The 56,621-nt window shown below is 49.9% G+C and carries 55 protein-coding genes (2 of these 55 running past the window's edge); 22 read left to right on the top strand and 33 right to left on the bottom strand.

The features are described 5' to 3' along the window. The 11 genes from ptsP to ACTS9Y_RS05335 all read right to left on the bottom strand — a co-directional run. A protein-coding gene (ptsP, locus tag ACTS9Y_RS05385) for a phosphoenolpyruvate--protein phosphotransferase (protein WP_442584950.1) crosses the window boundary here: on the bottom strand, positions 1 to 301 show its 5' portion. Its footprint begins 1,451 nt before the window's first position; the window shows 301 of its 1,752 coding nt (coding positions 1–301); it begins with the start codon at positions 299 to 301; its stop codon lies off the left edge, out of view. Next, positions 302 to 571 carry an HPr family phosphocarrier protein gene (locus tag ACTS9Y_RS05380; protein ID WP_442584949.1) on the bottom strand — a complete coding sequence of 90 codons (270 nt, stop codon included), beginning with the start codon at positions 569 to 571 and terminating at the stop codon, positions 302 to 304. A 12-nt stretch (positions 572 to 583) separates the two neighbouring features. Continuing rightward, positions 584 to 991: a PTS sugar transporter subunit IIA gene (locus ACTS9Y_RS05375; RefSeq protein ID WP_442584948.1), complete on the bottom strand. Its 408-nt coding sequence runs from the start codon at positions 989 to 991 to the stop codon at positions 584 to 586. Between the two features lie 24 nt (positions 992 to 1,015). Next, positions 1,016 to 1,897, bottom strand: a complete 882-nt coding sequence (rapZ, locus tag ACTS9Y_RS05370) for an RNase adapter RapZ (RefSeq protein WP_442584947.1) — start codon at positions 1,895 to 1,897, stop codon at positions 1,016 to 1,018. Between the two features lie 19 nt (positions 1,898 to 1,916). Beyond that, entirely contained in the window at positions 1,917 to 2,867 is a 951-nt protein-coding gene (gene hprK / locus ACTS9Y_RS05365) for an HPr(Ser) kinase/phosphatase (protein ID WP_442584946.1), read from the bottom strand. Between the two features lie 138 nt (positions 2,868 to 3,005). Continuing rightward, positions 3,006 to 3,332 (bottom strand): ribosome hibernation-promoting factor, HPF/YfiA family, encoded by a 327-nt coding sequence (gene hpf / locus ACTS9Y_RS05360; RefSeq protein WP_379058759.1) that lies wholly within the window; start codon positions 3,330 to 3,332, stop codon positions 3,006 to 3,008. A gap of 210 nt (positions 3,333 to 3,542) precedes the next feature. Beyond that, positions 3,543 to 4,178 (bottom strand): DNA oxidative demethylase AlkB, encoded by a 636-nt coding sequence (gene alkB / locus ACTS9Y_RS05355; RefSeq protein ID WP_442584945.1) that lies wholly within the window; start codon positions 4,176 to 4,178, stop codon positions 3,543 to 3,545. Positions 4,179 to 4,227: 49 nt separating this feature from the next. Continuing rightward, the gene (locus ACTS9Y_RS05350; protein WP_442584944.1) at positions 4,228 to 5,139 is read right to left on the bottom strand and encodes a hypothetical protein; all 912 of its coding nucleotides are present in this window, start codon (positions 5,137 to 5,139) and stop codon (positions 4,228 to 4,230) included. Next, positions 5,123 to 5,536, bottom strand: coding sequence for a hypothetical protein (locus ACTS9Y_RS05345; protein ID WP_442584943.1), 414 nt, complete (start codon positions 5,534 to 5,536; stop codon positions 5,123 to 5,125). Before ACTS9Y_RS05345 ends, ACTS9Y_RS05350 begins: the two co-directional genes overlap by 17 nt. A 98-nt stretch (positions 5,537 to 5,634) precedes the next feature. Then, complete coding sequence (locus tag ACTS9Y_RS05340) at positions 5,635 to 6,222, bottom strand: hypothetical protein (RefSeq protein WP_442584942.1); 588 nt, start codon at positions 6,220 to 6,222, stop codon at positions 5,635 to 5,637. Positions 6,223 to 6,289: 67 nt separating this feature from the next. After that, positions 6,290 to 6,817 (bottom strand): hypothetical protein, encoded by a 528-nt coding sequence (locus tag ACTS9Y_RS05335; protein WP_442584941.1) that lies wholly within the window; start codon positions 6,815 to 6,817, stop codon positions 6,290 to 6,292. A gap of 320 nt (positions 6,818 to 7,137) precedes the next feature. Here ACTS9Y_RS05335 and ACTS9Y_RS05330 point away from each other — a divergent pair, with 320 nt between their 5' ends. Beyond that, positions 7,138 to 8,370 (top strand): MFS transporter, encoded by a 1,233-nt coding sequence (locus ACTS9Y_RS05330; RefSeq protein WP_442586903.1) that lies wholly within the window; start codon positions 7,138 to 7,140, stop codon positions 8,368 to 8,370. A gap of 13 nt (positions 8,371 to 8,383) precedes the next feature. Continuing rightward, on the top strand, positions 8,384 to 8,743 hold the full coding sequence (locus tag ACTS9Y_RS05325; protein ID WP_442584940.1) for a DUF4186 domain-containing protein: 360 nt from the start codon (positions 8,384 to 8,386) through the stop codon (positions 8,741 to 8,743). 653 nt (positions 8,744 to 9,396) lie between these two features. On the opposite strand, the gene ACTS9Y_RS05320 is transcribed toward ACTS9Y_RS05325, so the two are convergent. The 6 genes from ACTS9Y_RS05320 to ACTS9Y_RS05295 form a co-directional block, all read right to left on the bottom strand. Further along, positions 9,397 to 10,785 (bottom strand): efflux transporter outer membrane subunit, encoded by a 1,389-nt coding sequence (locus tag ACTS9Y_RS05320; protein ID WP_442586902.1) that lies wholly within the window; start codon positions 10,783 to 10,785, stop codon positions 9,397 to 9,399. A 79-nt stretch (positions 10,786 to 10,864) separates the two neighbouring features. Next, the gene (locus tag ACTS9Y_RS05315) at positions 10,865 to 14,056 is read right to left on the bottom strand and encodes an efflux RND transporter permease subunit (protein WP_442584939.1); all 3,192 of its coding nucleotides are present in this window, start codon (positions 14,054 to 14,056) and stop codon (positions 10,865 to 10,867) included. Between the two features lie 22 nt (positions 14,057 to 14,078). Then, a complete protein-coding gene (locus ACTS9Y_RS05310) occupies positions 14,079 to 15,158 on the bottom strand; it encodes an efflux RND transporter periplasmic adaptor subunit (RefSeq protein ID WP_442584938.1) in 1,080 nt (359 codons plus the stop codon). Between the two features lie 258 nt (positions 15,159 to 15,416). After that, positions 15,417 to 15,725 (bottom strand): hypothetical protein, encoded by a 309-nt coding sequence (locus ACTS9Y_RS05305; protein WP_442584937.1) that lies wholly within the window; start codon positions 15,723 to 15,725, stop codon positions 15,417 to 15,419. A gap of 394 nt (positions 15,726 to 16,119) precedes the next feature. Beyond that, entirely contained in the window at positions 16,120 to 16,860 is a 741-nt protein-coding gene (locus tag ACTS9Y_RS05300; protein ID WP_442584936.1) for an LrgB family protein, read from the bottom strand. After that, positions 16,853 to 17,233, bottom strand: coding sequence for a CidA/LrgA family protein (locus ACTS9Y_RS05295; protein WP_442584935.1), 381 nt, complete (start codon positions 17,231 to 17,233; stop codon positions 16,853 to 16,855). Before ACTS9Y_RS05295 ends, ACTS9Y_RS05300 begins: the two co-directional genes overlap by 8 nt. An 83-nt stretch (positions 17,234 to 17,316) precedes the next feature. Here ACTS9Y_RS05295 and ACTS9Y_RS05290 point away from each other — a divergent pair, with 83 nt between their 5' ends. Continuing rightward, positions 17,317 to 18,018 carry a DUF2490 domain-containing protein gene (locus ACTS9Y_RS05290; protein WP_442584934.1) on the top strand — a complete coding sequence of 234 codons (702 nt, stop codon included), beginning with the start codon at positions 17,317 to 17,319 and terminating at the stop codon, positions 18,016 to 18,018. A gap of 58 nt (positions 18,019 to 18,076) precedes the next feature. After that, positions 18,077 to 21,865, top strand: coding sequence for a methionine synthase (gene metH / locus ACTS9Y_RS05285; protein WP_442584933.1), 3,789 nt, complete (start codon positions 18,077 to 18,079; stop codon positions 21,863 to 21,865). Positions 21,866 to 22,957: 1,092 nt separating this feature from the next. Here metH and waaA read toward each other — a convergent pair. Continuing rightward, entirely contained in the window at positions 22,958 to 24,223 is a 1,266-nt protein-coding gene (gene waaA, locus ACTS9Y_RS05280) for a lipid IV(A) 3-deoxy-D-manno-octulosonic acid transferase (RefSeq protein WP_442584932.1), read from the bottom strand. Between the two features lie 371 nt (positions 24,224 to 24,594). Between waaA and ACTS9Y_RS05275 the strand changes: the two genes are divergently transcribed. The 4 genes from ACTS9Y_RS05275 (at position 24,595) to ACTS9Y_RS05260 (ending at position 28,586) form a co-directional block, all read left to right on the top strand. Beyond that, positions 24,595 to 26,763, top strand: coding sequence for an adenosylcobalamin-dependent ribonucleoside-diphosphate reductase (locus ACTS9Y_RS05275; protein WP_442584931.1), 2,169 nt, complete (start codon positions 24,595 to 24,597; stop codon positions 26,761 to 26,763). A 120-nt stretch (positions 26,764 to 26,883) separates the two neighbouring features. After that, entirely contained in the window at positions 26,884 to 27,576 is a 693-nt protein-coding gene (locus ACTS9Y_RS05270) for a TSCPD domain-containing protein (RefSeq protein WP_442584930.1), read from the top strand. Positions 27,577 to 27,687: 111 nt separating this feature from the next. Further along, the gene (locus ACTS9Y_RS05265) at positions 27,688 to 28,158 is read left to right on the top strand and encodes a hypothetical protein (RefSeq protein ID WP_442584929.1); all 471 of its coding nucleotides are present in this window, start codon (positions 27,688 to 27,690) and stop codon (positions 28,156 to 28,158) included. Next, on the top strand, positions 28,158 to 28,586 hold the full coding sequence (locus ACTS9Y_RS05260; protein WP_442584928.1) for a hypothetical protein: 429 nt from the start codon (positions 28,158 to 28,160) through the stop codon (positions 28,584 to 28,586). Before ACTS9Y_RS05265 ends, ACTS9Y_RS05260 begins: the two co-directional genes overlap by 1 nt. Before the next feature lie 68 nt (positions 28,587 to 28,654). Here ACTS9Y_RS05260 and ACTS9Y_RS05255 read toward each other — a convergent pair whose 3' ends face one another. From ACTS9Y_RS05255 to yghU, 4 genes are all read right to left on the bottom strand, one after another. Then, entirely contained in the window at positions 28,655 to 29,266 is a 612-nt protein-coding gene (locus ACTS9Y_RS05255; protein ID WP_442584927.1) for a hypothetical protein, read from the bottom strand. Positions 29,267 to 29,409: 143 nt separating this feature from the next. Next, on the bottom strand, positions 29,410 to 30,801 hold the full coding sequence (locus ACTS9Y_RS05250; RefSeq protein ID WP_442584926.1) for a hypothetical protein: 1,392 nt from the start codon (positions 30,799 to 30,801) through the stop codon (positions 29,410 to 29,412). 174 nt (positions 30,802 to 30,975) lie between these two features. Further along, complete coding sequence (locus ACTS9Y_RS05245) at positions 30,976 to 33,294, bottom strand: ATP-binding protein (protein ID WP_442584925.1); 2,319 nt, start codon at positions 33,292 to 33,294, stop codon at positions 30,976 to 30,978. A gap of 143 nt (positions 33,295 to 33,437) precedes the next feature. Then, a complete protein-coding gene (yghU, locus tag ACTS9Y_RS05240) occupies positions 33,438 to 34,322 on the bottom strand; it encodes a glutathione-dependent disulfide-bond oxidoreductase (protein WP_442584924.1) in 885 nt (294 codons plus the stop codon). A gap of 260 nt (positions 34,323 to 34,582) precedes the next feature. On the opposite strand from yghU, the gene ACTS9Y_RS05235 reads away from it, so the two are divergent. Together ACTS9Y_RS05235 and ACTS9Y_RS05230 are read left to right on the top strand one after the other, a co-directional pair. Further along, positions 34,583 to 34,717 carry a hypothetical protein gene (locus tag ACTS9Y_RS05235; protein WP_442584923.1) on the top strand — a complete coding sequence of 45 codons (135 nt, stop codon included), beginning with the start codon at positions 34,583 to 34,585 and terminating at the stop codon, positions 34,715 to 34,717. A gap of 37 nt (positions 34,718 to 34,754) precedes the next feature. Beyond that, entirely contained in the window at positions 34,755 to 34,964 is a 210-nt protein-coding gene (locus ACTS9Y_RS05230) for a hypothetical protein (RefSeq protein ID WP_442584922.1), read from the top strand. A gap of 33 nt (positions 34,965 to 34,997) precedes the next feature. Here the strand turns inward: ACTS9Y_RS05230 and ACTS9Y_RS05225 are convergent, their stop codons facing one another. The 4 genes from ACTS9Y_RS05225 to ACTS9Y_RS05210 form a co-directional block, all read right to left on the bottom strand. Continuing rightward, positions 34,998 to 35,672 carry a tetratricopeptide repeat protein gene (locus tag ACTS9Y_RS05225; protein WP_442584921.1) on the bottom strand — a complete coding sequence of 225 codons (675 nt, stop codon included), beginning with the start codon at positions 35,670 to 35,672 and terminating at the stop codon, positions 34,998 to 35,000. A gap of 47 nt (positions 35,673 to 35,719) precedes the next feature. Continuing rightward, positions 35,720 to 36,922 (bottom strand): MalY/PatB family protein, encoded by a 1,203-nt coding sequence (locus ACTS9Y_RS05220; protein WP_442584920.1) that lies wholly within the window; start codon positions 36,920 to 36,922, stop codon positions 35,720 to 35,722. After that, positions 36,919 to 39,024 carry a 5-histidylcysteine sulfoxide synthase gene (ovoA, locus tag ACTS9Y_RS05215; RefSeq protein ID WP_442584919.1) on the bottom strand — a complete coding sequence of 702 codons (2,106 nt, stop codon included), beginning with the start codon at positions 39,022 to 39,024 and terminating at the stop codon, positions 36,919 to 36,921. The genes ACTS9Y_RS05220 and ovoA overlap by 4 nt, the downstream gene beginning before the upstream one ends. 229 nt (positions 39,025 to 39,253) lie before the next feature. Further along, positions 39,254 to 39,490, bottom strand: coding sequence for a DUF2789 domain-containing protein (locus tag ACTS9Y_RS05210; RefSeq protein WP_442584918.1), 237 nt, complete (start codon positions 39,488 to 39,490; stop codon positions 39,254 to 39,256). A 170-nt stretch (positions 39,491 to 39,660) separates the two neighbouring features. Between ACTS9Y_RS05210 and ACTS9Y_RS05205 the strand changes: the two genes are divergently transcribed. The 5 genes from ACTS9Y_RS05205 to ACTS9Y_RS05185 all read left to right on the top strand — a co-directional run bounded on the left by ACTS9Y_RS05205 (position 39,661) and on the right by ACTS9Y_RS05185 (position 41,864). Then, positions 39,661 to 40,128 (top strand): PA2169 family four-helix-bundle protein, encoded by a 468-nt coding sequence (locus ACTS9Y_RS05205; RefSeq protein WP_442584917.1) that lies wholly within the window; start codon positions 39,661 to 39,663, stop codon positions 40,126 to 40,128. Positions 40,129 to 40,183: 55 nt separating this feature from the next. Continuing rightward, complete coding sequence (locus tag ACTS9Y_RS05200) at positions 40,184 to 40,417, top strand: DUF2171 domain-containing protein (RefSeq protein WP_442584916.1); 234 nt, start codon at positions 40,184 to 40,186, stop codon at positions 40,415 to 40,417. A gap of 233 nt (positions 40,418 to 40,650) precedes the next feature. Next, positions 40,651 to 41,115 (top strand): PA2169 family four-helix-bundle protein, encoded by a 465-nt coding sequence (locus ACTS9Y_RS05195; protein ID WP_442584915.1) that lies wholly within the window; start codon positions 40,651 to 40,653, stop codon positions 41,113 to 41,115. A 39-nt stretch (positions 41,116 to 41,154) separates the two neighbouring features. Beyond that, on the top strand, positions 41,155 to 41,595 hold the full coding sequence (locus ACTS9Y_RS05190; RefSeq protein WP_442584914.1) for an OB-fold protein: 441 nt from the start codon (positions 41,155 to 41,157) through the stop codon (positions 41,593 to 41,595). A gap of 56 nt (positions 41,596 to 41,651) precedes the next feature. Further along, positions 41,652 to 41,864, top strand: a complete 213-nt coding sequence (locus ACTS9Y_RS05185) for a hypothetical protein (protein WP_442584913.1) — start codon at positions 41,652 to 41,654, stop codon at positions 41,862 to 41,864. Positions 41,865 to 41,937: 73 nt separating this feature from the next. Here ACTS9Y_RS05185 and ACTS9Y_RS05180 read toward each other — a convergent pair whose 3' ends face one another. Beyond that, on the bottom strand, positions 41,938 to 42,801 hold the full coding sequence (locus ACTS9Y_RS05180) for a bestrophin family protein (RefSeq protein WP_442584912.1): 864 nt from the start codon (positions 42,799 to 42,801) through the stop codon (positions 41,938 to 41,940). Positions 42,802 to 42,845: 44 nt separating this feature from the next. Between ACTS9Y_RS05180 and ACTS9Y_RS05175 the strand changes: the two genes are divergently transcribed. Next, positions 42,846 to 42,977: a hypothetical protein gene (locus ACTS9Y_RS05175; RefSeq protein ID WP_442584911.1), complete on the top strand. Its 132-nt coding sequence runs from the start codon at positions 42,846 to 42,848 to the stop codon at positions 42,975 to 42,977. A gap of 41 nt (positions 42,978 to 43,018) precedes the next feature. Here the strand turns inward: ACTS9Y_RS05175 and katE are convergent, their stop codons facing one another. The 3 genes from katE to ACTS9Y_RS05160 all read right to left on the bottom strand — a co-directional run bounded on the left by katE (position 43,019) and on the right by ACTS9Y_RS05160 (position 47,583). Beyond that, entirely contained in the window at positions 43,019 to 45,193 is a 2,175-nt protein-coding gene (katE, locus tag ACTS9Y_RS05170; protein WP_442584910.1) for a catalase HPII, read from the bottom strand. Between the two features lie 230 nt (positions 45,194 to 45,423). Beyond that, complete coding sequence (locus tag ACTS9Y_RS05165; RefSeq protein ID WP_442584909.1) at positions 45,424 to 45,603, bottom strand: hypothetical protein; 180 nt, start codon at positions 45,601 to 45,603, stop codon at positions 45,424 to 45,426. A gap of 171 nt (positions 45,604 to 45,774) precedes the next feature. Then, complete coding sequence (locus ACTS9Y_RS05160) at positions 45,775 to 47,583, bottom strand: alpha-amylase family glycosyl hydrolase (RefSeq protein WP_442584908.1); 1,809 nt, start codon at positions 47,581 to 47,583, stop codon at positions 45,775 to 45,777. Between the two features lie 250 nt (positions 47,584 to 47,833). Here ACTS9Y_RS05160 and ACTS9Y_RS05155 point away from each other — a divergent pair, with 250 nt between their 5' ends. Beyond that, positions 47,834 to 48,208 (top strand): hypothetical protein, encoded by a 375-nt coding sequence (locus tag ACTS9Y_RS05155; protein WP_442584907.1) that lies wholly within the window; start codon positions 47,834 to 47,836, stop codon positions 48,206 to 48,208. An 88-nt stretch (positions 48,209 to 48,296) separates the two neighbouring features. Here the strand turns inward: ACTS9Y_RS05155 and ACTS9Y_RS05150 are convergent, their stop codons facing one another. Then, positions 48,297 to 49,394 (bottom strand): catalase family protein, encoded by a 1,098-nt coding sequence (locus ACTS9Y_RS05150; RefSeq protein WP_442584906.1) that lies wholly within the window; start codon positions 49,392 to 49,394, stop codon positions 48,297 to 48,299. A gap of 329 nt (positions 49,395 to 49,723) precedes the next feature. On the opposite strand from ACTS9Y_RS05150, the gene ACTS9Y_RS05145 reads away from it, so the two are divergent. The 3 genes from ACTS9Y_RS05145 to ACTS9Y_RS05135 all read left to right on the top strand — a co-directional run bounded on the left by ACTS9Y_RS05145 (position 49,724) and on the right by ACTS9Y_RS05135 (position 52,708). Continuing rightward, positions 49,724 to 51,670 (top strand): putative bifunctional diguanylate cyclase/phosphodiesterase, encoded by a 1,947-nt coding sequence (locus ACTS9Y_RS05145; RefSeq protein WP_442584905.1) that lies wholly within the window; start codon positions 49,724 to 49,726, stop codon positions 51,668 to 51,670. 186 nt (positions 51,671 to 51,856) lie between these two features. Continuing rightward, complete coding sequence (locus tag ACTS9Y_RS05140) at positions 51,857 to 52,126, top strand: hypothetical protein (RefSeq protein WP_442584904.1); 270 nt, start codon at positions 51,857 to 51,859, stop codon at positions 52,124 to 52,126. 57 nt (positions 52,127 to 52,183) lie between these two features. Further along, positions 52,184 to 52,708 carry a M48 family metallopeptidase gene (locus ACTS9Y_RS05135; RefSeq protein ID WP_442584903.1) on the top strand — a complete coding sequence of 175 codons (525 nt, stop codon included), beginning with the start codon at positions 52,184 to 52,186 and terminating at the stop codon, positions 52,706 to 52,708. A gap of 2 nt (positions 52,709 to 52,710) precedes the next feature. Here ACTS9Y_RS05135 and ACTS9Y_RS05130 read toward each other — a convergent pair whose 3' ends face one another. Then, entirely contained in the window at positions 52,711 to 53,790 is a 1,080-nt protein-coding gene (locus ACTS9Y_RS05130) for a methyltransferase (RefSeq protein WP_442584902.1), read from the bottom strand. 86 nt (positions 53,791 to 53,876) lie between these two features. Here ACTS9Y_RS05130 and ACTS9Y_RS05125 point away from each other — a divergent pair, with 86 nt between their 5' ends. Continuing rightward, positions 53,877 to 55,346, top strand: a complete 1,470-nt coding sequence (locus ACTS9Y_RS05125; RefSeq protein ID WP_442584901.1) for an iron-containing redox enzyme family protein — start codon at positions 53,877 to 53,879, stop codon at positions 55,344 to 55,346. Between the two features lie 86 nt (positions 55,347 to 55,432). Here the strand turns inward: ACTS9Y_RS05125 and ACTS9Y_RS05120 are convergent, their stop codons facing one another. Then, positions 55,433 to 55,672, bottom strand: a complete 240-nt coding sequence (locus ACTS9Y_RS05120; RefSeq protein WP_442584900.1) for a hypothetical protein — start codon at positions 55,670 to 55,672, stop codon at positions 55,433 to 55,435. A gap of 237 nt (positions 55,673 to 55,909) precedes the next feature. Between ACTS9Y_RS05120 and ACTS9Y_RS05115 the strand changes: the two genes are divergently transcribed. Further along, positions 55,910 to 56,621, top strand: the 5' end (the start) of a protein-coding gene (locus ACTS9Y_RS05115; protein ID WP_442584899.1) for an alpha-2-macroglobulin family protein. The gene runs 5,213 nt beyond the window's last position; 712 of the gene's 5,925 nt are visible here — the first part of the coding sequence; its start codon is at positions 55,910 to 55,912; the stop codon falls past the right edge of the window.

Here is a 56,621-nt window from a genome sequence, read left to right as displayed (position 1 = left end):
GCTCGTTCTGGATGATGACTTTGGGTGCCTCGGAAAGCGCCTTGTCACTGAGCATCGCCAGGTGGGTATTGATAAATGCACTCAGCTCTGCAGGCGCGCTGGCCGGCAATTGCTGTTTGATCTGTTCCAGATTATTCTTGACGATTGCGATCGCGCTTTCAAAGCGTGCGATCTCTACCGGAATGGCTGCTACCGGTACTTTAAAATGCACTACCTCCAGCAAGGCATGGGAGATGAGGTGGGCATGTCCAATGGCAATGCCACTGGAAACACCCACGCCGTGCATGCTGAAACTGGTCAATTATTCACCCTCGCCAAAATAATTGTTGATCAGCGTTTGCAGGGCAGTAATCGCCTGCTCTTCATCGGCGCCGGTGGCTTCGATCTCAACGATGCTGCCTTTGGCGGCTGCCAGCATCATGACGCCCATAATGCTTTTGGCATTGACCCGGCGGCCATTTTTTTCTATCCAGACTTCGCTTTTAAACTGGCTGGCAGTCTGGGTGAGTTTGGTTGAAGCACGCGCATGCAGGCCGAGCTTGTTGATGATTTCTAAAGAAATTTTGGCCATAAAATGTTGGAGTTATTGTGTGTGATGACAAGTTGTTTTGGTAAAGTGAACCACCCCTTCGCGACCACCGCTCAAGGCTTTGTCTATGCAGGCATGCAAGCCTTCATGACGGTAATTGAGTACGCGCACCAGCATGGGCAGGTTAACGCCGGCCACGCCTTCAGTGGCGTCCGGGGTCAGCAAGCGGGTAACGATATTGCACGGGGTCGCACCATAGATATCCGACAGCACCAATACCCCCTGGCCGCTATCCAGGGTTTTCACCAGGGCTTCGGCTTTGGGTAATATCTGTGCAGGGTCATCGTGATTGGATATCTCCAGATAATCCAATTGTGCCGGGCGATTACCCATGACATGGGTTGCGCAGTCGATCAGGCTTTGGCCAAAACTGCCATGCGCAATAATCAAAACACCAATCATAGTTTTACTTTCAGAGTCCGTGATTTAAGGGGATACCACCACTGCTACATCCTGCAATTCCCGATGACGGATCATGACCTGATGCAGTTGCTTGAAATATGCCCCCAATTGTTCCACCAAAAAGACGGAACGGTGTTGCCCCCCTGTGCAGCCGATGCCAACCGTGACATAGCTGCGATGATCGTGATAAAAGCTTGGTAGCCATTTTTCTATATAGTGCTGAATATCATGCTGCATTTCAAGCACCATGGGTTCATTTTGCAGGAATTGCTGGATAGGCGCCTGTGTCCCATTGTACGGCCGCAAGATCAGGTCGTAATGCGGGTTGGGCAGGCTGCGCACGTCAAACACAAAGTCGGCGTCGAGCGGAATGCCATGTTTAAAACCAAACGAAATAAACGACAGCACCAGGTTGTGCGGGCGCACTTCCTGAAAGCCCTGTTCGATTTGCAGCATCCAGTCGCGGGTGTGGTTGCGCAAAGCGTTGGATGACAGGTTGCTGGTATCGACATGATGGCCGATGTTACTCAGGCCAGACAGCAAATCGCGCTCGTGGGTGATACTTTCTGCCAGCGCCTGGCTGGGCGTACTCAGCGGATGTTTACGCCGCGTCTCAGAAAAACGTTTGACCAGCGTTTCATTATTGGCATCCAGGTACAGCAGATGGAATGCGATGCCCTGTGTTTTCAATGTTTGCAGGATATCGGGCAGAGATTCGATCGCGATGCTGCGACTATCGATGCTGACGGCCACTTTGGCTGCGTTCTGGTCAGCGACATGGTTCTGGATATGCGGTAGCAGGGTCGCCGGCAAATTATCGATACAGTAATAACCGCTGTCTTCAAATACCCGCAGCGCGATGGTTTTACCCGAACCGGATAAGCCAGTCACAATCACCAGTTGCATTAGCGTGACCACCTGTTTGTCATCGTAATTTGCTCTCTCTCAGCATGATTTGCTTTTGCCGTTGCGTCAGTTGCTTGGTCGCATTGACGCCGCGTAGTAACAACATATGGTTACGCACCGCCGCTTCTACAAGTACCGCGATGTTGCGGCCGGCGGCAATGGGGATAATGACTTTGCTGATTTCAACATCCAGCAGGCGTTCGGTCTGGCGGTTAGCGCTTAAGCGGTCCAGTTCCAGCGGGTTCATTTCATCGGCCAGTTCCAGCTGTATCATCATATCCAGCGGCTTGGTAGGTTTGACCGCATTGTCGCCATAGAGTGCGCGTATGTTCAGAATGCCCAAACCGCGTACTTCCAGAAAATCCTGCAATAGTTCCGGGCAACGGCCTTCTACACGTTCGGGGGAAATACGGTAAAAATCGACAATATCGTCGGCTACCAGGCGGTGTCCGCGTGAGATCAGTTCCAGCGCCAGCTCGCTTTTACCAATGGCAGCACTGCCGGTGATCAGCACACCAAAGCCTTGTACTTCCATGAATACGCCATGCAGGCTGGTGGTTTCTGCCGTGGCTACCGCCAGATAATGGCTAAGCAGCTCCATCAGTTGCGGGCTGATCATGGGTGTGGTGAATAGTGGCACCTGGCTTTGCTGCGCGGCTTCCAGCATGGTGGGCGGTACTTGTTCGCCATTGGCGACCACGACCATGGCCAGGTCGGTAGAAAACAGGTTGGTCACGGCCTGTTGCAGCGCGAGGATGCTCAGGCCGCCCAGGTAATCCATTTCGGCACAGCCCAGCACCTGGACACGGTTAGGGTGGACAAAGTTTAAATGCCCAACCAGTGCCAGTGACGGTTTGGTGACGGTGCCGGAGTTGAGGATTTTTTTGCCGCCTGATTCGCCAGCCACCCATTTCAATTTGAGTTTTCCGCGAATTTGCTTGTACAAGTCGGCCACTGAGATTTGTGCCATGTATGGTCCTGAACCAATTGCAACAAAGAGACTAGGCTTATTTTACAACCGAAAGTTGTTACTGGGGAGTGAAACGAGGTAAAAGTGATTGGGGAGGGTGAATTCTCTACCCGGTGGGTAGAGAAGTTGAAACAGAAGTTAAGCGCTCAACTGGTGCTTCACAGCACCGCCAGACTTATGATGGTCGCCGTGTTTTTCCTTGTGTTTCAATACCTGACGGTCAAGTTTGTCAGTAAGCATGTCGATGGCGCTGTACATATTCTCATCGGTGCAGGCAGCGTGTAAATCGTTACCTGGAACATGTAGCGTGGCTTCAACCTTTTGGGCGAGCTTTTCAACAGACATGGTGACTTTGACATCAATCACATGGTCGAAGTGATTGCTGATGCGCGAAAACTTGGATAACACATACTCGCGCAAAGCCGGAGTGATTTCTAAATGATGTCCTGTAAGTTGTAGATTCATGACAAACTCCTTTTATGAAAAGATCCCATCCTGTTCTCAATTGCCTTATCAATTGGGCGGCGGGGACAAGTTCAGTGTACTCCTTTGAAAAACAGATGCAACCCGGAATAGCGCCGGATTTTTGATGTTAATCAGAAGTTATGGAGACACTGTAAGATTACCGACAACTCTGAGGCTAATAGTTCCAGGCCATTCAATTCAACGCTGGTTTTATTTGGCTTTTCGCAATGTCAGGTTGATTCGTCTTGGGCCAAGCAGCGGGTGCGTATCTGCCTTCACAGGTGCCACCCCATGATAAAAACGTCGGCTGGCACCTCCCCAAACCACGACATCGCCATGCTGTAACGGTATTTTGACCGGCTTATCGGTACGCTTGCTTTCGCCAAATAAAAAGGTAGCCGGGATGCCCAGTGACAGCGAGACTATCGGCTGCGAAAAATCCATTTCATCTTTGTCCTGATGCAAGCCCATTTTACTGCCAGGCGCATAGACATTGATCAGGCAGCTATCCGGCACAAACGCATGATAACCAGCCTTGTGCGCCGCTTGTGCCGCCAGTTGCAATATCACCGGCGGGATACGCGGCCATGGCAAACCGGTGCCCGGCTGCATGGCGCTATACGCATAGCCATGGCCATTACCCACCCAGCCCCAGTCACCCATACTGCTGGTTCTCACGGACATCAGGCCCATAGGGGTCATCATCTGTTGCGGTGGGTATTCGGATAAATGCTGTTGCAAGTTGCGCCACAGTGCTTCCATCACCGGCAAGGCAAAACCGGGCAACCAGCAGGCACCTTCAGCCAGCGGTACTAGTTCAGGGTGTTGTTCGGAAAATAAGTCCATAAAGTCACATTGATCAGGCGCAAGCCGGATCATAGGCAGGTTGTTTTATTTAGTGCATCCATTCAATACGGACATTCTTTTCCCGCGCAAGTTTTTCCATATGCGGGATCGCGCGCTCCAGCCGGATCAGATAATCGGCAGCGGTTTCCTGGTGAAAGCCCAGCACCATGACCGAGTGATGGGCATTGAGCAGCTGCTCGAACAGCTGCAATAACGCTTTTGTATTGGTGTAGTCAGCCAGCGCGGCATTGTCCGGGTATTCCATCAGGTTTATACTCAGCGCAAATGGCTGCGCAAGCGGTGTACTGTGCGGGTGCAGTTTTTTTAGCAAGCGTATCATGCTGCTATCCTGGTGCCAGCGTCCGGTCAGCAGGTTGGCATCAATCGTTGAGCTATCCCACACAAAGCGGTTCGCTTCCAGCGCTGCCTGTAACTTGGGGCCAAATTGCCAGGCCCCGGCGCGAAAATGGCGGGGGCGTTGAAAGCCATTGGTCGTGAGCAATTCACTGCTACAAGCCACCAGTTTGGTGAGTTCGTGCTGGCTGTAAGCGTATTCCAGGCTGACCGAATAGCCGCAGCTTGTGTGGGTGCAATCCTCTTGCACATCTGCGATCGATGGCGTTGTCTGAAACGCGATGCCGCAATGTTCAACCAGCGAGCGCATCGCGTGCACATGCAAGCCGACTGTGTCATGCGCAAGAAAAGTGCTGCGTATATGGCTGCCTATCTGTGCACGGTTCACGCCTGGCTGTATGAAATAAGCCGGATTGATCAGGTGCAATAGAGGAATGTAGGGGAATTTCTCGCGGAAGGCACGCATGGCCTGGAGGTTATCTTCTTCCAGCGACAGCCCTTCCCAGTCTACCGTGACCCACAGCTGCATGCTGTCTGTTGCCATGGCTGGTAAAGGCTGCACCAATGCCAGCACGATCAGCAAGATCCGGCTAAGGTGCTGCGGCATCTACGCTATTCACAGGTCGCTTGATTGCCTGGTTATGTCTGACGCCGATGAACCAGAACAGGCCGCCGCCTATCACCGCCGAGGCAAAGATGAACAGGCCTTGCGCATGTAGTTTCTGTAGCCTTTCCGCGTGGTCCAGCGGGCTCAGCATAAATATGAAGACGATAGCGGCACATAGTAGCGCGGCCATTATGCAGGCGGTGAGTCCCAGCCATTGTTTTTGATAGAGTAACCAGAACAATGGCGGGCCTATCGCCAGTACAAACGGGTAGGTGATATAAGTGATCATCAGGCTAATCACCAGTGCATCGCCGAATGGATAACCGCCGAATAACACACACATGAACGTGATGGCCAAGGCAGGTGCGGTCAGAAATGCTGCAATCACTCTCAACATACTTGGCTCCTATCCCGTGGCAGCAAGCTACCCAGGCATCATTCCCCAGGTGTCATAAAGATCACTCTCAGGTCGCCAGGCAGTTCAGGTTCGGCAACCTAATCCTGCGGACATTTTATCGTGTGATTGACCATTTTGCCATCCACCAGCTGTATGGTTTCTTCGCCTAAGCGGCATTTCTTGTCGGCATCCATATGCCAGGCATTTTTATAGATTTCGGTATAACTGTTTCTATCCCATGACCATGTCGATTCGCTGCCATGCACCGCATCACTGGAGGCTTCATTGATCTTTCTGTATCCGTTTAATTTCTTTTCTAACACGTCTACCTTTTGAGTGGCAGAGGCATGCCAGATCAGTTTTGCCGCACTGCCTTTCATTTGAAACAGCCATACCGGGCAAAAGCCCTCTGTGCACAGGCAGGTGCGCGCGGGTTTTACCAGATAGGCTTTGGTGGTTTTATTCAGGCTCACTATTTCAGCTTCAAATATATCCGCTGGCTTGGGTTCCGAACAACTGGCTAAAGCACTTTTGCCTACTTCTTTAGTCAGCTGTGCAATGACAGGCGCGGGGATTTTAGCCGGTGTTTTGAACTGCTCCTTGGTGCTAAAAGTGTCATCAGCCAGTGCTGTTGTGGCGAAGAGCAACGCAAAACAAACAGTTGCGATTGAAGGTAGTGATTTCATTGTTACAAACATCTTTCGTATGCCTTTTACTTTCAAAGCTGCTTATACAAAGCGCGATGAATAACAATTAAAATTTAAGACATATGTTTGATGTCTTAATCCATTTACCGCTTTGCAGTTCTTCAATTTCTGCTTCATTACATTGCCGTTCAGGGTTCCACACCCATACCTGGTTATAACTCTCCTGGTATTCCGCGCCATCCCACACATAACCTACTTCATAACCATGGGTGATTAATCCGCCAGATACCTTGATATCAGGGTAGCCCTTGCTTTTCTTGTCCGAGAAAGTGAGCAAGCCGGCCATCGGCGATTCGAAAATCAGTTTTGCCTGATTTGGCGCAGCGGCAAACACCCACATCGGGCAGCCGTCATCGCTGCAAAAACAGCTATACCGTGGTTTTACGACCAACGCTTTCACCGATGAGTTCAAAGCGACTGTTTTTGCCTGAAAAGCTTTGTTTATCGTTGCACCTTCTTGTTTGCACTCAGGGTAAGCCGAGCTGATTTCTTGTGCCAGGTAAGTAATCACTGGCGCAGGCATTATCACCGGCTGATCAAAGGTCTGGTCAGCGCGGATATTGTCAGCAGCCATGAGTGAACAGGAGAAAGCGAATAAAAATAAGAGACTGGTAAATGAATATGAACGCATGGCTAACAGTTGAATAAATGAGGTTGGCAATTTTTTCGCTGCTATCAGTTTAGCCAGGCGGGTTAAACAAACAAATTAAAGAGGGCGGGTGCGCCCCATCTATATCGGCAGAGTCGCACGAGGCCACGACGGCTCATCAGCGAATAAACTTCGCGTACTGCCTGATTCACTGCACCCGCCGCGCTATTGTAGGGTAATCCGCGGCACAACCAAAGCGCCGACTCACCATCAGGGCACAAGGTTGGATAGCGTATAATATGGCTATGTCTTTATCCGTTCGTCAGATTCTGGCCCATCAGGGCTTTGCTTTCCCCAAGTTGCTCGCTTTTCGTATCATGATGGTGCTGTCTTACCAGATGATGATGGTGGCCATCGGCTGGCATATTTATGAGCTGACGCATGACCCATGGTCGCTTGGCCTGATCGGGCTGGCGGAAGTCATCCCCTATATGAGCAGTGCCCTTTTTCTTGGGCACGCGGTCGATCACTACTTTTCACGGCGCGGCTTCGCCATGGTGTCGGCGCTGTTTCTGGCGTTGAATGCCTGTATGCTGGTGCTGATTACCCAGCATCAGCCCACCCATATCGTGATGTGGATTTATGGCACGGTCGCGCTGACCGGCTTTGCGCGCGCGCTGATCTCGCCCAGTTATAACACCCTGTTTGCGTTGATCATCCCGCGCGCGTCGATTGCGCGGGCTTCTGGCATAGGCAGCTCTATGTTCCAGATCGGCCTGATTGTCGGCCCCGCGATTGGTGGTTTGCTGGTCGGCTTTGCCGATAAATATGTGGCCTATGAAATATCCGCCTTGCTGGCGCTGGGCGCTGCGATCGCAGCACTGACCTTGCGTGTGCAGGAGCATCGCAGCCATGCACCTATGAAAGTATTTGCCAGCATCGCTGAAGGGTTACGTTTCGTCAGGCGCACGCAGGTAGTGCTGGCAGCACAGTTGCTGGATATGTTTGCCGTGCTGTTTGGCGGCACCGTGGCCATGTTGCCTGCCTTTGTGCATGATGTGTACCAGATGGGCCCGGAAGGGTTGGGCGTGTTGCGTGCGGCCCCGGCGGTGGGGGCGATTGTCACAGGTATCTGGCTGGCTAAGAAACCGATACACCAGCATAGCGGCCGCTGGTTGCTGCTGGCGGTGGCCGGGTTTGGCCTGTGCATGATCGCCTTTGGCTTGACCAGCACCTATTGGCTGGCGATCGTGATCCTGGCGATTTCCGGCACCATGGACGCCGTCTCCGTGATTTTGCGGCAAACCATTTTGCAACTGGCAACGCCTGATGGCATGCGCGGACGGGTGTCCGCCATCAATGGTATTTTCATCGGTTCCTCCAATGAGCTGGGCGCATTTGAATCCGGCCTTACAGCCAGGTTCATGGGCCTGGTGCCCTCGGTGATATTTGGCGGGTGTATGACGATAGCCGTGGTAGGCGTGACAGCCGTCAAAGCACCAAAACTGCGTGACCTGCATTTGTCGGAACTGCATTAGCCCCTGATAAATCATGCGCGATCTGGATCAGTTGTTTCAAACATTGCAACGCTCCAAGTTTCGTACCAGCTTTCATCTCAATGCCAGGGATTTGCAATACCTGCGGCAAAAGGGCCTGGCCGTGGTGCTCGATCATGCAGAGACCTTTATTGCAGATAGGCTGGCCCCGGCAGTGATTGCCAATGAAGGGCAGCAAACACCGATGCGTGGGCATCCGGTGTTTGTGGCACAACATGCAACGGCGACTTGTTGTCGCGGGTGTTTGGCGAAGTGGCATCGCATCCCGGAGGGGAGGGTGCTTAGTCTGGATGAGCAGGCGTATATTGTGGTGGTGTTGGAGCGGTGGTTAATGCCATTGCTTGCTGATTCGTAGTGATCACGAAACACTCTTCTGTTCGTCATACTGGCGTAGGATTTAGCATGGGTTCCGCAGAGTAACTCTGTGCCTTCGAAATGACTGGATTATGCGGCAGTTGATCCGCCCTACAATAGAGATAAATCCCCATTCGTCATTCTGGCGGAGGCCAGAATCCAGGCAGGGTTCATGCATAGTTTTGTTACAGTAGGGAGCAAGTGTTTCATTTACAGGTGGTTTAAAAACTAATTCTTTGAGTGGTTAAGCATTCGAGGTTTCTGCTTTATTGCACCATTCCTTTTCGCCCCTAGGCGAGTGACTTTTCTTTGCTTGCCCAAAGAATAAGTCACCAAAAGAAAGGGCACCCTAGCTTCCGCTTGTTTCCTGCGTTGCTCGAACCAGGACTTTCGTCCGTTGCGTTGCCGGACTTAGGCATAAGCGGTCGCGAAACTCGCCCTAGCGGCTTGCAAAAGACGCAAGCCACCGCGGAACTCAGACAGTCGCTCCCTTCCTCCTTATTTTGCCTGCGCTACTCGGCGCGTCAGATAGGGGCCCGGTTAAAACCACCACGTTGTGGCTTTGTTAGGGAAAATCCTATTCCATCTCGCAATGAGTCAATAGCAATTAAAAGCGAGATGGAATAGGTTTGTTTGGGTGGTTGATATTGGTGTTTACTTCCAGCCACCACCCAGTGAGCGGTACAGATTCACCACTGCGGAAACCTGTTGTTGCTTGGTTTCTATCAGTTCCATTTTGGCATCCAGTGCATCGCGTTGCGTCAACAGTACTTCCATATAGTCGGCACGGGCAGCTTTGAACAGTTGGTTGGCGACATCAATCGATTGCGTTAATGCTTCCACTTGTTTGTTTTTCAGCTGGTAGTTTTTGTCCAGGTTGTCGATGTTTGAAACCTGGTTAGCGACTTCCATATAGGCATTGATGATGGTCTGCTCATATTCATACGCAGCCTGAACTTGCAGGGCGCTGGCGCTTTTGTATTGCGCTTCGATCGCATTGCGGTTAATCAGCGGGGCGACCAGTTCACCCCCAAACGAGGCTGCGATCGAGGCTGGGATATTCAGCAGGTATTTTGGATCAAATGCCTGGAAGCCCAGCCCGCCACGGATAGCGAACGAAGGGTAGAAGTTGGCTTTGGCGACATCGATATTCAGTTTGGCCGCTGAGAGTTCCAGTTCGGCCTGGCGGATATCCGGGCGGTTAGCCAGCAACTCGGAGGGCACACCGGCCTGGACCATTTTCGGTTGCATATCCATAAAGTGTGCCGATGAACGCGCAACCGGTTGCGAGGTTCTGCCTAGCAAAAAGTTGATGCGGTTTTCGGTTTCAACAATCTGCTGTTTCAACACAAACTGGCGGCTCTGGTTCTTTTTCACCTCTGCTTCAAACCGCTTCACCGCCAGGGAGTTGGCGCGTGCGTATTGTTGCAGTTGTTTCACCACTTCAAAGGCGTTTTGCTGGATGGCGATATTCTGGTCCAGTGTTTCCAGTTCGTTATCCAGCGCCACCAGTTCGTAGTATGAATTAGCGACTTCTGCCACCAGGTTGGTCACCAGGAAGTGTTTGCCCTCTATGCTGGCCATGTATTCCGTCACCGCGACTTTGGTGGCGTTACGCAGTTTCTTCCACACGTCCAGCTCCCACGAGGCGGTCAGGCCAAACTGGTAGTTACCCAGAAAGCGCGGATTAGAACGCCCTTCCTTGATATCCAGGTTTTCTTCCACGGCGCCGTTGCGGGTATATTTGCCGACTTTTTCCTTATCGGCACTCGCGCCTATGCCGACAAATGGCAGATACTCACCGCGCCTGGCCTGGATCTCGTTCTGGGCGACGCTGATACGTTGCGCCATCATGTTGACTTCTTTGTTGTTGGCCACTGCAATATCGATCAGCGAGATCAGGTGCTGGTCGTCAAAAAAGTCTTTCCAGTTGGCATCGGCACTATTGCCCGCCGGTTCTACGGCCTCCTGAAAGTGGGTGGGTAAACTGGTATCGGCCTGCTTGGTCGTGATGCCGGGAATAGAGCAGGATTGCAGCAGCATGGCTGTACTGCCTGCTATCAACCAGGCTGCGGTTTTACGGGAGTTCAGCAGCCACAGCGAGGGTTTGCGTGCGTTAGGATTAAGCTTCATCATCGTCATTTTCCAGCCCATTGCTATAGTGATACATTTCAGTCAGAGGTTCTTGTTCCTCATGTCTGATCAGGGTTTTACCATCTGTCATTTTTGCGAACATGTAATAAAGACCAGGGATCAGGATGACGCCGAATACGGTGCCGAACAGCATGCCGCCAAAGGCAGAGGTGCCGATGGTGCGGTTACCTACAGCGCCCGCGCCAGTTGCCATCACCAATGGGATCAAGCCAGCCAGAAACGCAAACGAAGTCATCAGGATAGGCCGGAACCGTGCTCGGGCGCCTTCAATCGCGGCATCCCGCAGCGACATGCCCTGATTATGTTTTTGCACGGCAAATTCCACGATCAGCACCGCGTTTTTACCCAGCAGGCCCACCAGCATCACCAGCCCGACCTGTGCATAGATATCATTGGCCAACCCTAGCGATTTCAGCAGGAAGAATGTACCAAACACGCCTGCTGGTAATGACAGGATCACCGCCAGTGGCAATACAAAACTTTCGTATTGCGCAGCGAGCACCATGTAAACGAAGATCAGCACCACACCAAAAATCAGCACAGCTTCGTTACCACGTTGTGCTTCGTCAAACGACAGGCCTTCCCAGCCGATGTCATAGCCATGTGGCAAGGTGGCTTTGGCGACTTCTTTCACCGCCTTGATCGCATCGTCACTGGTATAACCAGGCGCTGGTGCGGCACGGATGGTGGCTGAGTTATACAGGTTGTAACGCGTGATTTCGTTAGGGCCCTGCATTTTCTTCATTTTCATAAAGGCAGAGTAAGGCACCATTTCGCCATCTTCGTTCTTCACGTAGTAGTTGAGGATGTCGCTAGGGTAGCGCCTGAACTCAGGGCTGGCCTGGGTATACACCTTGAAGAAATTATTAAAGCGGATAAAGCCCTGCTCGTAAGTACTGCCGATCAGGATGTTCAGGTTGTCCATCGCTTTACCGATAGACACGCCTTTTTGCATGGCTGCCTTGTTGTCGATTTCCAGCTCATATTGCGGATAGTTGGCCGCATAGAAGGTGAACAGGCCTGAAAGCTCCTTGCGTTTACCCAGCGCTGCCATGAACTCCTGGTTGATCTTGTCGAACGCATGGTAGTCAGTACCATTGGTTTTATCCAGCAGGCGTAAGGCCAGGCCAGAAGCCGCACCGTAACCAGGCACTGCAGGTGGTTCAAAGTACTCGATCACCGCACCGAAGTTCTTGGTTTTTTCTTCCAGTTCTTCAATGATCTGGTGCACCGATTTACTGCGTTTGGACCAGTCTTTCAGGTTGATCAAACAGGTACCGGCGTTAGAACCACGGCCTTCAGTGAGGATCTCATAACCGGCCAGTGATGAAACCGATTCAATGCCATCAATGCTCTGCGCTTCTTTTTGCAGCAAGCGAGCGACCTTGTTGGTGGCTTCAAGTGTTGAGCCAGGTGGCGTCTGGATAATGGCGTAAATCTGGCCCTGGTCTTCACCGGGGATAAATCCGGCTGGCAGGGTTTTGTTGACGACAAAGGTACCGAAGGCAAACCCGGCCAGTGCCAGTACTGAAATCGTACGCACAGTCACGATCTTACCCAGCAATTTGGTGTAGTGCCCGGTCAGGCGGTCAAACCAGCGGTTGAATTTATCGAGCAACCAGCTGATAGGCGTTCTGCGTTTAGGCTGGCCGTGATGGTTTTTCAGCAGGATCGCGCACAGCACCGGTGTCAGTGACAAGGCGACGATACCGGAAATCACGATAGAAGAGGCCATGGTGATAGAAAACTGGCGGTAAAACACGCCGACCGGCCCAGACATAAAGGCCACCGGAATAAATACAGCCGTCATCACCAGGGTAATGGCCACAATCGCGCCACCAATCTCGCCCAGCACTTTTTGCGTGGCGCGGTAGGGCGTGATGTGTTCATCTTCTTCAAACTTGGCGTGTACGGCTTCTACCACCACAATGGCGTTATCGACCACGATACCGATCGCCAGCACCAGCGCGAACAGGGTGATCAGGTTGATGGTGACGCCGAATAATTGCATGCAAAAGAAGGCACCGATCAACGACACCGGCACCGCCAGGATAGGGATCAGGGTAGAACGCCAGTCACCGAGGAAAACATACACTACTAGCGCGACCAGGAAAAACGCTTCTACCAGGGTGTGCAATACTTTTTCGATAGAGGCATCCAGGAACTTGGATACGTCGTAGTCGATTTCATAAGACATGCCCGCCGGGAAGTTGGGTTTTAACTCCTCCATGCGTTTTTTCACATTCTCAATCACCTCGCTGGCGTTACTGCCGTAGTTTTGTTTGAGCACGATAGCAGAAGAAGGGAAGCCATCCTTGTTGGAATAAATATCAAAGAACTCGCTGCCCAGTTCGATCTTGGCCATGTCCTTCAGTTTCAGGATCTCACCTTCAGAATCGGCGCGGATAATAATGTCGCCATATTCTTCCGGCTTGTTGTAACGGCCTTTGTAGACCAGAACGTATTCTTTAGATTGCGCAGAAATACCCGAGCTTTGACCCAAACGACCAGGGCGGCCGATAATGCTCTGCTCGCTGATCGCTTTCATGACGTCTTCGATAGACACCTTGTAAGCACGCATGCGGTCAGGGTTGAGCCAGATACGCATGGCATACTGGCGGCTACCCAGGATCTTGGCGCTGGCGATACCGTTCACACGCTGGATCTCAGGAATCACGTTGACGTTGGCGTAGTTGTACAAAAACTTCTCGTCAGCGTTCTTATCTTTGCTGAACAGGTTGATGTACATCAGCATGCTAGGCTGCACGCGTTCGACGACCACACCTTCGAGTTGCACCAGTTCAGGCAAACGGCTCATCACCTGGTCAATCCGGGTCTTGACGTTGATCATGGCCTGGTTCGGGTCAGTGCCCAGCGCAAAAATCACCTGGATAGTCGCTTCACCGGCACTGGTCGCATCAGACACGATGTATTTCATGCCCGGCACGCCGTTGATGGCGCGTTCTATGGTGATGAGGGACGATTGCACCAATACATCCGCACTCGCGCCTGGATAAGCCAGAGAGACGATCACGCGTGGCGGCGCAATATCAGGGAACTGCGAAGTCGGTAGTGACTTGATGGAAAGAAAGCCTAAAAACACGATCAATAGCGACAGAATAATCGCCATGACCGGTCTTTTGATAAAAATACTTAGCATGGGGGATTCGCTTTCTGGCTGACTATTCGGCGTAAAGGTCTAAATGGGAATACACATGCTCCGGTGTCTGGAAGTTCACCGCGATGGTTTCTCCGTTTTGCACCCTGCGCAGGCCTTCGATCAATACGCGATCATCTTCTTTCAGGCCAGCTTTGACGATAAACAGATGTGGCTGCTCGGCCGCAATCGTGATCAGGCGTTGTTCCAGCTTGTTGGCCTTGGTCACCACATACACATAGGTTTTATCCAGCACCTCAAACGTGGCTTTTTGTGGAATCAGCAACGCATTCGCAAACGGCACTTCCATTAAAATGTTGCCGGTCTCGCCATGCCTGAGCACGCGGTCAGGGTTGTTAAACACGGCGCGGAATTCGATATTGCCGGTTTTGTTGTCAAAATCACCTTCTATGGTTTCTATGGTGCCTTCCTGGTTAAATACTTGCGCATTGGCCATTTTCAGTTTGACCTTGCGGTGTTCATCGCGGCCTTGTATCGCCATGTAATCCAGGTACTCGGCTTCCGGCACGTTGAAATACACCCACATTTTGCTGTTATCAGACAGCGTAGTCAGCAGGTCGCCTTCGTCCATCAGGCTGCCTTTCCGTGCGGCAAGATGATCCATGATGCCAGTAAACGGTGCCTTGATATCAGTAAAATTCAAATGCGTTTGTGCCAGCTTGACTTCGGCATTGGCTTTGTCGAGCTTGGCTCTGGCCAGCGCCAGTTCATTGGGCGAGACAATATTCTTCTCGGCCAGCGCACGTGTGTTTTCGTATTCGATCTGCACGGTCTTGGTCTCGGCTTCGGCTTTCAGCAGTTCGACCTGGTAGACATTCGGCATGATCTTAAACATGGGTTGCCCCTGTTTGACCACTTGCCCTTCATCGACAAAGATATCCTGCAGATAGCCACGTTCCAGCGCGCGCAATTCAATATGCTGGATGGCATGGATCTGGGCGACATATTCCTTGGTAATGCTGGTGTCCTTGCGCAACGGCGAGGTCACCTCCAGTTTGGGCGGCGCTTCCTTGTGCTCTTCCTCTTTGTGACAGGCGCTGAGCACGCTGCCAAGAAAACCTAAAACAACCAGGTGCCTAATCATTGAATGCTGTTTAATCATAGTGTTTGTGTGTATCTGATAATAAAGAAAGGGTAAGGCAACGCACTGGTGTTCTGCGTGGGGTGGTCGGGCATGTGCGATAAACCTGTCTGGCAATACACAGTCTGTGATGTCCGCATGGTGCAGGTGAGGTTGCTTGTTTCAGGCACAAGCAGGCACTTACCTCACAATGACGGGATACAGGGGTGCGGGTGTTCAGGTTCAGCGCGCGCCATGCTTGGCACAAACGCAGATAACACCTTAAAGTGAGGTAGGCGGTGCGCGCGAATGCAGGTGACGGACAACCACCGGGCGTGGGGCCACGCGACGGCGAGAGAAACACAGCAACGCAAAAGGAATCGCGCAGGCAATCATCATGCTTGCGGCAGGGGGGATCAGGTAAAGCGGCGAAGTAAGGTGCGATTCGCCATCGCCGGTGTATTCAATGATTTCGGCCACGCGCACCCTGACGGTGTCATCGCTGTAGCTGGAATGATCGGAGAATTCAGCGACTAATGCAAAGCCGAGTACAGTCAGCAGTACTGTGACGACCCACAGTCTGAGTTGCATTGCGGCTGTATTCAAATGTTTATGCATTAAGTCAGTTAACGGAAAAGGATCTATTTTCTGTAATGAGGGTTTTAATGGATGAAATAAGCGCTTAAAAACCCGGCACCAAAATGTCTTTTTAAGGCTTTACAATACTTACATTAAACGCTTTTACATGGCGAATGACAAGCCGGAAACTGGCCAAGTTCGCATAAAATGGCCGTTTGTAAGCTGGGTGTCAGCTTCGAAGCATTTATTTCAATGAAATGGTTGTTTTGCAGGGTATGCGCAGTGTTTGCGTAACGGACTGCTTTTGCGAAAGCAGATGATTGGTGCAACAGATTGTCTGTTCTGGCGACGGCCAGAATGACGATCATACTAAATACACTAGTGTGGAAAACATTCCACCCAGATATCAAAAACCTAGATGCGGACGCAGATAAGTCAGCACAATCGGTAATCCAATCGCGCTGATCACGCCATTCAGCCCCATCGCCATGCTGGCATAAATCCCGGCTTCTTCGTTCACGCTAAACGCGCGTGTAATACCCAGGCCGTGCGCCCCGACGCCAATCGCCGTGCCGCGTATCCACCATTGGTGTACTTTGACCGCGTTGAGGATATAAGGCGCCAAAATGGCCCCCAGCATGCCGGTAATCACGGTAAATACGGCGGTCAGGGTGGGAGAGACGCTCAAGCGCTCGGCAATGCCCATCGCGATCGGTGTGGTCACCGATTTGGCATACATGCTGCCGACAATATTGTCAGAAGCGCCCATCAGTTTGCTGATCGCCACTGCGCTGATAATGGATACCGTACTGCCCGCTGTCAGTGCGACCCAGATATGGAATATCTTGCCCTGCATGCGTTTAAAACCGTAGTAGATAGGCACTGCAAGCGCGACGGTGGCTGTGCCCAGCAGGAAGTGTACAAACTGCGCGCCTTCAAAGTATTTCTCATACGGCATATCCAGCGCATCGATAATCAGGCAGGTCAGGATCACCGCAATCGCGACCGGGTTGACCAGCGGATGGCGTTTGGCGCGCACGTATAACAAATAGCCTAATTGATAAGTCGCCAGCGTGATGATCAGCGCAAACAGCGGGTCGCCTGACAGGTAGACCCATATTTCAGAAATTGGGATGCGTTTATTCATGGCGCTGCTCTCTGGTGATGCCTTTGTTGCGTTTGAGTGAAAAATACCAGAACACCTTGAGCACAATCGCCGTTACCGCAATGGTCAGGATCACGCTGACCAGCAAGGAGGTTGTGACCGCCAGCGCATGCGTCTGTAATTCAGGCAGAAAAAGCAGCACACCGACTGAGGCGGGCACAAACAATAATCCCAGATGCTGGCGGAAAGCGTCTGCCACATTGGCAAGGTCGCTATCTACCTGGCCTTTAAAGCATAAAAATGCCAGTAATAACAACAGGCCCAGCACCGGCCCCGGAATGCCGGGCAGGAAAAACTTGCTGAGCAATTCGCCCAGGCCCTGCCACAAAAAGAGTTGAACCAAACCTGATATCATGCAATCCCCTTACATAGCTGGCCGCTGAATGGCAGCCAGTTTTATCCATGCTGTTTTATACCAAATAGAATGCCGCGATGTTAATGTCATTTTCCCGATTCGACTATATTTTTTTCAGCCGTATTTTTTTCATGCTGGCTTTGCTTGGCTCACTGCCTGCCTTTGCGGATACTGAAGAAGATGGCCGCTACTGGTTAAGCTTCTACACGCAAGGCAAGCTACCGGCAGACAATGTTTACTGGAGCATGGATACGCATCCGCGCTGGCGAGAAGAAGGTCGCGATTTTGACCAGCTGATTTTGCGCCCAGCGGTATTTTATAAATTCAACCCAAAAAGCAGTGTCTGGCTAGGTTACGACACCATCATCACGCATCCCACCGGACAATCCAGCTTTCGTGAAAACCGCTTATGGGAACAGTTTCAATACCAGTTTGACGAAGTGGCGGCGATTACTTTTACCAGCCGCACGCGCTTGGAACAACGTCGCCGCGAAGACTTTCAGGATATTGGTCACCGCATGCGGCAAATGGTCAGGGCCACCACGCCAAGCACGCTGCACCCGCAATTGCAGTGGGTGGTGTATGACGAGCTGTTTATCAACTTTAACCAGACCGAGTGGGGCGTACGCCGAGGCATAGACCAGAACCGTCTGTTCCTGGGCGTCAACTGGAAATTCAGTGACTTCTCCAATGTTGATGTCGGCTACCTGAACCAGTTTATCAATACCCGCACCGTAGACCGCGAAAACCATGTGCTGATGACGACTTTCCGCTTTAATTTCTAGCAACAGAGCTTGAAACCCGCTGTGTTAAAATAGCGTTTTTATTTGCAAGTTGATACGCATGACGCAACTGTCCGTCTCCACCACTGAGCAATGGCTACGTGAAGCCTTGTCCAAACGCATTCTGATCCTGGATGGCGCGATGGGGACCATGATCCAGCAATACAAGCTGACCGAGGCAGATTATCGCGGCGAACGTTTCAAAGATTTCCAGGGCCCGGCCGGTGAGCGCGAGCTGTTCGTCAAAGGCAATAACGAGCTGCTGACACTGACCCAGCCACAGGTGATCCAGGAAATCCACGAGAAATACCTGGCTGCAGGGGCCGATATTGTAGAAACCAATACCTTTGGTGCCACCAGTGTTGCGCAAGATGACTATCACATGGCGCACCTGGTGTATGAGATGAACGTAGCATCGGCCAAATTAGCCAAGGCCGCCTGCGTGAAATATAGCACACCAGACAAACCGCGCTTTGTCGCCGGTGCTTTGGGCCCCACGCCAAAAACTGCTTCTATCTCGCCGGATGTAAACGATCCGGCCGCGCGTAACGTCAGCTTTGATCAACTGGTGACTTCATACCACGAGCAGATCCGCGGGCTGGTCGATGGTGGTGCTGATATCCTGATGGTGGAAACCATTTTTGATACGCTTAACTGTAAAGCCGCTTTGTTTGCGATTGAGACTTTCTTTGACGAGCAGGGCAAGACCTGGCCTATCATGATCTCCGGCACGGTCACCGATGCTTCCGGCCGTATCCTGTCTGGCCAGACGGTGACTGCGTTCTGGCACTCAGTGCGTCATGTCAAACCGCTGACGGTAGGCCTCAACTGTGCGCTGGGCGCCACCCTGATGCGTCCCTACGCTGAAGAACTCAGCAAGGTGGCGGATACCTTTGTCTGTATCTATCCCAACGCCGGTCTGCCTAACCCGATGTCAGACACTGGCTTTGACGAAACGCCGGATGTGACTTCCAGCCTGGTCAAGGAATTTGCCGATAGCGGCTTTATCAATATTGCGGGCGGTTGCTGCGGTACCACGCCAGATCATATCAATGCGATTTATGAAGCGATCAAGGCGCTGCCACCGCGTCAGGTGCCAACGCTACCGGTGACGACCAAGCTGTCCGGGCTGGAGCCGTTTATCATTGATGAAAGCTCGCTGTATGTGAACGTCGGTGAGCGTACCAACGTCACCGGTTCCAAAGCGTTTGCGCGCATGATCATCAACGAGCAATACGAAGAAGCGCTCAGTGTGGCGCGCCAGCAGGTAGAAAACGGCGCGCAAGTCATCGATATCAATATGGATGAAGGCATGCTGGATGCGGTCAAGGCGATGACGCATTTCCTCAACCTGGTGGCTTCAGAGCCGGATATCGCCCGCGTGCCCATCATGATCGACTCGTCAAAATGGGCGGTGATCGAGGCTGGCCTCAAGTGCGTGCAAGGCAAAGCCATCGTCAACTCCATCTCGATGAAAGAAGGCGAAACCGAATTCCTGCGTCAGGCCAAGTTGTGCCAGCGCTATGGCGCTGCCGTGGTGGTGATGGCGTTTGATGAAACCGGCCAGGCCGATACTTACGCGCGCAAAACCGAGATTTGCAAACGCGCGTATGACTTGCTGGTAGGCCAGGGTTTCCCGCCGGAAGACATTATTTTTGACCCCAATATTTTTGCCGTGGCAACGGGTATCGAAGAACACAACAACTACGCGGTGGACTTTATCGAAGCGACGCGCTGGATCAAGCAAAACCTGCCCTATGCGCGCATCTCCGGTGGGGTGTCCAACGTCAGCTTCAGTTTCCGTGGCAACGAACCGGCACGTGAGGCCATCCATACCGTTTTCCTCTACCACGCCATCCAGGCTGGCATGACCATGGGCATCGTTAACGCCGGCATGGTCGGTGTGTATGACGATATCCCTGCGGAATTGCGCGAACGCGTCGAAGACGTCGTATTGAATCGCGTAGTCGACCCTGAGAATCCGCTGGCAGCCACAGAACGCATGATCGAAATCGCCGGTACGTTAGTAGCCGGTGGCAAAAAAGCCGAAGCCACGCTGGCCTGGCGCGGTACGCCGGAGAGCCCCGTGCCTGCGAGCAAGCGCCTGGAATATGCGCTGGTGCACGGCATTACCGACTTTATCGTTGCCGATACCGAAGAAGTGCGCCAGGAGATAATGAACAGCGGCGGCCGTCCTATCCATGTGATTGAAGGCCCGCTGATGGATGGCATGAATGTGGTCGGTGATCTGTTCGGCCAGGGCAAGATGTTCCTGCCACAAGTGGTGAAATCCGCCCGCGTGATGAAATCCGCCGTGGCGCATCTGATCCCGTTTATCGAAGAAGAAAAAGCCCTGGAAGAAAAACGCACCGGTGTGGTGGCCAAGCCCAAGGGCAAGGTGGTCATTGCCACGGTTAAAGGCGATGTGCACGACATCGGCAAAAACATCGTCTCGGTGGTGTTGCAGTGCAACAACTTCGAAGTGGTGAATATGGGCGTGATGGTGCCCGCCGCCGAGATTCTGGCCATGGCCAAGGCTGAGAATGCCGATATTATCGGTCTGAGCGGCCTGATCACGCCTTCGCTGGAAGAAATGGCTTATATCGCCAGAGAAATGCAACGCGACCCGCACTTCGTTGAAAGCCAGACGCCGCTATTGATTGGTGGGGCGACCACCTCGCGCGCCCATACCGCCGTGAAGATTGCGCCTCATTACGAAGGCCCGGTGATTTATGTGCCGGATGCTTCGCGCTCGGTCAGTGTCATGCAAAACCTGCTGACACCGGAAACGCGTGGCGCCTACCTGGCCGAGATCCAGGCCGATTACGAAAAAGCCCGCCACCAGCATGCCAACAAAAAAGGCGTGCCTATGCTGACCTTGGCCGATGCCCGTGCCAATGCTGCCAAAGTGGATTTTGTGGGCGCGAATGCGCCGGTAAAACCCAAATTCATAGGTCGGCGGGTGTTTAAAAACATAGACTTGGCACTGATCGCCCAATATATAGACTGGGGCCCGTTCTTCCAGACCTGGGATCTGGCAGGGCCTTACCCGGCTATCCTTAAAGATGAAGTTGTCGGTGAAGCTGCAACCAAAGTATTTGCTGAAGCGCAGACCATGCTAAAACGCATCGTCGATGGCCGCTGGTTATCTGCCAATGGTGTGATCGCCTTGTTTCCGGCCAATCAGGTAAACAGTGACGATATCGAGATTTACACCGATGAAACCCGCGCTACAGTCGCACTCACCTGGTACGGCATGCGTCAGCAAACACAAAAACCGGTGATCGACGGTGTCGCACGCCCGAACCAGTGTCTGGCTGATTTTATCGCGCCTAAAGGCACCGATGATTACATAGGCCTGTTTGCCGTCACCGCCGGCCTAGGCATGGAAAAACGCCTGGCCGACTATGAAAAGAATCATGATGACTACAACGCCATCATGTTCAAATCACTGGCTGACCGCCTGGCAGAAGCATTTGCCGAGTATATGCATGAGCGTGTGCGTAAAGATCTATGGGGGTATGTCGCCAGCGAACAGCTGGACAGTGAAGCCCTGATCAAGGAGAAATACCAGGGCATACGGCCGGCACCAGGCTATCCCGCCTGCCCTGATCATACGGTGAAAGCCGAGATGTTCAAGGTATTGCAAGCAGAAGAGATCGACATGCAGCTGACCGATAGCTACGCGATGTTACCGGCAGCAGCAGTGAGTGGTTTCTACCTGGCACATCCGGACTCCAGGTATTTCAGTGTCGATAAAATAGGTAACGACCAGGTGGAAGAGATGGCTAAGAGAAGAAATGTAGAGAAAGCCTGGTTAGAGAGATGGTTAGCACCTAACCTTGGGTAAGTAATAACTGCAGAAGAAAAGCGCACTGAATAGTGCGCTTTTTTATTTGATGAATCAGCATTCAAAAACAGATTTTTGCTTTAAATTCTCAGCTCATAATCACCTATGCATTCAGCATGTTTATTTGTTCGTCGGTGCAGCAGAGGTTTCATAGAGCATGCTCTATGCCTGCGTAACGGCTGGCTTATGCGGAAGTTAATCCACTCTGCAATAGGGATGCACGCACACTCGTCATTCTGGCGAAGGCCAGAATCCAGGCCAGGTTCATGCTTAGTTTGGTTGCAATGAGGAGTAAGCATTCCACTTGCAGGAAGTGCTAATCGGTATTTCTTTGGGTGGTTCGTCGTTCTATTGCAGCACTCCTTTTCGCCCGTAGGCGAGTGACTTTTCTTTGCTTGCCCAAAGAATAAGTCACCAAAAGAAAGGGCACCCTAGCTTCCGCTTTTCCCCTCCGTTGCTCGCCAAAATAAGCGGTCGCGAAACTCGCCCTAGCGGCTTGCAAAAGACGCAAGCCACTGCGGAACTCAGACAGTCGCTCCCTCTCTCCTTATTTTGACTGTGCTACTCGGCGCGTCAGATAGGGGTCCGTTAGAACCACCACGATGGAATGTTGGTTAAACGTACTGCGACCAGGGCGCTTAGGAACTACTTTAATTTCTAAAAACAATAAAACCCACCAAACCAATTCAATTGTTTTTTGGGGCTTTCTTGTTTGGTTTTATTGTTTTGTTGCTCGGCTTTATTTCAGCGGCTTGGCGAGAAGCAATGTATGAGTTCTCACTTAAATATCAGCGTGGTGGGTTAATGGGCCCCTATCTGACGCGCCGAGTAGCGCAGTCAGCGTGGGAGGTTTCGGCCAGCGCCTGTTCGAGTTCCGCAACAAGCCACGGTGGGTGTGGCTTGTCAGGGCGAGTTTCGTTGGACGCCCACGTTGACGAGCAACGCAGGGAACAAGCGGAAGCTAGGGTGTCTTGTTCTTTGCCTTCTTTCTTATGGACAAGCATAAGAAAGAGGGTCGCCTAGAGGCGAAAAGAAAAGTAGCTAATTATCACAAAGCTACTAAGTCAAACAGATGGCTCTTATCTAAACGAATCAAGTTTTCACTAATCCTCTAATCGCAGTCATCAATCTTTGCGTCGTCCCTCTATGTTGCAAGGTAAACGCCTTCGCCGCTTGCGACATCAGTTTTCGTTTTTCAGCATCCCGCGCCATTGCATCAATCTGCGTTGCCAGCTCAGAAACATCTGCCATTTGCACTGCTGCATTCGCCGCCACAGCCTCTCTCGTCACCTGTGCAAAATTAAACATATTCGGCCCTAAAATTGTCGGTACGCCCATCGCGGCTGCTTCAATCAGATTCTGCCCGCCCAGCGGTTGCAAGCTGCCGCCCATCACTGCAAAGTCACTCGCCGCGTAATAGGCATACATTTCACCCATGCTATTGCCGAGCACGACCTGTACATCGTTATTGAGCGTTTGCGCCAGCTCGGTACGCAATACATAGCGCAAATTGCGTGCTTTTAATAAGGTTTCAACTTCGGCAAACCGTTGCGGATGACGCGGGACTAGCAGTAGCAAAACGTTGCTGTTCTTGACGGCATCTAGAATCAGCGGTTCTTCGCCTTCACGCGTGCTGGCTGCCATCAATACCGTACGGTCTTTGCCCAGCAGCTCACGTAACGCTAAGCCTTTCGCAAAGCTATCCACTGGTGGTGTTACGTCAAATTTCAGGTTGCCGCATACCATGACATTGCTTGCACCCAAGGCTTGCAGCCGTTGTGCATCGGCTTCAGTTTGCGCCGCGACCAATGCTAATTGGTGCAGGCCATCACTCGTCAGTGTGCCTAGTTTGGCATAACCGCGTGCTGATTTTTCGGATAAACGCGCGCTCAGTAAAGCCACTGGAATCTGCTTTTGTGTTGCCTGATCTATCAGGTGAAACCACAACTCGGTTTCCATGATCAAGCCGATCACCGGGTTGAAGTAGTTTAAAAAGCGTTTAGCTGCGCCTGGTGTATCGACTGGCAAATAGGCTTGCAGCACGCGGCCATTGGCAATGTCATCACGTAATATTTGCTGGCCGGTTTCACGCCCGGTGGGTGTGCCGTGCGTCATGAGTATCTGGTGTAGCGGATACGCATCCATGAGCGCTTGAATCAGGGGTTGTGTGGCGCGCGTTTCACCCACGGAGACGCAATGCACCCAGATCAGCGGCGCGTTGATTTTTTGCGCATAGAAGCCGTAGCGTTCAGCCCAGTGCTGGCGATATTCAGGTTGCTTCAGGCCGCGCCATAGCAGCTTGATTGGCAGCAATAGCGCCACCAGGGTCATGAGCAGGGTGTAGATGAATCTTGGCATGGCGCTATTCTCGCATATTTGCGCGGACATCTTGCCTGAATGCACCAATGAAATGCATGCGAAACACGAGAGTGATGACTCACCTATGCTTGAGACCTTATAGCTAAAGTGATTAAAAAAGTGCAAGCTTTATGCACTAAAAAAAGGCATAAAAAATGGGTTGACGTTAACAAAATATAGGCATAAATTATAGTTAACAACACAATATATTGTGTTTAGTCGGTGATGCGCCCCCAAGAGGAGGGCGCGGCTTTTTTGTGAGTTGCAAATGCTCGCCCGGCGTGTTCCAAAGCGAGGTCAGTCGCTCAAGCCTTGGTGCTTACAGGCTGATGTTTCAAACCAATAAGAATCACCAAGGTGTGGAGAATACAATGCTGAAAGCCGTTGAAACGAACAAGAAAGTCTATACAGACGAAGCCGTGGTTGAAATCCCGGTGCAGCCTGTCTCGCTGGATATCTGGGATAAAAAATATCGCCTGAAAACCAAATCTGGCGAGCATGTTGATCTGGACATGGATGATTCCTATAGCCGCGTGGCTCGTGCGCTGGCCGATGTGGAAACCAGCGAAGAGAAAAAAGCCGAGTGGCATGAGAAATTTTTATGGGCGTTACGCCGCGGCGCGATCCCTGCTGGGCGCATTACTTCTAACGCCGGTGCGCTGGAGCACAAGCCTGCGACTTCTACCATCAACTGCACCGTGTCCGGCGTGGTGGAAGACAGCATGGACGACATTCTGGGCAAAGTGCACGAAGCTGGCCTGACCCTGAAAGCGGGTTGCGGTATCGGTTACGAGTTCTCCACCCTGCGGCCTAAAGGCGCTTTTGTTGCTGGTGCCGGTGCTTACACATCCGGCCCGCTGTCGTTTATGGATATCTACGACAAAATGTGTTTCACCGTGTCTTCTGCAGGTGGCCGCCGTGGCGCACAAATGGCCACCTTTGACATCAGCCATCCGGACGTGACTGACTTTATCAAGGCCAAACGTGAAAATGGCCGTTTGCGCCAGTTCAACCTGAGCTGCCTGATTACCAAAGAATTTATGGAGGCGGTGAAAGCCGACGACGAATGGCGCCTGGCTTTCCCGGTTACCGAGAAAGAAGCGATTATCGATGGCCTGAACGTCAATGACGAGTCGCAAGTAGTCTGGCGCGACTGGCCGGTCAAGCACAAATACCTGACCAAGGCCGATGGCCCGGAAGCCGGTAAAGTCGCTTGCCGTATCTACAAGACCCTCAAGGCGCGCCGTTTGTGGGATGTGATCATGTCTTCTACCTACGACTTTGCCGAGCCAGGGTTTATTCTGATCGACCGCGTCAATGAGATGAACAACAACTGGTTCTGCGAAAACATCCGCGCCACCAACCCGTGCGGCGAACAGCCATTGCCACCTTATGGCGCTTGCCTGCTGGGTTCAGTCAACTTGACCCGGTTTGTACGCCAGCCATTTACTGCCGAAGCACATTTTGACTGGGACGAATACCGCGAAGTCGTCGGCGTATTCACCCGCATGCTGGACAACGTAGTCGAAATCAACGGTTTGCCACTTGAGCAGCAACGCCAGGAAATTGCCCGCAAACGCCGTCACGGCATGGGCTACCTGGGCCTGGGTTCCACCCTCACCATGCTGAAAATGAAATACGGTGAAGAAGACTCAGTCAAATTCACGGAAGAAGTCACCCGCATCATGGCCGAAGTCGGCTGGGAAGTCGGCGTGCAACTGGCTGAAGAAAAAGGCCCTGCCCCTATCATGGATGAGAAATTTGAAGTGACTGCCGACATGCTGCGCGTGCGCCCTGAAATGGCCGCCGACGGCATCAAGGTTGGTCAGAAGCTGGCCGGTAAAGTGCTGCTGGGTAAATACAGCCGCTACATGCAGCAGTTTCCGGAAGGCCTGCGCAACCAGATCGCCACGAAGGGTGTGCGCTTCACGCACCACAGCTCCATCGCGCCTACCGGCACCATTTCACTGAGCCTAGCCAACAACGCCAGCAACGGTATTGAGCCCAGCTTTGCCCACCACTATGCCCGTAACGTCATCCGCGAAGGCAAAAAGTCTAAAGAGAAAGTCGATGTATTCAGCTACGAGCTGCTGGCTTACCGCGAACTCGTGAATGCCAACGCCATGCCGTTCAGCGACAAGCCAGAAGAGCAATTGCCGGATTACTTCCTCGATTCATCCACCATCATGGCGAAAGCGCACGTGGATATCCAGGCCGCGGCACAGAAATGGATCGATAGCTCCATCTCCAAAACCATCAACGTGCCCACCGATTATGACTTTGAGGATTTCAAGAACATCTACCTCTACGCCTACGACAAAGGCCTGAAAGGTTGTACGACTTTCCGCTTCAACCCGGAAGCGTTCCAGGGCGTATTGGTGACTGAGAAAGATCTGGAAAGCACCACCTACAAATTCACGCTGGAAGATGGTACCGAGATCGAAGCCAAAGGGAATGAAGAGATTGAATATGACGGCGAGATTCACACCGCCGCCAATTTATTCGACGCCTTTAAGGAAGGTTATTATGGCAAGTTTTAATGAGAGCCAAGAGGGCTGAAAGTCCGCTGCCCTATAAAACTTGCCCACTTTAAAGATCGTGGCAACCATCTAAAGTTTTAGAATTAATTGATTAAAAAGCACTCCAATAGGGAGAACAACATGGCAATCAAAATCGACAAAAAAATCACCGCCTACAAACTGGTGACCGATGAAGACAAAAAAGCAACCGAAGCCGCACAAGCGGCTGCAACGAATGTGATCCAGATGGGCGAACCGCTAAGCCGCCCGGATATGCTCGTGGGCAACACCTACAAAATCAAAACCCCGGTGACCGAGCACGCCCTCTACATCACCATCAACGATGTCATCATGAACGAAGGCACGCCACAAGAACACCGCCGCCCGTTTGAGATCTTCATCAACTCCAAAAACATGGAACACTTCCAGTGGATAGTCGCGCTGACCCGCGTCATGTCCGCCGTGTTCCGCAAAGGTGGCGATGTCACCTTTCTGGTAGAAGAGCTGAAAAGCGTATTTGAACCTTCAGGCGGATACTTCAAAAAAGGCGGCAAATTCGTGCCTAGCCTGGTGGCCGAGATCGGCGAAGTCGTAGAAACACACCTGCAAGAAATCGGCATGCTGAAAAAACCGGGCCTGGACGAACACCAGCAAAAACTGGTGGAAGAGAAAAAAGCCGAATACCTGGAAAAACACGCCAAGTCAGGTGACGAATCCAACGACGAAGGCTTCCCCAAAGGTGCCCAGCTTTGCAAGAAGTGTAATACCAAGGCCAGCATATTGATGGATGGATGTATGACCTGCCTGAATTGTGGCGATAGTAAATGCGGCTAATTTAAATGTTAACTTTCTAAAAGAGAGAAAGCCCGTCTACAATGAACAAAGTTAAGTAATTCATTTTTTGATCTTTTAATAAAAATTCTTTCACTCATAAAGTGCTCAAAATTGGAATTTACCTTTATACAAAATATTGCAAAGCAGGTGTGGATACTTTTAATAAGTGATTCAACGTCAAAATTACTTTCTTTAGTCGGTACTGTAGTATCCATATATGTTGGATACACGGTGCGAGATATTAAAAAAGGAGCGCTTTTTAAATTGAGGGCTCCTGATTTGTGTGATGCTTTAAAAAATCATTCAACACAGATAAATAATCTATTACATGATTGCGATAAGAATTTGGATCAAATACGCACTGAAGTTTCTTTATCGATAGAGGTTTTGAAAAACCTCAGATCAAAAATAAGTGGCCAAGCAAAGGCGACTGTAAAAGAGTCAATAAAAAAATTAGAAAAATTTCTGAAAAAAGGTACTTCTAATACAAGTAGAGATATGGTTAGAGAGGCATATACTGAGTTGCTTGTATCGCATAGATCAGTAACAAATGAAATTGATGATAGAAGGGTTTTACCATAATGACTGATTCAAATAAATGGATAGAAGTAATCTCGGCAATAAATGAGAAAACTCAATTGGGTAAAATTAAATGGCAGTCTAGACCTAATCCAATAACAGCAGGTGTAGCTAACATTTCATTAGACTCTGGTTTAGGTTTAGCAACTCTTGCTATGAACTCAGGAGTTGAATATAAACCTGTTGGCGCTGCATTTTTGGCAGCATATGCCAATAAGTATTTCAGAGTCTATAAATACTCAAGAGTTAGTAAGGGTTCTGGTTTTTTTGCTTTGAGTAATGGTACTTATTACAGGCTCGAGGTTTTGGATAGTGAAGAGAATGTGGTTTTAGAAATACCCGAAACAACCGGGCTGTCTGATTTATATCAATCGATACAGTATCAAGTCACTGGCGTGGACGATTTAATAAAATCAATTCTTGAAGATTGATATCTGGACGTTGTAAAAATAAGAGGTTCTATTTATTTGTTAAATCCTGCAATTTATGTGAGGCGTTGTTAGTGTAAATAATTAAGTGAAGGATCAACAGAATCCCACACGCCTCCAATCTTCGGCTCAAGATCAACAGGTATAATACTCAATGGTGCAGGGGTTCCTGTTGCATTAAAGAAGTTCTTCCGAATTAAACTCACTGTAGCAAAACAAGCAAATCCTAAACGAGCTATTTGAATTGTAGCCCCGGTCTCCGTGAAGTGAGCTGTAGACTTACTTGCAACCTTAAGTGTTTCAGTCCAAATGAGATGCATTTCAGCCATTGGGATAGCAGGTTCGAGAATTTGACAAGCATCTACCACTGGAATGAGTGGTAATGAAAACTTCTCGATTGTTAGTCCATAACTTTCATTAACCAAGCCGCCATTAGCAAGCTTTAGCCCCATAAAGTTGAGCAAAGTACGATTCGCAATCAAACCAGCATCGATTGCCATCTCAATAAGCAAGGTTGAGTCAGGTAAACTCAGCCTAGTGGTTCCAAAGTTCAAATCTAAAGGTTGATTGACACTAGAAGATAAAATAGTGTGACAAGCAATAATACATGCTTCAAGTGATGCAATTTTTTGTGGAATGTACTCTAAACGATAGTGGCTAGATTGGAATGATTTAATACCCATTTTGAAATTTCTTTCTCAATTTATAAGTTTTTCGGTTTAATCTTAAATTTCGATGGCATTATTTAGTTTATTTTTTTAATCCTTCGATGCTTACAAAGAACTGGAACACCCGTTTAATCGAGAGCTATTTTTAAAGAACTTATTTATAAAAGCTCCATGGTCTCGATTTTAAGTTGATTATAATTTAAAGGGAGTTTGTAAGTTTTTCTGAGGCTCTCTAAATATGAATCGGCTTCTTTAGTAATCGGTTGGAGTCCAATAATAACAAGCGATTTGATAGCAATTTTTTTATCATAGTGAGCATATTCAAGAAGTTGACCAATGGCTTCTCTAATGCATCTTGTAACTGTTAAAGCTGTTTTAACTTCAAAAAAAGTATATTCTTTTCCATGCCTTGCAACTGCATCAATAAAAGTGCCATTTCCTGCATTATTTTCAGTACCAACGTTAGACCGTCCATATTTTTTAACTAGTAAGTCATAAAGAGCATCTTGCATGCGATTATGCTGTAAATCTTTCTCTCCACCTTGTTTTGAAGAGCTATAACGTGCAGTTCCAACCCTGCTTCTGTGCCCATTTCTAAACGTAAAATCTGGTTTATTTATTGAGACAGGTAGTGAAATAAAGTCTTTTAGGTTGTAGTAATGAGATTTGACGGCATTATCATTAGCGCTAAATTCAGTAAGGCGATCAAGTAATTCTAAATCTTTCGCTTTATATTTAACGACAGCAAAAAAACTCGGTTTAATAGCTTTGAAAGCAGCTAAGTTTCCATCAACAGCTTTAAGTTGGCTTTGCATTTTTTCAAGCCACCCATTTTTTTTGTATTCGTTATAAACAAATATAGACTCTTCAACCGTAATAACTTGCACATTGTTAATCTTGCCAACCCACCAACGCTCCCTTGTTTTGGCATTAATAGAATATAAATGGATATTAAAAATTTTGTTTATATATTTATTTCGATAAGCACCAATAGGCTCTATGTATCCATAATGGAAACCGTTTATTGGTTTCGTAATGTCAAGTAGCCACTCCTCGTGACCAAATCCCTTTGTTGCTTCGTAAGATTCTTTATTTTTTGACTTACCTTCATGCCCAGAGGGGCAGCGCCAAGCATTTGTATTCCAACAAATTCTGGCTACTTTATCCTCTATCTTTGGTGAAAAAGCGAACCATTCTGAACCAATCTTTTTTAGAGTTCTAAGATGTAGCTCCGGAATTACCCTCTCAATTTTTGCAGGGCCATTTTCTCTTTGAATTTTTCTTTCGTCCGAGTAGACTTGTTTAAAAGTCATTAGCGTGTAACCGCTCTCAATAAGTGCGATATGTTGCAGAGCTTGACCATAACCCGGCTGTTTTCTATTATTTAAATACTTCCAATTCTCACTAAGAATTAATTCCTTATCTTGATTAATCTCGGTAAGCCAAGTACCAAAAAAAACAATCTTCTTTTCGTGATTAACAAATGACCAGCTCCATGTCCAATTTGCACAGTTTGCTTCATTAGCAATCATGAATTTTTTGCGGTTCATGGTAAATATTTGCCTTTCGGTCTTTAGTATTAATTTAAAGCCGTTAATAGAACGATGCCCGTGTCTTATCCGCTTTAATGTGAGTGAATATTTGCGCTGACTTAGGTATTCGGGAGTATCTACTAGGAAAATTGTGACTTTGCAGGATGCGATTTCTATTCAATTCATCACACTTTAACTGCCGCCTATCGTCCGCTCCAATATATCAATCTCGACCGGCTTGACCAAATGTTCGTCAAACCCGGCATCAAAAGCGCGCTGTTTGTCTTCATACTGCCCGTAGCCCGTCAGAGCAATCTTTCTTACGCCGTGTGCTGACGGCAACTTGCCAAGTTGCTGTACCAATTCATAACCATCCATATCAGGCAGGCCGATATCAATCAACATGAGATTTGGCTTGAAAGACTCAATACTGGACAGTGCTGCTTGTGCACTGTGCACAGCCATGGAAACATGCCCCAGTATGCCAGTGACCATCAGCAGGGTGTCCGCTGCATCCACGTTGTCATCGACAATTAAAATGCGCACTGGCGTTGATTCTCCTGGCGTAGACTGATGATCAGTCGACGTTGAAGAGATGATACGCGGCAGTCGTATTTCAAATGTGGAGCCTAGCCCTTCACCCTTACTGAAAGCGCTGACACGGCCGCCATGCATTGCAATCAGACGCTGCACAATCGCCAGGCCGATGCCTAGCCCGCCCTGGGAGCGATCCAGGGTCACCTGGCTTTGCACGAAAAGCTCGAAAATCTGCGGTAGCATTTCAGGGGCGATGCCACTGCCTGTATCTGCCACTTCAATGACCACCTCAGCTTCTTCACTGCGGACTGTGATCTTGATTTCTGTATGGGCTTCAGAATATTTGATGGCATTGGTCAGAATATTCGCAACGCATTGCACAAGCCGTGCCATATCTCCTTCTACAAACAGTGAGGAGGATAGGGTGGTCAGGTGCTGTTGCTTCGCCTGAAGTTGTGGCTCGCACATTTCAATCGCCTGGGCAAGCACGTCAGCAATATTGATCACCTCTTTTTGCAGGTGGATATGGCCTTGTGTGACTCTGGAGACATCCAGCAGGTCATCAATCAGCCGCGTCATATGTTTGGCTTGCCGGCGGATGACGGCAGCGGGCGTAGCCACCGATTCATTCGTCTTGGAGATATGCCAAAGAATCTCGCCTGCCGTCACAATCGGGGCCAAGGGGTTGCGAAGCTCGTGGGCTAACATGGCAAGAAATTCATCCTTGCGCTTGTCGGACTCTTTTAGCGCCTCAATCAGCTTGATTCTTCTGGTAATGTCGCGGAAAAGCACCGCGACGCCTTCACCAACCTTAAAAGCCCGCGCCTCAAACCAGTATGCCCGGCCGTCCGGGAATACATAATGATGTTCTAGGAACTTGGGCTGCCCATCTGCCTGGACCTGCCTGTACATGTTGCCAATGTCAGATTCGTATGTTTCCGGAAACTGCTGCCATTGGTTAGCGCCTAGCAATTGCGCGCGAGAAATGCCTACAAACTTACAAGTTGCGTCATTGACTTCAATAATGTTGAAGTCATGGTCAAACAGGGCAAACGCTTCATCCATATTCGTGATCACGCCACGGTGCCTGGCTTCGCTTTCTGCAACACGCATCTCAACCAGTTTTTGCGCCGTCACGTCTACGGTGATGCCGTCAAAATGGATAGGACTACCGTCGGCGTCGTAATCGGTGCCACCGAGGGCCCGAATCCACTTTACCTCGCCTGTCATGGGGTGGCTGGTTCGATAAATGATGTCGTAGGCATCACGGCTGCTGATCGACTCAGCAATCGCTAGCCTGGTACGTTCCCTGTCGTCCGGGTGTATCCTGTCATAGAAGTCTTCGATCTTGACCGCCGCTGCAGGCTCAATAAAAAAGTGCTTTTTTACCTGCTCGTCCCACTCGAGTACGTCAAACGGCAGGTCGCAGTACCAAAAACCCACATGCGAGAGGCGGCTTGCATATTCGAGGCGCCCGCGATTGAGCTTAAGCTCTTTATCTAAGGTATCCCGTGCAATGCGGTCATTGGAAAATACCTGGTTAAAGTAATCCACAGATTCGGCAATCGCCTGATCAATAGCCTCGTTAAAACGCGTCACATCTTCTATGGCCGTGACATCGAATAATGTAGTATTTTCGATTGTCCACAACCGCATCACTATGGCACGCAGGGCGCGATATTCACTCACAATCTGGGTGATGGAAAAGCCGTGCTCTGCCCGAATCCTCCCATGCAGTTCAGCGCCGGTTTCCGGTGCATTTTTGATAGCATGTGCCAATAATTGCGATTCCGCTAAATTGGCGGCACCAGTTTGTGGCTGACGCAATCCTTCGGTAATCGCGCGAAGGATTTCAGAGCGATGGTCACGTCCCGCCAGTGTATTTATGTTCGCGGCAGATGAGAGTTGCGACGTAACGAATGCATCCCACTCTTTAAGAATTTCATCCAAATGTGAATCGATTACCTCAGCCATCCGCATGGATGCGTCCCCTTATTGCTACCTACTCACTGTTTAACTACTCCTATACCAATTTTATAGCGTTACTTGCATCCCATGCGAATTTTGTGATTTGGCGGATGGTCTTTATTGCTGGTGCTTATGATGCAATGGCAGCATTAAATCTTGTCCTGCGTTTTGGTGTCAAAGTCGGAGGCATCGTGGCGTTCGTGTAATTGTTCGGATGGCTCGCCAGTGGTGCGATTGACCATGCGGCCACGTTTTACTGCGGGGCGCTCAAAAATCTCTGCAGACCAGCGTTTGAGATGTGTGTAGCTCTCTGCATCTAGAAACTTGCCTGCATTGCCATACGCTTCATTGCGCACCAATGTGCCATACCAGGGCCAAACGGCCATATCCGCAATCGAATATTCATCACCGGCGAGATAGTGATTATTCGCCAGATGTTTATCCAGTACGTCTAACTGACGTTTGACTTCCATGGCAAATCGGTCGACCGCGTATTTGATATGTATAGGCGCATATGCATAAAAATGCCCGAAACCTCCGCCCAAAAAAGGCGCGGCGCCCATTTGCCAGAATAACCAGTTCAAGGCTTCGGTGTTTGATTGGTGATCTTTTGGCAGAAAGGCATCAAACTTTTTTGCCAGGTAAAGCAGGATGGATCCACTCTCAAACACACGTGTTGGTTCAGGGGTTGAGTGATCGACCATGGCCGGGATTTTAGAGTTAGGGTTGATATCGACAAACCCGGAGCCGAATTGATCACTCTCGAATATTTTGATCAGCCAGGCATCGTATTCAGCCCCTTGATGGCCGAGCGCCAATAGCTCTTCGAGCATGATGGTCACTTTGACGCCATTGGGGGTGCCTAATGAGTAAAGTTGTAGCGGGTGCTTGCCAACAGGCAGTACTTTTTCATGCGTAGATCCGGCGGTGGGTCTGTTGATGCTTGCAAATACACCTCCGTTTCCCTGCTCCCAGGTCCATACTTCAGGCAGCTGGTAGTCAGCAGGAAAGTTGTTTGCGGATGCATTAGACATATAGATAAAACCTTTGGCTGAGAAGAGTAAATACGAGTATTGGTTTATGAAGTGACAACATTCTAATCACATTGTCGATGTGCACAGTGTGACTCAAGTTACCTGTCGAGGTGACTAAAATATCAAGCCTCAGCCAGTGAAATATAACCTGCTAGTGCCTGATTCAATCTGAAAACTCCCACAACATAATCAGCCTGTTGCTGATAAATATAGCGGCATATATTCGCTAGCATCTTTACTCGGCTAAAAAGGAGAACGAGATGGCGAGTGACCCAAATGCGATTCCTGACCCTGAGTCAGACACTGTGGTCGACCCCAATGATAATCTTTACGAAGAAGCGGTTGAGAAGCCTCTGAAGGATTCAGAAAATTTTGTGCCTTCTGAAGAGCTTTAATGAAGTAATCCTTTAAGTCACATAACTTGAATTGGAGATGATGATGGCATTTGATTCAGCAGTGCCTGTGGAAGGCGTGGAAGAAAAATCTACGGTAGTGAAGAGTGTAGATAAAGATACCCGGTGGCAAGAAGATGTGAAGGATAACTTGGGCAATTTGGCCAACAACCCAGCCATTGACCGCAAGACACCGCCAGATGTTGAGCCAGGAAAATTACCAGAAGATAACAAGCGCACTCCAAAATAAAAAAGGCCGCAAAAACATTTTAGCGGCAGTGAGTTAACACTCTTTGAGTTGTTTGTTTTTGCACTGTGCGGCCAATTGCGTTGCGGAGGCAACCTGCTCAGGACTCATTTGCGCTAGTGTGTAATTAAGCATGTTCGTATGCCGGTTTACCAGGTGCTTATCTTCGTTTTGCGTGGCCAGCATTAACCACATGGCGGCTTTGACGGTGTCTTTTTCTACGCCTATCCCTTGCCTGTAGATATTGGCCATGTAGCCCTGGGCTTCACTATTGTTGTTGCTGGCAGCCAGGTTTAACCATTTAAACGACGCCGCTAAGTCTTGCGGGATCACATCCCCACTAAAATACAGCATGCCTAAATTCAGCTGTGACTTTACGTGCCCTAGTTCTGCAGCCTGTTGATAATATTGCGCGGCCCTTTCATAGCTTATACTCTGAATCTCACGCCGGAACACCAGAGAGGCCAACATGTATTGCGCCTCTTTGTAATTTAACTCGGCCGATTTTGTATACCATTTTACGGCTTCGTCCATATTCTGTTTCACGCCGTCGCCGTCGTGGTACATCAGGCCCAGGTTGTAGCAGGCTTTCGCATCGTTTTGATTCGCCAGCGATAAATAAATAGCGTGCGCTGCGGCGTAATCTTTTTGCGCTAGCTTTTGTTTGGCTTCTTCCAGCGTGTTGGCATGCGCCATGCAACAGATCAACATGCCTGCTATGAACAATCGAATGTGCATCATATAGACCTCTGAATAAGCTAAATAGATTGAGTAGTTAAAGCTGCTTTTAATCGCGAGAGCGCATCCATCACATTGGCTTTTGGGGTGCCGATATTCATGCGCATAAAGCCCTCGCCACCCTGGCCAAACATGGCACCGGGGGATAAACCTAACTTGGCTTCTTCAATAAAAAAACGATTCAACGCGGCATCATCAAGCTGTAGTTGACGGCAGTCTAACCACAGCAAATAGGTGGCTTGCGGGCAAATGACACCGATTGTTGGCATATGCATGTTAATGAACGCGAAGGCCTCATCCCGCGTGTCTTGCAAATACGCCATTAAAGCACTTAGCCATTCACCCCCTTCGCGATAGGCGGCTTCAAACGCGACAAGATTGAATGGATTGGTCACGGAAACGCCCATCTTTTGCAGATGGGTTTGAATGGCGCGCCTGTGTGCCTCATTTGGGATGATCAGGACTGAAAGCCCCAGGCCTGGGATGTTAAAGGTTTTACTGGGTGAAACAGCCGTGATGATGCGGTGAGAGGCTTCTGAGGATGAGTCAGTATCCATGCTCAACCGGCTTAAAGGGATATGCTGCGCATCGCTGTATACCAGATCGGCATGAATCTCGTCGCTTAAAATGGTCAGATCGTGCTTTTCAGCGATGGCCAGCAAGGCACGTAGCTCGTCTTTTTGCCACACGCGGCCAACTGGATTATGCGGCGAGCAAAGCAGCAACATCTGTGCATCTTTTGCGTATTCCTCCAGCTGGGTCATATCCATTTGGTAAGAAAGATTGCCATCATTTTTTAACAGCAGCGGGTTTTCAATCAAACGACGATTCTGGTTGGTGACTGCAGAGAAAAAAGGAAAATAAACAGGTGGCTGCACAATCACGCCTGCCTGTTCGGCAGTTAATGCGGCCACCACCAGATTTAACGAAGGCACGACACCCGGCGTCAGCACAATCCACTCACGTTTCACTTGCCAGTCATGGGTGGCAAGCAGCCAGTCCATGAGCGCTTCATACAGGCTTTCGGGCGCCATCGAATAGCCAAAAATCGGATGATCAGCGCGGGTTTGCAGCGCTTTGGTGATGGCTGCGGGCACCGCGAAGTCCATATCGGCTACCCACATCGGCATCACGTCATCCGTGCCGAAAATGGCTGCTCTGCCATCATATTTCAATGACTGAGTATGCTCGCGTGCAATAGGGTGATCAAACAAGCTGGTCAACTGATACGCTCCCAAAGTGTCACTTCGGACAGCGTATGCTGAAACTTGTGGTTTGTCTCACGGATCACAAACGGGATATCAACGGGAGGCTGCATCAGTGTGAAGTGCTGGCCCAGTATGGCTTTCAGCCCGTCTAGCGTAGTCACATTTTCACCATCTTTTTTATACCCGCCTATCCACTCCTCGCGCGGCGTGTGTTCTTCCTGCCAGGTATAAGGGGAGGTGATCATCAGCACACCGCCAATATTCAGACGTTCATGAATGCTACTCAAAAATTGACGCGGGCTATACAGTCTGTCAATCAAGTTTGCCGCGAGAATAAAGTCATAGCCGGTAAATTGTGGCTTTAGGTTGCAAGCGTCGCCTTGCCAAAACGCTACCTTATCCACCAGCGCATTTAACTCAAGCGCATTCAGGCTGCGTTCCTGATAGTTGACCAGATCACCTTCGGAGACCATGGTGTAACGCAACACACCTTGCTGCGCTAACTTGAGAGCCAGGCCGATGAAGCGCGCAGAAAAATCAATGCCGGTCACGTGATCAAAATGTTTGGCTAATTCGAACGTCGCGCGTCCGGTCGCACAGCCTAAATCCAGTGCCTTTGCGGCTGGTTTGGATTGCAAGTGTTGTATCGCATACTCGCTGAGTGCTTGAGGAAAGTTCGGCACGCCATAATAGCTATCCCCATAATGAAATTCGGCATACTCGGAAAGCAGTTTGTCTGACTCATAGTGCGAGGCATTTTCTTCAACCGGGGTATCAGTCACAATATAGCGGAATCCTGCATGTTGGAAAAAATGGCGCCTGAACGCATAACGGGCGCTTTTGAGCGCCTCGTTGCCTGTCGAAATCCATGAGCCACCTTTGATTAAATTATGGCGGCCATCAAAGGTAGGGGTCGTGAAATCATCGTATAAAGGATGCACTTGAAAACCATCAAATGGAAAAATGGGCGTTTCAGTCCATTGCCAGACATTGCCCACTACATCAAACAACTCGCCGTGTGCAAACTGATCCACCGGGCAGGACGACGCAAAATGGTCAAGGAAAAGGTTGGCATTCATGCTACCCGCGACCTTTTCATCTGACAAGCCAGCATGTTCATACAGGCTCACCCATTCATGCTCGGTGGGCATACGTACTGTTTTGCCCGTTTGTGCAGAATGCCAATTGCAGTAGGCTTTTGCTTCGTGGTAGTTGACTTCAACTGGCCAGCTCCATGGCATGTTGACCTCTTCCGTCATTAACCGCAGTTTCCAGGATTCCCCATGGGTGACCCAGAATGCTGGATGTTTGGCTTGCGTATACCGCCGCCAGGCCAGACCTTCTTCTAGCCAGTATTCATCTTTTTGATAACCGCCAGCTTGCAAAAAGCTTAAAAATTCAGCATTCGACGTCAGGTATCTGGCGGCCTGAAAAGCAGGACTATGCGTTTTAAACTGACCGTATTCATTATCCCAGCCGTAATGATCAGTCGATTTAGTGAGCTGTACATCCCTGGCCGGAATGCCTACCAGGCTATTGAGCGGCGCAGGGTCGCTTTGTGTCTGGCACGGTGCCCAGGCCGGGTCTGATTGCACATACTGCAGCGCGTGTTGCCGGATCAATACCGAGCTGGTCTCCAGATGAATCCGCTCGTGCTCAATCCCCATCAGAATAGGCCACCACGGGCTATCCCAGTCAATCGGCAAATTAAACGGCAGGGTGCTGATCAGCTCATCTACCACCTGACGCACGCTCGCACGATACGCCTTCACCTCTGCGGGAGTCGGCCAGCTGTAGTGGCTCTCGTTCACATCATCCCAGCCCATTTCATCGACACCGACCGCAAACATCGATTCAAATTGCGCATTGACACGTTGCGAGATCAAACCTGCCAGGATGAGCTTGTTGATTAGAAAAGTATTGGTATGGCCGTAATAAAAAATAAGCGGATGTCTTAAAGGATTAGGCTTTACGTAATAAGCTTCGTCGCTCTTTAACACCTGAAATAACGATTCATACACATCCGCAGTTTTATGAAAATAAGCCCTTACATGCTCACGCGTGACGAAATTTTTATTGTTGTGTATCGGGAGACTACGATTGTGATGCTTGTTCATGTGTTGTGATGATTCATTCTCATGGTTAATCGGTCGCGCTTATAAATCAGCTGTTAGAAAATTACGTTTGAGCCTATTTTCAATGTGGCGCCTGAACATGTGCGCCAGGGTAATGCAGGTGAGTAAAAATAACGGCTTCACCTGCTGCTAAAGACTCTCATTTGTTGGGTGTTCAACCGTATTAGTTCATTACCGACCACTGAAAAAATCGCTAACAATGCATGCTAATTTATTGTTTGTGCAACCTGGCATTCAACTGATCTATCACTTCTGCCCAATCCGCATCTTTCAAAATCTCTTCCCGCAAAAATGCTGCTTGCGCTGGTGTCCAGTAGGTTGCGTCAGCCAGTGAGATATAGCCTGCTAAGTGGCTATGTGTTTGGATGAAGCTGTCGATTTCTTCATCACTGTTTGGCAAGCCGAGTTGGGCGAACAGGTTATTGAGTGTGTGTAATGAAGCTTCCATGATGATTCCTATCGTTGTGATTTCTAAGTATTTCACTGCCTGAACAATTCAGACATATTAACCGCAAAGAGAATTCCTACAGCTTTTTAAGCAAACGCTGATGGAAGGCGTTGTTGGCATCGCCCATACTTTCATCTCTTATTGTTTAAATCTGATTCAGGAGACTAGCAATGGTTGATAACAATGATGTGATTGCCATCTTGAATGAATTAATCGAAACCTCAAAGGATGGCGAAGAGGGATTCCGCAGTTCGGCGGAGCATGTGGATGATAAGCGCTTGAAAGACTTTTTCCTGCGTCGCTCAAAAGAAGTAGGTGAAAGCGTGCGTGAATTGCAAACCTTGGTGACTTCGTTAGGCGGCGTACCAGTGAACGCGACTTCGATAGGCGGTACTTTGCACAGACGCTGGATAGACCTTAAAACCGCGTTGACTGCGAATGATAATTTAGCTGTCTTGAATGAGACTGAGCGTGGGGAGGATGTCGCATTGGCGGCTTATCGCGATGCTTTGGAAGTTGGCTTGCCACAACCTATCAGAGCGATTGTCATCCGTCAGTTGGACGGCGTGAAGCGCAACCATGATCTTGTGAAACAGTTACGCGATGTTTTTGATGCAGAAGCTGCGGTTCACTCGTAATACCACCACCATGTAATATCAAAAGTAGTCAAATGTGTGATTAAAGGAGAATGCTATGAATACCAATCAAATTATTCCAGAAATGCCAGTTGTCTGTTCGCAGGGTGGCCACTTTGCTACCGTGGATCATATGGAAGGGAGCGATTGCATCAAACTGAAGAAGGATGACCAAGGCCAGCACCACTATATTCCAACCAGCTGGGTGACCGGCATTGAGGATGGCAAAGTAGTGGTGGATAGACCAGGTGACGAGGCCATGGAAGACTGGACCAAGACACCTACGCACTAGCGATAGCGGCTGACTCATGAGGAGTCACCATCGATGACAGAGGATAGAAAAGACCCAAAGTAAACGCTTTGGGTCTTTTTATTTTAGGAATTCTCGCCCAGAAAATACAGGCGCAGTCGGCTGATTTCGAAGGTGGAATCTTACAGCTTTTTAAGCGATGTCCTATGCAAGCCTGGTGCCGGGATGGGCATACTTGATCCACTCATAAAGCTAATTTGAATCCGGAGATTGAAATGATAGATCACAACGATGTCATTACTGTGTTGAATGACCTGATCGAAACATCTAAAGATGGCGAAGAAGGTTTTCTCAGCTCGGCAAAAAACGCAGATGACGCGCGCTTAAAAGACTTTTTCTTGCGTCGCTCGAAAGAGGTCAGCGCCTGCGTGCGTGAATTACAGGACCAGGTGCGTGCCTTGGGTGGCGAACCGGTGGATTCCACTACTATCGGCGGCATTCTGCACCGACGCTGGATCGATATTAAAACCGCCCTGACCAGCAACGACAACCTGGCGGTATTGAACGAGACTGAACGTGGTGAAGATGTCGCCTTGGCCGCCTACCGTAAAGCGTTGGAGCAAGAGCTGCCAGCGGATGTGAGAGCGCTGATTTTACGTCAGGTGGAAGGCGTGAAGCGCAATCATAATCTGGTGAAACACATGCGCAATATCTATGAAGCGGAAGCGGCTGTTCATTAATGATCAAACGCTGCAAAGCGTTAAATAATGGAGAGAATAATGAAAAAATCACACACATGGTTTTATGGTATTTCAGTGGGGTTGATGGCGGTGAGCTTAATCGGCTGTGAACGGCCACCAGAGCAGGAAACAACTTCAGATAACAAAATCGTTGCCGAGCAGCCGCCATTAGAAACAACTGCCAGCGATATTGCTAAAGAATATGCTGATAACGCGGTGGCCGCGGATAACAAATTCAAGGACATTACTTTTAATGTGAGCGGCACGATAGTCGATGTGCAAAAGAATTCGATCAACGAGCCTTACGTTAGCCTGAAAGGTGGCGTTGACCCGACTAAAGAACCGCAGTTTGCTTTTATTGTGGCCGATAGGGAAAAAGCGTTTGAACTGAAGCCGGGACAAAACGTAAAACTGCAATGTAAAGGCCTGGGTGACTTGGCTGATGCGCCTATGGCTGGCGAGTGCAAGATACTGGAGTGAGCGCTAACTAAGTAACACGACTAAGCGCTGGCAACAAATATATAAAAGGAAATAACATGACAACAGATTCAAAAAACCTGATTGAAGAAATCATTGATAATGCGATCGATCCATCCACTCACCTGAATAAAGAGGATGCTGACCCGGCTGTGCCAGACTCGATTGATCCGGATATTATCAAGCGTACCCACAATGATCATCGCTTGCACAAGGATGACCCGCTTAATGAAAACCTGGTGCCTGACCCGGATAAAGTCTCTGACGCATAGTTTTGTTTGATGACCTTGAAGCAAAAAAAGCCGCGATGCGCGGCTTTTTCATATCTGCTGCTGACAGATTGATTTATAGCAACTCTTCCACATGTTTTTTGATATTGGCTGCCAGTTTGGGTGTCGGTAAGTCATTCAAGTCACTGCCAAACGGGTCTTCGATTTCTTCGGCAATCAGTTCCAGGCTGGCTAGCACATAAAAAATAAATACCACTACAGGTACCACGTAGTAGCCAAGGTTGAACACAAACCCAAACGGCAAGGTCATCACATAGAAGAAAATAAATTTCTTGATAAACGCGCTGTAAGAGTAGGGGATGGGCGTATTTTTGATGCGTTCGCAAGCGCCGCAGATATCGGTAAATGACTTCAGCTCTTCATTAATGATAAAAAACTGGTCGCCGCTGATTTTGCCCGCGATATACAGCTCATTCGCTTTTTGAAACAACTTCTGAGCAATCTGGTTGGGGTGATGCTCGTGGTGGTCTATCTCTAAATCCAGACCTTCAAACAGCATTTTGCTGACTTCTTCATTCATCAGATGTTTGGAAAGCACAGAAGCATAGGTCGGGATGATTTTTCTGAAGAAATCCAGGTCTTCTTCGTCAGATAAATAAGCCGACAGTTTAATTGCCAGGTTGCGGCTATTGTTCACCAGCGCTCCCCATAGTTTTCGGCCTTCCCACCAGCGGTCATAAGCGGTGTTGGTGCGGTAAGCCAGCAATAATGACAACACAAAACCAACGGTAGTGTGGATCAGGGAAAGGTTTTTCACGTGACTGGTGTCAGCCAGTTTCCAATACTCTAGTTCCAGATAGGCAATACCACCTGCATACAAGCCTATCAGTATCATCATCGGCGTCAGTTTGCGAAAGGTATCCGATTCGTGAAAGCGGAAGATGAAGATAATCCAGTCTTTTGGGTTGTATTGAATCATGGGTTTTATTTATTGAGAAGGTGCGGCGAGTTTAGCATGGCCGCATGATAAAACTTGCTGGTTGGCTTTGTGATTGGATCATTCAAGTGCAGGGCATAGCTCAGGCTGATGCATGTATTTCTGACATCACACGCTATTTCACCGATGCTAAGCAAAAGAAAACCCGCCTTTGGTAAAGCCATGCGCGGGTTTTTTCCTACGATTAAACAGTCAAAATTTAGGCTGGAATGCTCTCTGCCAATGCTTCTCTATCCCAGGTGCGATGCGCTTTCAATGCAGTCAGCAATTTACTTTCTAATGCAGAAAATGCGTCGCCACTGACCAGGCCGGCATCTTCTTTGAGCGGCAGGTCATTCAGCAGTGTTGCGGCATCGCCATTGAGCACGATAGCTTTGAGGTGTTTGTAGGATTCATACAAAAAGTGGATCGCCGCACCGTTCTTTAACACCTGCTGGCTGATGTCATCACCATCCAGCACGATCACGGCATCAAATGCTACCGAGGGCTCGCCTTTGATGGAGCCATCGACCTCTATCAATGTCTGATTGCGTGATTTGATGGGCGCGGAGTTTTCACCCAGCAACATCACGCTGATGGCATGTTTTTCGGCAAAAGACTGCGTGGCTTGCAACTGCTCATCCGAAATCCCGGCAAAGGCAAGAATGGCGATTTTTTTGCCTTTTACATCGTCAGGCAAAAGATTTTGCTGGCTAAGGGCAGGTGAAGCTTTCAGTTTACTATCTGGGACTGCCACGGTTTGTTTGGTTGGCGGTGTGATACCCAGATTGGCTGCCACTTTTCCGGCGAGGTCTAAATCGATGTTAGACAGTATCTCGTTCACCACCCGCTCGCGGATAAATTTGCGCTGCACTTTGCCTAACTCAAAACTGTAGGCGTTCACCACGTGCGTTTTTTCATGATCACTCAGGCTATTGTAGAACAGGCGAGGTTGCGAAAAATGGTCGCTGAATGACGCTGACCGTTCGCGGATCTTATGCGCATCAATGCGTTCGTAATAGCTTTCAAAACCGCCATCTTTGGCAGCAGGCGGTGTTTCTTTTGGCCAGCCGCCATCGATGGAATTAGGTTCATAAGAAGCCTGGCCTTTGTTGATGGTGGTGCGGTGGATGGCATCACGCTGGTTATTGTGAAAAGGGCATACAGGTTTGTTGATCGGGATCTCATGGAAATTAGGCCCGCCCAGCCGGCTGAGTTGGGTATCGGTATATGAGAATAAGCGGCCTTGCAGCAAAGGGTCGTTACTGAAATCGATACCGGGCACGATATGGCCAGGGCAAAAAGCCACTTGTTCAGTTTCGGCAAAGAAATTATCCGGGTTGCGATTCAGCACCAATTTGCCTAGTGGTGTAATGGGCACCAGTTCTTCGGGGATGATTTTGGTCGGGTCTAGAATATCGAAATCGAAGTTGTGCTCGTCTTTTTCATCCACGATCTGCACGCCAAATTCCCACTCGGGATAGTTGCCTTGTTCAATCGCATTGCCTAAATCGCGCCGGTGAAAATCCGGGTCTTTGCCGGCCAGTTTTTGCGCTTCGTCCCACACCAGCGACAGCACGCCTTGCTTGGGTGTCCAGATGAATTTAACAAATTTGGAGGCGCCTTCATCATTGATCAGCCTGAAGGTGTGCACGCCAAAACCCTGCACCGTGCGCAGGCTTTTGGGGATGGCGCGATCTGACATCGCCCAGATCACCGCATGTGAAGCTTCGGATTGCAAGGAGACAAAGTCCCAAAACGTATCATGCGCCGAGCCGCCGGTGGGGACTTCGTTGTGCGGCTCAGGTTTTACCGAGTGTACAAAGTCCGGGAATTTAATCGCATCCTGGATAAAAAACACCGGGATATTATTGCCGACCAGGTCAAAATTACCTTCGTCGGTATAAAACTTGATGGCAAAACCGCGCACATCACGCACGGTATCGGCGGAGCCTCTGGGCCCTTGCACGGTGGAAAACCTGACAAATACCGGCGTCTGTTTGCCTTTTTCACTGAGAAAGCCCGCCTTTGAGAGCTTGGCGTGATTGGCATACGATTCAAAATAACCATGCGCGGCAACGCCTCTGGCATGCACGATACGTTCCGGGATACGCTCGTGGTCAAAATGGGTGATTTTTTCGCGCAGTAAAAAGTCTTCCAGCAAGGTGGGGCCGCGTGCACCTGCACGTAGCGAATTCTTGTCATCGGAGATTTTAACGCCTTGGTTTGAGCGTAGCGCCTGGCCAGTCGCGTCGGATTTATATTGTTCTAGATCCTCAATTTTTGCCGAAGTATTTTGCTTGTCCAGAGCATCCGCACCCGCCGCACTACTTTTGTCTGTGTCAGTCGTTGCTTTTTTGTCCGTGGTTTTACTGTTGTCCGTAGTGACCGCCATTTTACTTCTCCTAACCCATGTTTTTAGAGCATTGATATTAGGAGGTTTGCTGACAAACCATTATAGGCAAGTCACGGATAACCCTGTAGGAATAACCAGCGCATGTTTGCAGTGCTTGCCGCTTGAGGTGTGTCAGCTTTAGAGGCGACAGGATAGAGCGCAAGCGGATACACCGGAGGCGCTTAGTCAGATCCGGGGATCCGGTAAGTCAACGCCTGCGAAATCATGCTCTAGGGGATGCCGATAATCTTGAGGTATTCTTCCAAAGTCAGCGTCAGTTGTTGCAACGAGTTGTTGACTTCATCCAGATGCTGATTGCCATTTAAATGCAGTTTTTCAAGCAAGGCTTTGTGTTTCTCCACGGCCTCTAAATGCGCTTCGAGTTTGGCTTCTTTTAATTCTGCGGTCATGGTGGTTTCTCCTGATAAATCGATTTTGCTTTAGAAATAGCTTTTGCGTGAGCTATTGTAGGTTGGAGTCGTTCACTACGCGCAAAGTTTGGGCAATCAATAGAATCCACTCTTAAAAACGGAACAACCTGCTCACAGCAAAGCCGTTGGCAGGTTGTTTTATACGCGCAATTATTTATCCTGCGTATAAATCAGGCACGCATAAGCGCCTATGGTGACTGGCGCTGAAAATGCATAGCCATCCAAACCCTCTTCATTGGCGGTGATGTCGCCTGAAGGGGTTTCATCCATTTCTTCGTTATACAGGCCAGCATCGCTGTTGAAGCGCAATTTCCAATCCCCGCCTTGCGGCAGGCCGATGACGTAGTTTTCTTTGCGGCCTTCGGCGAAGTTGAAGACGACGACGACATCATCTCCGGCACCACCTTCTTTCCAGCGGTGCATGGCGATGAGTTTGTCGGTGTCGTTCACATGGTGAACCGCGGTATGTTGACCACTCAGGCCGGCGGATTGCCCGGACCGGTTCAGGCGTAAATGGATAAGGTCGCGATACATGGTGGTGATATCGGCATATTCTTCAGCGCGCTGCCAGTCGATAGGGCGGTCATCGCGGAACCACTGGTCGCGCAGGAACTCCTGGCCTTGCAGTAGCATGGGGATGCCGGGGGCAGTGAGTACCAGGGCGGCCCCCAGGCTGGAGCGCTTGATCGCGTAGCGGTTGGGGTGTTCGCTGGGGTCTATCTCTGACACCAGGCGTTGTTTGCCGTTGGCGACTTCGTCGTGTGACTCGGTGTAGACGACGCGCTGGAAGGCATCCTGATTATACTGGTTGAGTAGGGCGTCACGCACGACAGCCATGGAGCGGTTGGCGTCATCCATCTCGATCAGCACTTCACGGATTGGGTGCACAAAGCCGGCATCCCACTGGCTGCTGAAATTGGCGCCGCCGTGTTCTTTATTCAGGGTGAGTTCCGGGCTATTTTGCAGGTCTTCGGCAATGGTGATCTTGCCGGGGTGGCGGATCTGCACTTCACTGTTGATCCATTGCAACAAGCTGAAGCCTTCTGCGATCAGGTCCTGCGCATCGGCTTCTACACTGCGGATATACAGGGTCATATCGTAACGCAAGCCATCGGCCTGATAGTCGCCCAGCCACATCATGGCGTTATCAAAAATATACTGGCGGACTTCGCCGCGTCCATAATCCGGGCGGGTATCCCCCCATGGCGTAGTAGAGCGCCAGTCGTTGTAAAAGTAGATACCGCCTTTGTTATCTTCGCTCCAGCCGTCAAACTGCCACAGGCTGATGTCAGAAGGGCCAAAGTGGTTGTAAACCACATCGACGATCACAGCGATGCCTGCCTCATGTGCAGCGGCTAAAAATCGCTTGAAACCTTCTGCGCCACCGTAAGCGCTTTCAATCGCATACGGGTGCGCCGGGTTATAGCCCCAGGAATAATCGCCGGCAAATTCAGCGATCGGCATCAGTTCAACGGCATTGATGCCCAAGGCTTTTAAGTGCGGCAGGCGCTCGATGGCGCTATCAAAATTACCGACCTGGCCTTCTTTTGCGTTAAAAGTGCCGATATGCATTTCATAAATCACCAGGTCATTCCAGGCTGGCATCTTGAAGGGGCTATGTGGGAGTTCAAATAAATCCAGTGGCGGAATCACGCCGCTGCCCACCGAGTTGGTCACGATCTTGGCGTAAGGGTCTATGCGTTGCAGTTGCTGCTCGCCGTTGATGATATGGAATTTATATTCGTCACCCGGTTTTGCATGGGAGAGGTCGGCATACCAGTAACCGTTTTCTTCATGTACACAGGCATCTGATGTCGCCTGCCAATCGTTAAACGAGCCTATGACTGACACTTGATCTGCATGCGGTGCCCACACGCGGAAAGCCACCCCATGTGCATGCGGGATGGCACCCATGCCGGGTAGCGGGTCGAAGGTGGTTTGGGGGTTGGCTGACGACATAATGATTCACTCCGGCAATTGGTCTATGAGGGGCGGTTGAGCCTGTTTTGCAGGCTGGGCAATGTAGGAGAATCTATCTAATCTGCAACATGGAAAAAAGACGCGGGATTCTGATATTGCTGTCAGCGCTTTCTGTCAGATAAGTCTTACTTGAGAATCAGCAATCGGCCTGCAATTGAAAACCATTCGCCCCACTAAAATAAGCAAAAATTTGCATTACTAACAATATTATTGGACAGGTTGAAGAGACATGCTGACATCGATTGAATTTGCGAATGAGGTTTTTGAAGAATTAAGTCAAGCTATAGATCAGGCTTGTAAAGAACGCTACTGGTTTACTGCCTGCCGCAATGCACGCGTACTCGGGCTTAAACAATCGGACATGAGCAATGGCGCTGCCTATGGGCAATGTTTTGCGTTGCAGATCGAGCCGGATATCACTATCAACCTCACCTATCAATCAGTGGAGTCTTGTGAGACGCTCACGCCAACAGATATCGCTAGATTTGAGTTGCAGCTTAAACACGGTGATGTGCTGATCAAGGCATACCGGAATGAGTTTGAAGAGGCACCCATCTCACTGGTGAGAGCGGTGCGTCATCACAGCTATTCTGCAAGCCTTTAATAAACTCTGAATGCCTACCCAAAAAAGCCGGGATTCCCGGCTTTTTTATTTACTCTCTGTTATTTCAAATCTCTATCTTATTTCAAGTCTATAGCACCTTTGTAGACCTGGGCTCATGCATAGGGCAACCATTGAATTCTCTGCGGAAAGTACTCGAGTGCTGGTAAGTGAGTTTGCGGGCCCGCATCACCGAGCCTAACGGCCTGTGCGCCGCAATGCCTGTCCAGGGGCTGAACGCCAGCTTATCTTCAATCGGCGGCGAGATTTTTTCATCCCATGCGATCTGCGGCTGCACATCAATGGTCGCCACTTTCAGGTATGGGCTTTCATCCTCAGGCCAGGCGATAGAGGCATCTTCAATCGGCATGGTGTCCAGATTGCGGCATAACTGTACCAGCACCTCCCATTGAGCGGGATTGCTTGCAAAAAACGCATTCACCGCCTGCCTCAAGGCATCTGGTTCTGCATTGGAATTCACATGCGTCCCAATCAATGCCTGCAATGCGGGGCTGGATGGCCGCACAGATAATTTCGCCATATAAGGGCCATACAGTACCGGCACCTGGGTAAAAAACTGCTCGCCCAGAATATGGGTTTGCGGATAACCGCCCATACTTTTGATGGTAGCGCTTTCACCGCCCAGGCTTTCGATCACCTGTTCTACACCACGCAAAAACGCCGAGATGACTTTTTTAAACTGGGGGAATTGATTGGTGGTTTTTGCCAGTAACTTCAGGCCGCCTAAAAAGCTTTTCGCATCTTTATTTACAAAGGCCGGGCCGCTCACCAGCAAAAAATCTTGTGTATTGTCTGCAGCGTCACCCTGCAACCGTTCTCCTTGCACGCCAATCACTTTAAGGGCAAAGCCGCGTGGCGTTGAGACACTGTCATCAAGAAAATCTCCTGGGCTGGTAGAGAGCCTGATAACCGCCTCATACACCTGCGCATCTGCGAATATGCCTTGCTTCAATTCAGGTGGCAAGTCAGGCGCCACGGTCAGTTTTCCTGTGAGCACACCATGGCTTTTGATATGCACGCTACGGTAGCCATGCTGGTGATCCTTTGCCGTGACGTCACTGATGCTTTGCAGGGTAGTGACCAGGTCCTGAATGGTTTGCTGCTCGTTCTCCTCAGGTGTTTCAAACGAAGGGTCGTAGGTAACCGGAGTGGAAAGTGTGGTCGTCATGGTAGGGGCCTTGATTGATGCCTGCTTTCAAATGACTTTCCAGCAGGGCATTTATTGTTATTGAATGTATTTTCTTCATCATTGAATAACGTTTTCGGCTTTTGCTTTATCAGGAAGTTGCGCATTCTCTTGTAGGACAGGCTTACCAGAAAGTTGGGTTTAGTGTCGTTTCTGGCGGCACAAGCGGCTTGCCAGAAGGCTGAAAACCCAGGGTTCATGCGCTTTTAAGGCAAACTAACTGAGAATAGAGTGGAAAATCTATCTATTTCTTAGAGATTAAATTAAATTGACGCTAATTAATATTGGGCAACCAGAAATGAATTATAAAAATGCCTTTTTCTAAAACGACAACGCCAGAACTTCTGCTCGCCAGGTATCGTAGCCTGATGGCCGATGTGCCCGTAGTGATCTTCGCCGGGCTGAGCGCAACGGCTATCCAGGTGATCGCCTTGCGCGATGGGATAGACTGGCGCGTGTCGGTGGCGATGCCACTGGTAAGAATGACCTTGGCTGCCATGCTGTTTATCTATTGGTTCTGGCACCGGGAAGATAACCCGGGCATAGAAAAGGTCCGCTGGCGATTGCGGGCGGCTTCGATTGTGCTGGTGTTTTCCGGCGTCGTGACTTTCTTCCGCAGTTTGTACCTGTTTAATCACACCGATAGCTTCGGCCATTATTTCCTCATCATCTACATCACATTATTCGGGCTGTGCTTTGCATTCATCTTAAGCAAAATCGGTGTGGCCGCATTTATCTATAATTTCCTGCTGATTTCCGCCGCCCTGGTATGCATTTTTATGGGTAATTTTGAACAACCTTATGTGTTGGCTGGGCTGGTGCTGGTGTTTGAGATTGGCATGCTGTTTGCCATGCGCGCAAGCACCAATGTGTTTGACCGGCTGGTGAATGCCACTTACGAAACGCATAGCTTGCTGGAAGAAAACCAGCGCCTGGCTAACCTCGATGCTTTGACGCACCTGCCCAACCGGCGCCAGTTTTTCATGCATGTAGAACAGCAACTCGCGCACGCAAAAAGAACCGCAGACCGCTTTGCTGTGGGCATCGTCGATCTGGATAATTTCAAGCCGGTGAATGATGTGTATGGCCACCATATCGGTGACCTGGTACTCACTGAAATTGGTGAGCGGCTGGCGCGCATTAAAATCGCAGGCGTGCAGTTTTACCGGCTGGGTGGCGATGAGTTCGCATTCCAGGTGATTACTGATCCGCAACATACCATCCTGAGGCAGATCGGCAAAGAAGTGAACCGTGTGATTTCGCAACCTATCATCGCCGATGGCATCCCTATCAGCATTAAAGCTTCGATTGGTGCCTGCGTGTTTTCCAACACTAAAGATACGGCGCAGGAGCTATATGAACATGCAGATTTTGCGCTTTATCACGTCAAGCGCACGGGTCGCGGCAGCATGGAGATTTATTCGCAGACGCTGGAAGAAGAGCGCCAGCACCTGAATAAAGTAGACCAGGCATTACGCGCCGCCGATATGGAAGCGGAACTGTTCCCGGTGTTTCAACCTATTGTCAATGTGAATACCGGCGCGATCAGTTCTTTTGAGAGCCTGGCGCGCTGGAACAGCCCTGCCATTGGCATCGTGCCGCCTGCGGTATTTATCAGCGTGGCGGAAAGCCTGGGCATTATCTCTGACCTCACGCGGCTGATGTTCCAGAAATCCATTATTGTCATGGGCACCTGGCCTGCGCATATTCGGCTGTCGTTTAACCTTTCGGCCTATGATGTGACCAATAAAGCAGTGATTGAAGAGTTGATTTACATGGTGGCGCAAAGCCGCATCCATCCATCACGGTTTGTGTTTGAAGTGACCGAAACGGCCTTGCTGCAAGACTTTACAACGGCCAAGGATAATATCGAACTGTTACGCCAGTCTGGCGCAAGAATCGCGCTGGATGATTTTGGCACCGGTTATTCCAGTTTGAGCCACGTGCAAAACCTGCCGCTGGATAAGCTCAAGATAGACCGCAGTTTTATCAAGGATATTGAAACCAACCCCACCAGCCAGACCATAGTTCGTTCGATTCTGGCCTTGTGCCAGGGCATGCAGGTGGAGTGCGTGGCCGAAGGCGCTGAAACCGAGAGCCAGGTGCAATTTTTGCAGCAGATGGGCTGCCAGCTGATCCAGGGCTATTTCTACTCCAAACCGATGGCGGAGGAACATATCCAGGCCTATCTGGCCGAGCGCAGCTTGCTGGCGGATGCCGTCGTGCCGGAAGTGGTTTTGAATGGCCTGGTTGCGTGAGTAAGTTGCCTAAGTAACGTACATCATCAAATCGCGTAGGTCAGTCGCATATTCAAATCGAGTAATGACGTAGCGTCATCCACTTCAATGACTCTCTAAAGTCGCCATCAATGAATCTTTCCTATTGTTGATGACATGCTGGTCGCTTAAGCTGTGGGCTCGTCAAGCTGGCCAGGAGTCATCATCATGGGTAAACCTTTCATGGGCATGCTATGCATGCTGCCAGTCATTCTGTTAATCACACTCCATGTGCATGCCGCAGATGCAACGCTCGCTATAGCCACCACCGATGGCCGCGCTTTCGCAAGCCTGACCGCTGTGGAGATCGAAACGCTGAGTGTGCCTGATCAGGCGGCTTATCAAACGTGGGCGGCTACGCACAATGCTGAGACTTCAACCTACCAGCAAACAGAAGGCCCTAATACCATGGATCTGTCGTCCGATTTTTCGATGTAAGCCGTTATTGATTCAGGTTTATTTTCTTAAACCTGGCCGCTAGCCTAAAATGGCGGCATGTCTCTGCAGATGATTCAACAATACTTCCCTGGTTATCCCGCGCATATGCATGCGCAGATTTTGCAATTGCATACGCAAGACAAGCTGGGCGACTATATTCGCCAGCGCTATCCACAAGCGCATATGATTCAAAGCGATAAGGCTTTGTATGACTTTTGCAATGAGTTCAAGCAGCGTTACCTGAAAAATGCACCACTGCTGGATAAGGTGTATTTTGATAACCGCCTGACGGTGGAACGGCAGACACTGGGCTTGAACACCGCGATCTCCCGCGTGCAGGGCGGCAAGCTGAAAGCCAAAAAAGAGATCCGCATTTCGGCTTTTTTTAAAGGCACGCCGACGGAATTCCTGACCATGATTGTGGTGCATGAACTTGCGCATCTTAAAGAGCGTGATCACGACAAAGCGTTTTACCAGCTATGCCAGCATATGGAACCCAACTATATGCAGTACGAGTTTGATTGCCGCGTGCATCTGTTATGGCTGGCGTTAAACAAAGCCCAGCCGGATGCCATCACCTAGTCTTACGGCTCAACCACCGTGCTGATCAGCTGCAATAAAGTATCTGCTTCCACCGTGGGGCGGCTCACAAGTAACCATACGGCGGCAATCCTGTCTGCCCGCGCGTAAGCCTCTGTCAGCAGTTCTTCACTGAAAATATCCGGGTCTATCTCTGTGTACTGATAAGTGCAGCCAGCGGTTTTGGTCATCTGTTTCACCGCTTCCAGAAACGGGTCTTGACCATCCACAATGGCAACACCGGTATATAGCATCAGACTGCCGCCAGGTGCCAGGCGGGTAAGGGCGGCTTCTACAATATCCAGCGAAAGTTGTGCGCCTAATGGCCCGCTGCCATGGCGGTAAGCACGGGCGGAAGGGTCTACCAGGTAGGGCGGGTTGGCGACGATCAGATCAAACTCGCCTTGCAGGTCATGCAGCAGGTTACTGTACTGAAAATGCACATTGGCAATGCTGCTGGCTTTGGCATTGGTGTTAGCAAACGACAATGCTTTTTGATTGATATCGATGCCGAGGATTTCAGCGTAAGGTAATGCTTCCGCCAGCAGAATCGCGCCCACGCCTGAACCGGTGCCTATATCCACACAACGTTGTACTTTGCCTGGCAGCGTCGCCAGCGCGCGATACATGGCATTGATAAAACGGTAAGTATCCGGGCCAAAAAATACCGCGTCCTGTGCATCGGTGGGGAAGCCCGAATGTAGAAATAATTTGTCGGCCACACTGGAGACCCGCACCAGTGACTGCCAGCCATTCTCAACCGGACGCAACACATCAGCGGCGTGCATCAATTCTAAAATCTCTACACCTACCGTTTCTTTGGTGAATGCGCGGTTCCAGCCAAACACATCATGCAGATTATTTGCCCATGCATTCGCCGGCCGCTGATTGACCAGTGCATGCGTGGTCGGCGTGACCGTGACAAACTGGTAGCCGCGTTCATACAGGAGGCTGAGCAGTTTTTCTAAGGGGTCGCGAGTATTCAGATCATGGACTTGCGCTGTCACGGTGACATCCTTTGCAATGACATAGAAGTAATGACATACCAGCTTAACAGAAGTCTGCGATTGTTTTAATAAGCGCATTCCTACATGTTTCTCCTTGATTGTCTGATAGGGAATTTAGCGCTAACTGCGTAACTTACTCACTTGATCAATCAAAGGCGTTCACTATGTCTGGTGTGCATATAGAAATCGGAAGGCCGCAGCAAGCAGTCAAGCGGTGGTCCTCAAAATCGATTTACTTCTCATTGTTAGAAGCAAGCCATACAGCCACAATCCGGGCTGAGAGTGCTGTTTTCCTCACCCAGCAACTGAGCGAGACGCACAGTCATGCCACCACCATGCCAGCCACCTTTGAACAGCTGGATACTTGGCTGGCTGAACACAATGAAAACGTGGGCCGCCAATATCACGCATATCTTGCCGCGCGAAAAGCGGGCCAGCCCAGGCAGTATTTCCGCACAAAATCCCATGCACTATTCTTTCTGCGAGCAGTCGCACCCACCAAACTGGTGGATGGTTCATGGCTGTATGGCTTGATGAAACACTGGCAAGACCCGCGACTGGCCTCATTGATTAAAATCTATCTTGAAGAGTTGGGCGATGGCGTAGAAGCCATGAATCACGTTGTGCTTTACCGCAAACTGCTCAAACTGAATGCCTGTGAAGACTGGAAAAACCTGGATGAAAATTTCTTCACCCAGGGCGCCATCCAGTTGGCCTTAGCCGCGCATACCGATAGCCATTTGCCTGAAGTCATCGGCTTTAACTTAGGCTACGAGCAATTACCTCTGCATCTGCTGATCACCGCCTATGAGCTCAAAGAGCTCAATATCGACCCCTATTATTTCACTTTGCATACCACCATTGATAATGCCCAATCCGGCCACGCGCGGTCTGCGATTGATGCCGTGCGTGAAGCCATGCCACTGTTCGGTGACTCACATGACTATATACGGCGCGTGATCGCGGGCGTGAAACTGAATGACGTTGGCTTGAGCACACTGGATATCATCCGGCAATTTGATTTGCACGCTGAAGTGGTGCGCATTCTGCAAAGCAAAGCCAATATCGGCCAATTCATGCATTCGGATCGTTGCGTCATTGCTGGAAAAACCGTCAACGAATGGTTGGCAGATCAAGACCAGGTGGCGGTGTTTTTAGCTGAAATGGAGAACGTAGGCTGGGTTAAACGTCACCAGAATCCTGAAGATAGCCCTTTTTGGAAAGTGATTGCCGGAGACAAAGCGCCCATGTTTGGCGTATTCACCGGTTATGAACAGCAAGTGATTTACGACTGGATCGCGGGCGAGGCCATTGAAAGCCTGCCTATGCTGGCACGCCTGGGCCGACCATGGCGCATGGTAGAAAAACAGTCTATCGCCCAGGAGGAAGCCCGGCACAAACAATATAGCAATGTATATGACTTCCATTCAGGCAATAAACTCACGCACCAGTTGCGCCTGGAGAATGACTTTAATCAGGACCAGCTTTCCTTCGAACGCCATGTGCATAGCATCGATAATGAGCAAAAACTGATGCAGTTTTTAGTGGACTGGATGTCACCCGCCAAACACTATACTTCGCTAGGGTTGTGCGCCACGCGCTATTTCAAATCACATATGGATTCGCTGTTCTAAATAGCCGAACGTGGTCCCGCTAAAATACAAAAGCCGCATCTCCATGCGGCTTTTGTTTAAGTAATCATCTAATCCAGCGATGCGAGTTAGCTACAACCGCCCGAACTACAGCCACAGGACTTACCAGAAGGCTTAATGGTCTTTTTCTGCCACGCCTGCTCAAATGCCTCCCTGCTCATGGGCTTGAGATTCAATGACTGCTGCAATTCGTCATCGACGGCCTGTGTCTGGTAACGGTTAAAATGCGCCAGATACCTGGCATAGGCGCGGTCAGTGCCTAACAACTTCTGCCAGTGGGTCCATAACCATTTTTTCAGTTTAAACATGCATGCTCCTTGCTTACTACTTGTTTGATAAGCCATTGTACAGAATGGTTCTTGCTGCGGTTCATCTAAATAGCCAGCGCTCAAGAATAACCACACGCTATGGCAAGTGTAGCCAAAGCTGGTTACACTTAAACCATACTGCACATGGCGTTTATGATTGTTGACACCATGTCTCAAAAACCAACAGGCAACATAAAAAACACCCGCCAGCCGGACATAAAAAGTAAAAGGATATACATGAGCGCATTGAAGATTGTGTTGTTAAGCATGCTGTTGCTAAGCAATAGTGTTGATGCCGCACCTGCGAGCACTGCTGTCACCGTACAATCTTTCTCGCCGCAAGGTGAAGTCAAAGCGGTGCGCCAGGTAAGCGCTCGCTTTTCTGAAGCCATGGTGGCATTTGGCGACCCCAGGCTTGAATCCCCTTTTGATATTAGCTGCCCTGTGGCTGGCAACGGGCACTGGGCGGATGGCCGCAACTGGGTTTATGATTTTGACAGTGACTTGCCCGCCGGCCTTAAATGTACTTTCACGCCTAAACCTGGCCTCAAAAGCCTGAATGAAGTGATGATCGAGCGTCGCGCGTTCAGCTTCACAACTGGCGGTCCGGCCATACAGATCTCCCACCCTTATGAAGGCAATGAGGCGATTGATGAGGAGCAGGTGTTCCTGCTGGGGCTGGATGCGCCTGTCAGTATTGATTCAGTGAAAAAATACGCCGCCTGTAGCATCAAAGGGGTGGGTGACCGTATTCCCTTGAAGATGATCGAAGGCAGTCAACGCGACAAGATCCTGGCCGAGCAGGCTTCCCGTGCCAGTAACTTCTTTCAGGTGCTGACTAAAAACGCGCGCGTGGGCATCCTGGAAGTCAAAGATAACCGCCTGAAAAACGCCAATGTCATCGTTGCCCAATGCGACCGCAAATTACCGGCAGGCAGTGAAGTGACGT

Origin of the sequence: Methylophilus sp. (genome assembly GCF_052173275.1) — a bacterium.
Classification (GTDB): domain Bacteria; phylum Pseudomonadota; class Gammaproteobacteria; order Burkholderiales; family Methylophilaceae; genus Methylophilus.
Note: the sequence above shows the minus strand (reverse complement) of the source record. Positions and strands in the feature narration are given on the sequence as shown.

What these genes read in the sequence shown, in the direction of transcription:
- ACTS9Y_RS05380 (WP_442584949.1), bottom strand. Translation starts at nt 571, where the DNA reads ATGGCCAAAATTTCTTTAGAAATCATCAACAAGCTCGGCCTGCATGCG.
- ACTS9Y_RS05375 (WP_442584948.1), bottom strand. Translation starts at nt 991, where the DNA reads ATGATTGGTGTTTTGATTATTGCGCATGGCAGTTTTGGCCAAAGCCTG.
- rapZ (WP_442584947.1), bottom strand. Translation starts at nt 1,897, where the DNA reads ATGCAACTGGTGATTGTGACTGGCTTATCCGGTTCGGGTAAAACCATC.
- hprK (WP_442584946.1), bottom strand. Translation starts at nt 2,867, where the DNA reads ATGGCACAAATCTCAGTGGCCGACTTGTACAAGCAAATTCGCGGAAAA.
- hpf (WP_379058759.1), bottom strand. Translation starts at nt 3,332, where the DNA reads ATGAATCTACAACTTACAGGACATCATTTAGAAATCACTCCGGCTTTG.
- alkB (WP_442584945.1), bottom strand. Translation starts at nt 4,178, where the DNA reads ATGGACTTATTTTCCGAACAACACCCTGAACTAGTACCGCTGGCTGAA.
- ACTS9Y_RS05350 (WP_442584944.1), bottom strand. Translation starts at nt 5,139, where the DNA reads ATGCCGCAGCACCTTAGCCGGATCTTGCTGATCGTGCTGGCATTGGTG.
- ACTS9Y_RS05345 (WP_442584943.1), bottom strand. Translation starts at nt 5,536, where the DNA reads ATGTTGAGAGTGATTGCAGCATTTCTGACCGCACCTGCCTTGGCCATC.
- ACTS9Y_RS05340 (WP_442584942.1), bottom strand. Translation starts at nt 6,222, where the DNA reads ATGAAATCACTACCTTCAATCGCAACTGTTTGTTTTGCGTTGCTCTTC.
- ACTS9Y_RS05335 (WP_442584941.1), bottom strand. Translation starts at nt 6,817, where the DNA reads ATGGCTGCTGACAATATCCGCGCTGACCAGACCTTTGATCAGCCGGTG.
- ACTS9Y_RS05330 (WP_442586903.1), top strand. Translation starts at nt 7,138, where the DNA reads ATGTCTTTATCCGTTCGTCAGATTCTGGCCCATCAGGGCTTTGCTTTC.
- ACTS9Y_RS05325 (WP_442584940.1), top strand. Translation starts at nt 8,384, where the DNA reads ATGCGCGATCTGGATCAGTTGTTTCAAACATTGCAACGCTCCAAGTTT.
- ACTS9Y_RS05320 (WP_442586902.1), bottom strand. Translation starts at nt 10,785, where the DNA reads ATGCTGCTGCAATCCTGCTCTATTCCCGGCATCACGACCAAGCAGGCC.
- ACTS9Y_RS05315 (WP_442584939.1), bottom strand. Translation starts at nt 14,056, where the DNA reads ATGCTAAGTATTTTTATCAAAAGACCGGTCATGGCGATTATTCTGTCG.
- ACTS9Y_RS05310 (WP_442584938.1), bottom strand. Translation starts at nt 15,158, where the DNA reads ATGATTAGGCACCTGGTTGTTTTAGGTTTTCTTGGCAGCGTGCTCAGC.
- ACTS9Y_RS05305 (WP_442584937.1), bottom strand. Translation starts at nt 15,725, where the DNA reads ATGCAACTCAGACTGTGGGTCGTCACAGTACTGCTGACTGTACTCGGC.
- ACTS9Y_RS05300 (WP_442584936.1), bottom strand. Translation starts at nt 16,860, where the DNA reads ATGAATAAACGCATCCCAATTTCTGAAATATGGGTCTACCTGTCAGGC.
- ACTS9Y_RS05295 (WP_442584935.1), bottom strand. Translation starts at nt 17,233, where the DNA reads ATGATATCAGGTTTGGTTCAACTCTTTTTGTGGCAGGGCCTGGGCGAA.
- ACTS9Y_RS05290 (WP_442584934.1), top strand. Translation starts at nt 17,317, where the DNA reads ATGTCATTTTCCCGATTCGACTATATTTTTTTCAGCCGTATTTTTTTC.
- metH (WP_442584933.1), top strand. Translation starts at nt 18,077, where the DNA reads ATGACGCAACTGTCCGTCTCCACCACTGAGCAATGGCTACGTGAAGCC.
- waaA (WP_442584932.1), bottom strand. Translation starts at nt 24,223, where the DNA reads ATGCCAAGATTCATCTACACCCTGCTCATGACCCTGGTGGCGCTATTG.
- ACTS9Y_RS05275 (WP_442584931.1), top strand. Translation starts at nt 24,595, where the DNA reads ATGCTGAAAGCCGTTGAAACGAACAAGAAAGTCTATACAGACGAAGCC.
- ACTS9Y_RS05270 (WP_442584930.1), top strand. Translation starts at nt 26,884, where the DNA reads ATGGCAATCAAAATCGACAAAAAAATCACCGCCTACAAACTGGTGACC.
- ACTS9Y_RS05260 (WP_442584928.1), top strand. Translation starts at nt 28,158, where the DNA reads ATGACTGATTCAAATAAATGGATAGAAGTAATCTCGGCAATAAATGAG.
- ACTS9Y_RS05255 (WP_442584927.1), bottom strand. Translation starts at nt 29,266, where the DNA reads ATGGGTATTAAATCATTCCAATCTAGCCACTATCGTTTAGAGTACATT.
- ACTS9Y_RS05250 (WP_442584926.1), bottom strand. Translation starts at nt 30,801, where the DNA reads ATGAACCGCAAAAAATTCATGATTGCTAATGAAGCAAACTGTGCAAAT.
- ACTS9Y_RS05245 (WP_442584925.1), bottom strand. Translation starts at nt 33,294, where the DNA reads ATGGCTGAGGTAATCGATTCACATTTGGATGAAATTCTTAAAGAGTGG.
- yghU (WP_442584924.1), bottom strand. Translation starts at nt 34,322, where the DNA reads ATGTCTAATGCATCCGCAAACAACTTTCCTGCTGACTACCAGCTGCCT.
- ACTS9Y_RS05235 (WP_442584923.1), top strand. Translation starts at nt 34,583, where the DNA reads ATGGCGAGTGACCCAAATGCGATTCCTGACCCTGAGTCAGACACTGTG.
- ACTS9Y_RS05230 (WP_442584922.1), top strand. Translation starts at nt 34,755, where the DNA reads ATGATGATGGCATTTGATTCAGCAGTGCCTGTGGAAGGCGTGGAAGAA.
- ACTS9Y_RS05225 (WP_442584921.1), bottom strand. Translation starts at nt 35,672, where the DNA reads ATGTTGATCTGTTGCATGGCGCATGCCAACACGCTGGAAGAAGCCAAA.
- ovoA (WP_442584919.1), bottom strand. Translation starts at nt 39,024, where the DNA reads ATGAACAAGCATCACAATCGTAGTCTCCCGATACACAACAATAAAAAT.
- ACTS9Y_RS05210 (WP_442584918.1), bottom strand. Translation starts at nt 39,490, where the DNA reads ATGGAAGCTTCATTACACACACTCAATAACCTGTTCGCCCAACTCGGC.
- ACTS9Y_RS05205 (WP_442584917.1), top strand. Translation starts at nt 39,661, where the DNA reads ATGGTTGATAACAATGATGTGATTGCCATCTTGAATGAATTAATCGAA.
- ACTS9Y_RS05200 (WP_442584916.1), top strand. Translation starts at nt 40,184, where the DNA reads ATGAATACCAATCAAATTATTCCAGAAATGCCAGTTGTCTGTTCGCAG.
- ACTS9Y_RS05195 (WP_442584915.1), top strand. Translation starts at nt 40,651, where the DNA reads ATGATAGATCACAACGATGTCATTACTGTGTTGAATGACCTGATCGAA.
- ACTS9Y_RS05190 (WP_442584914.1), top strand. Translation starts at nt 41,155, where the DNA reads ATGAAAAAATCACACACATGGTTTTATGGTATTTCAGTGGGGTTGATG.
- ACTS9Y_RS05185 (WP_442584913.1), top strand. Translation starts at nt 41,652, where the DNA reads ATGACAACAGATTCAAAAAACCTGATTGAAGAAATCATTGATAATGCG.
- ACTS9Y_RS05180 (WP_442584912.1), bottom strand. Translation starts at nt 42,801, where the DNA reads ATGATTCAATACAACCCAAAAGACTGGATTATCTTCATCTTCCGCTTT.
- ACTS9Y_RS05175 (WP_442584911.1), top strand. Translation starts at nt 42,846, where the DNA reads ATGATAAAACTTGCTGGTTGGCTTTGTGATTGGATCATTCAAGTGCAG.
- katE (WP_442584910.1), bottom strand. Translation starts at nt 45,193, where the DNA reads ATGGCGGTCACTACGGACAACAGTAAAACCACGGACAAAAAAGCAACG.
- ACTS9Y_RS05165 (WP_442584909.1), bottom strand. Translation starts at nt 45,603, where the DNA reads ATGACCGCAGAATTAAAAGAAGCCAAACTCGAAGCGCATTTAGAGGCC.
- ACTS9Y_RS05160 (WP_442584908.1), bottom strand. Translation starts at nt 47,583, where the DNA reads ATGTCGTCAGCCAACCCCCAAACCACCTTCGACCCGCTACCCGGCATG.
- ACTS9Y_RS05155 (WP_442584907.1), top strand. Translation starts at nt 47,834, where the DNA reads ATGCTGACATCGATTGAATTTGCGAATGAGGTTTTTGAAGAATTAAGT.
- ACTS9Y_RS05150 (WP_442584906.1), bottom strand. Translation starts at nt 49,394, where the DNA reads ATGACGACCACACTTTCCACTCCGGTTACCTACGACCCTTCGTTTGAA.
- ACTS9Y_RS05145 (WP_442584905.1), top strand. Translation starts at nt 49,724, where the DNA reads ATGCCTTTTTCTAAAACGACAACGCCAGAACTTCTGCTCGCCAGGTAT.
- ACTS9Y_RS05140 (WP_442584904.1), top strand. Translation starts at nt 51,857, where the DNA reads ATGGGTAAACCTTTCATGGGCATGCTATGCATGCTGCCAGTCATTCTG.
- ACTS9Y_RS05135 (WP_442584903.1), top strand. Translation starts at nt 52,184, where the DNA reads ATGTCTCTGCAGATGATTCAACAATACTTCCCTGGTTATCCCGCGCAT.
- ACTS9Y_RS05130 (WP_442584902.1), bottom strand. Translation starts at nt 53,790, where the DNA reads ATGCGCTTATTAAAACAATCGCAGACTTCTGTTAAGCTGGTATGTCAT.
- ACTS9Y_RS05125 (WP_442584901.1), top strand. Translation starts at nt 53,877, where the DNA reads ATGTCTGGTGTGCATATAGAAATCGGAAGGCCGCAGCAAGCAGTCAAG.
- ACTS9Y_RS05120 (WP_442584900.1), bottom strand. Translation starts at nt 55,672, where the DNA reads ATGTTTAAACTGAAAAAATGGTTATGGACCCACTGGCAGAAGTTGTTA.